The following is a 57,282-nucleotide window of genomic DNA, read 5'->3' on the forward strand; positions in this document are numbered from 1 at the left end:
CTGTTCCACGACACCCGCAGTGTCAGCCACCGGGTTGCTGTTGGCCATCGCGTGCACGGCGGTGAAGCCGCCCAGGGCCGCGGCACGGGTACCGGTTTCCACCGTTTCGGCGTCTTCGCGGCCGGGTTCGCGCAAGTGGGTGTGCACGTCAACCATGCCGGGCAAGGCGATGAGGCCAGCGGCGTCAATCACCGTGGCGCCGTCAGCGGCAAGGTCCTTGTCGCGCGCTTCGATCATGCCATCGCGGATCAGCAGGTCTTCAGCTTCGCCGCCGAGGATGGCGGCCCCACGAATCAGGTAGGTGTTCTCGGCCATCAGTTGGTCTCCTTGCTGGGCTGGCTTAAGGTGTGGGCCGCTTCGCGGGAGTCTCCGGAGAGCAGCAGGTAGAGGGCGGCCATGCGGACCGAAACACCGTTGCGTACCTGGGCAAGCACGGTGGAACGCGGAGAATCCGCGGCGGCGGAGGATATTTCCAAGCCCCGGTTCATGGGACCGGGGTGCATGATGATGGTGTCCTTCATGCCGAGGTCATCAAGCGCACGGAGCCTGGCGTCGTCGAAACCCCAGCGACGCGAGTACTCCCGGGTTGAGGGGAAGAACGACGCGTTCATTCGCTCACCCTGGACGCGCAGCATCATCATGGCGTCAATGCCGGCTTCCAGCGTCTCGTCCAGGTTGTAACTGACTTTGCAAGGCCAGTGCTCGACGCCGATGGGCAGCAGCGTGGGTGGCGCCACCAGCGTGACTTCGGCACCGAGGGTCTTCAACAACCAGACGTTGGACCGGGCCACGCGGGAGTGCAGGACATCGCCGGCGATCGCTACCCGCATGCCTTTAAGGTCAGCACCGGTGGATTCGCTGCCGTTGACCTTGGACCAGTGCCGGCGCATGGTGAACGCATCCAGGAGCGCCTGCGTGGGATGCTCGTGGGTGCCGTCACCAGCGTTGATGACGGCAGCGTCGATCCAGTCTGTCGCAGCAAGCCGGTGCGGGGCGCCGGACGCCCAGTGGCGGATGACCACGGCATCCGCACCCATGGCGGCCAGGGTCTGCGCCGTGTCCTTGAGGGACTCCCCCTTGGACACCGAGGATCCCTTGGCGGCGAAGTTGATGACGTCGGCGGAGAGTCTCTTCGCGGCGGCCTCGAAGGAGATGCGGGTGCGGGTGGAGTCTTCGAAGAAGAGGTTCACCACTGTCCGGCCGCGCAACGCCGGCAACTTCTTCACTTCACGCTCGCCAACGGCGGACATCTCTTCTGCCGTGTCGAGGATTCGGATGGCGTCGAAGGCACTCAGGTTTTCGGTGGAGAGGAGGTGCTTCACTTGCCGGCCTCGATAACTACCTCGTTGACGGGCACACCGTCCACGGAGTCGATCTCCTCGAGGTGGACACGGACCTTTTCAGAAGAGGAAGTGGGCAGGTTCTTGCCCACGTGGTCCGCGCGGATGGGAAGCTCCCGGTGGCCCCGGTCCACCAGAACGGCCAAGCGGACAATCCGGGGACGGCCGAGGTCCACCAACGCGTCCAGTGCAGCACGGATGGTACGGCCCGAGTACAGGACGTCGTCGATCAGGACAACCACTTTGTTATCGATCCCGGACAAAGGCAGGCGGGTATGGCGGGGAGGCCGGGTGGGCTGGTGGGAAAGATCGTCACGGAACATGGTGACATCCAACTGGCCGACAATCGTTTCGGCGTTGACCGAGGGGTCCGCAGCTGCAATCTTTTCGGCGAGCCGTACGGCCAAGGGATAGCCGCGGCTGGGAATGCCCAACAGGACCAGGTCCTGGGAGCCTTTGTTGGCTTCGAGGATCTCGTGGGCGATACGAGTGAGCGCACGGTCAATGTCCGCCTGGTTGAGGACAACCCGCGACGGCACGTGCGCTGAAGTGACTTCAGTCATCGCTCGTCTCCCCTTTCCCCGCCTCACGGGACGGAATTAAAAAAGGAATATTTGCTTTTCAAAGCTACCACAGCGGCTCTTTGAGACCTCACCGTCAGACCAACCCAGGCGTGAGTTTAAGCTCACACTGCATGCCGTGGAATAGGCTCTTGCCCATGACCATGAACCACCACGGCCAACCCGGCGGGCAACCCTATCCGCGACCGTACCTGGAACCTGGCGCCAACCCCACGTGGATCGGACGGGTGCAGCCAGGAAACTACCAACCGGCGCCAGGGAATCCAGCCTCGCTCCCCCGGCAAAACTGGGCCACACCACAGGCACCGCGCAGCCGCCGGTCGTTGGGCACGCTGCCCTTGGTCATTGTTGGCGGGGTTCTTGCCCTTGCCAGCTTGATGCTGGTGCTGCCGTTCCTGCTGGGCAACACCGGCGTGACAGGCTTCGTGATCGGCTTCATTGCTTCGTTGATTCCTTTGTCCGTGGTGCTGCTGACGGTACGCCTCATAGATCGCTGGGAGCCGGAACCAAAAAGGCTTCTATGGTTCGCCTTCACGTGGGGTGCGGCAGTGTCGATTGCCGGGACGCTGCTCATCCAACCCCTCTTTGCCTTGGCCGCACCCACCAGCAGCGAAGAAGCTTTCACGTACTTCATGGCAACAGTCCAAGCACCCATCGTCGAGGAATTCACCAAGTCCCTCGGGTTGTTGGTCCTGATCCTGGCTGCACGGAAGTACTTTGACGGACCCGTGGACGGAGTGGTGTTCGCCTTCACCATTGCCGCCGGCTTCGCCTTCACGGAGAACATCCTCTACTTTGGACGCGAAATTGCGTCCTCCACCGATCCCGGGACGGACTTGGTCCGTATCTTCATCCTCCGCGGCGTCATGTCACCCTTCGCCCACGCCGTGTTCACCGGCACCACCGGCCTCATTATGGGTTTTGCTGCGCGGAGGTGGCACAGCGGCTATGCCGTCCTGGGATTCTTTATCGGTCTACTGCCCGCAATGTTCCTCCACAACCGCTGGAACAGCATGGGCCAGAACTTCCTGGTGGAGTACTTCGTGGTCCAGGTCCCCATCTTCCTGGGGGCAGCAGTGGGCATCATCCTGCTCCGGATCGCTGAAGGAAAACTCACGCGGCAGCGCCTGCTGGAGTATGCCCGGGCAGGGTGGTTCACTCCGGCCGAGGTGGAGATGCTTGCCACCTCACGCGGCAGGCGGCAGGCGGTGCGCTGGGCATCCACGCGCGGCCGTGGAACCCAGATGAAGTCCTTCATCAAGGGAGCCACGGCGTTGGCCTTCACCAGGCAACGGATACTCAGCGGGCGGGACGTCCATGTTCACCAGCAGGACGAATTGGAGCATCTCCGCAGTATCCCCGGCCTGCGGGCAGCAGTTCTCCAATAAAGGCAAAAAAGGACCCGCTCCCACAGTTTCCTGTGGAGCGGGTCCTTTGAATTCAGACCGGGCGTGTACCTAAGCCAGAAGGGATGGCTTCAGCTTCTGGAGCCGGCCGAGGAGTCCATTGATGAACGACGGGGACTCGTCAGTGGACATCGTCTTGGCCAGGGCCACGGCTTCGCTGACAGCTACACCATCCGGAACCTCGTCATTGTAGAGAAGTTCCCACGCACCGATCCGCAGAATGATACGGTCCACGGACGGCATCCGCTCCAGCGTCCAGCCCTGGGCGTAAGTCTCCAGGAACTCATCGATGGTTGCCTGCGTGGAGACAACACCCTCAACGATTTCCACCGTGTAGGGGTTGATGACCAAGTCAGTCTTCTCCCTGCGCGCCGTCATGGCGTCGAAAGCCGAGACAGAGCGTTGCTCTGCCTCGAAAAGTACTTCAAGAGCCCTGCTACGGGCTTTACCGCGTGCGCTCACTAGTCGTTGACCCGACCCAGGTAGCTGCCATCCCGGGTGTCGACCTTGACCTTGGTGCCCTGCTCGACGAACAGCGGAACCTGGATCTCGTAGCCGGTTTCGACAGTCGCCGGCTTGGTGCCTGCCGAGGAGCGGTCACCCTGGAGGCCCGGCTCCGTGTAGGTGATTTCGAGGACGACGCTCGGGGGCAGTTCAATGTACAGCGGGGTGCCCTCATGGATGGCAATGTTGACCATCTGGTTTTCGAGCATGAAGTTCGTGGCGTCGCCAACCGTTGCACCGGTGACGGTGATCTGGTCGTAGTCCTGGGTGTCCATGAAAACGAAGTCTTCGCCATCCTGGTACAGGTACTGGTAGTCACGGCGGTCAACGGTAGCGGTTTCGATCTTCAGACCGGCGTTGAAGGTCTTGTCGACCACCTTGCCGGACATGACGTTGCGCATCTTGGTGCGGACAAAGGCGCCACCCTTGCCAGGCTTGACGTGCTGGAACTCGATAATGTTCCAGAGCTGGCCCTCGAGCTTCAGTACGGTCCCGTTCTTGATGTCGTTTGTGGTTGCCACTCGTATCCTCTGGTTATCGCACTGGTTCTAGCTGCCAGCTATCTATGCCAAGCAGGCGTACCAATCGGCCCGCCAGCGCGTATTTATCAAAAATCCAAGAACCATTCTACCGGCAAATACGCCGAGGGCTTGCGGGGCGTGTTCCCGCGTGCGTCAGGAAGCCAGTTCCAGCACATTCCGGGCCCTCTGGAGGGCGACGGCGGAGGAGTAGATCAGCGCCGCATCAGCAGCCATGGCGACGCGAAGGTCCAGGGCTTTGGCGAACTCCTCGGATGCAGCCAAGGCGTTCCCGCTGACGAAGTATGCCCGCCCCAGGTACTGGTGGACGATCGCTTCCTTCGGGCTGCCTTGGACGTCCTGCAGGAGGTGGCGGAACAACTGTATGGCGCGGTCCAGCCTGTTGGTGGCACGGTGGACTTCCGCTTCGAAAATCCTGAGTCGGAACGACTCCGGATCCTTGTAGCGCGCTTCGGCCAACAGTTCAGCTGCCTCGTTGGGCTGATTTTCCAACAGCAATGCCATGATGCGGTCAGCGGGATCATCGGAGGCGGCAAGTGCCGTCTCCATGACTTCTTCGTTGACAATCACGGGCAGGAGGGTATCGGGATTCGTTCGAACGCCCGGGAAGCCGGCTGTTGGCCAGTCGCTGATGCCTTCCCGCACGGCGACACTCATGATGCGATCTCCTGGTAGGCCGCAAACAGGAGGGAGGTATCGGGAACGTCCAGGATGCCAGGCTTGGCGACGCCGTCAAGGACCACGAAGCGGAGAAGGTCGCCTCGAGACTTCTTGTCCCGGCGCATGCCATCCAGCAAACCCTGCCAGCGGTCACGCCGATAGGTGATGGGAAGTCCCAGGCTTTCGAGAATGGTGCGGTGACGGTCTGCATCGGCATCCGACAACCGCCCCACGCTGCGCGACAACTCGGCAGCGAACATCATGCCCACCGAGACAGCAGCACCGTGGCGCCAGGAGTATCGCTCCACCAGTTCAATGGCGTGACCCAGCGTGTGGCCATAGTTCAGGATTTCGCGGAGGCCGGATTCCTTGAGGTCCTGTGAAACGACATCTGCCTTGACCGTGATGGCCCGCTCGATGAGTTCGCGGACAACCTCCGAGGCCGGATCCATCACGGCGTCCGTGTTCTTCTCGATCAGGTCCAGGATGGCGGGATCAGCAATGAACCCACACTTGATGACTTCGGCCATGCCGGAGATCAGCTCGTTTTTGGGCAGCGTCTGAAGAGTGTCGAGGTCTGCCAGGACGGCAGCCGGCGGATGGAAAGATCCCACAAGGTTCTTGCCCTCGGCGGTGTTGATGCCGGTCTTTCCACCCACTGAAGCATCCACCATGCCCAGCAGGCTGGTCGGCATGTGGATGACTTTGACACCACGAAGCCAGGTGGCTGCCACGAAGCCCGCCAGGTCCGTCACAGCGCCGCCGCCGACCGCCACAATGGCATCAGAACGGGTGAAGTCGTTTTGGCCCAGTACCTGCCAGCAGAAAGCGGCAACCTGGATGTGCTTGCCTTCTTCTGCATCAGGGATTTCGGCAGTCAGTGCGGTGAATCCCGCTGTTTCCAGCTCGTCGCGGACCGTGTCCCCCGTCAGGCGGAGGGCCCGAGGGTGGATGACCAGGACACGCCGGACGCGCTCCCCCAGCTTTTCGGGAAGGGTCTCCAAGAGACCGCGTCCCACTACGACGTCGTAGTTTTCATTGGCGGACTGGCCAGTCACCTTGATGACAGTTGCTTCGTTGCTCACTTTTCAACTTCCTCTTTCAAGGCTGCAAACTGGCGCAGCCGCTCCTCCAACCGGAGGCCGATATCCACCACGGATCCTGAACGGACGTCCATGACGATGTCCGCGAGACGCTCATAGACAGGACGCCTCGTAGCGAACAATGCTTCCCACCGGGCCATCGCATCACCTTTCAGCAATGGCCTGCCCGTGTTGCGCGCGATCCGGTCGGCCACGGTCCCAGCGTCACACTCAAGATAGACCACCGTGCACTCCCCCAACAGTTGCTGGGTTCCGGAGTCCAGGACCGCTCCCCCGCCAAGGGAAATAATGGCGGGCTGAACCTTGGCGTTCTCAATGGATTTCGCCACTGCCCGGGCTTCAATTTCACGGAAGGCGTGCTCTCCGCGCCCCGCGAAAATATCCGCGATACTGCCGTGGGCAGACACCACCACGGCGTCAGTGTCCACGAACAGGAGCCCCAACTGCTGGGCCAACTGCTGGCCAATGGCCGACTTGCCAACAGCCATCGGGCCCACCAGCACAACGGGACGGCCGGTACAGCCGTCCAGGATCTGGCGAACCACTACCGGCCGACCGAGTCCAGGGTGGCCGGGATGCTGTCGAGGTAGCTCTGCAGGTTGCGCTGGGTTTCGGACACCGAGTCGCCGCCGAATTTCTCGGCGACGGCCTCGGCCAGGACCAGTGCAACCATTGCTTCGGCGACAACACCGGCCGCGGGCACCGCACAGACGTCGGAACGCTGGTGATGGGCCTTGGCGGGTTCGCCCGTGCTGACATCGATGGTGCGCAGGGCACGGGGAACGGTAGCGATCGGCTTCATGGCCGCACGCACGCGCAAAACTTCGCCGATGCTCATGCCGCCCTCTATGCCGCCGGCGCGGTTGGTCTGCCGAACAATTTTTCCGTCAGTGTCCTTCAGGATCTCGTCGTGGGCAGCGGAACCACGGCGCGAAGCAGTAAGGAAACCGTCACCGACCTCCACTCCCTTGATGGCCTGGATGCCCATCAGCGCAGCAGCCAGCCGGGAGTCAAGGCGGCGGTCCCAGTGCACGTAGCTGCCCAGTCCCGGCGGAAGCCCGTACGCCAGGACCTCAACAACACCGCCAAGGGTTTCGCCTTCCTTGTGGGCAGCGTCCACTTCGGCGACCATGGCGTCGGAGGTCTGACGGTCAAAGCAGCGCAGGGGGTCGGCGTCGAGGGCCAGGACATCCCGGGGCAGCGGCAGGGGGCGGCCCTCGGGAACAGTCACGCTGGCAATGGAAACCGTGTGGCTCACCAATTCCACGCCCAGCTGCTTAAGGAACTGCGCGGCAACGGTGCCAAGGGCCACGCGGGTGGCCGTTTCCCGGGCACTGGCGCGTTCAAGCACAGGACGGGCTTCGTCGAAGCCGTATTTCTGCATGCCCGTGAAATCTGCGTGGCCCGGACGCGGCCGGGTCAGGGGTGCGTTGCGGGCTTGGTCGGCAAGGATTTCGGGATCTACGGGGTCAGCAGACATGATCTGCTCCCATTTGGGCCACTCGGTGTTGCCCACCTGGATGGCTACGGGGCCGCCCTGCGTCAGGCCATGACGGACGCCACCCATGATGGTGACCTCGTCTTGCTCGAACTTCATGCGGGCACCACGTCCATAGCCCAGGCGGCGACGCGCCAAGGCATCACGGATCTGCGCGCTGGTGAGTTCAACACCGGCGGGCACGCCTTCAACAATTCCGATCAGGGCCGGACCATGGGATTCACCGGCAGTCAACCAACGCAACATATAACCAATCCTGCCATGTAAGGCTTCTAGAACACTCGCCGGGGAAGCCCGACTGAGTCGCACATCACATCTATGACGGCTGCATTCACGTCACAGCCGCTGAAGCGCCTGATCTGCTCGGCCGCCTGGTACATCAGCATCTCGAGGCCCGGCACTACGGCACCTCCATGACCATGCCACACCTCAGCGAGGCGGCTGGGCCAGGGATCGTAGGCAACGTCCAGCAGGACACCGGCCCCCGTTCCCGGCAGGGCCGCCAACTCATCCGCCAAGGAATCAGCGGCACGCGGCGGGAAAGTGGAGATCACCAGGTCGGTGCCTGCCACAGCGGTGGCTGCTTGAGTCAACGGCCTGACACTGACGGAAATTCCGACGGCGGCTGCAGCGGCTTCCGCCTCACCGGCACGTCCTGCGTCACGGACGAAGACATCCACGTGACTCCCACCAAGTTCCTTGACAGCTGCAACGGCGGCAGCGGAGGTACCGCCGCCACCCAGGATGGCCGCATGGGGCGTGGAGGCAACCCCTGCATACCGGACCGCCTCGACGATTCCGGCGACATCGGTGTTGTACCCCACGCGGCGCACAACCCCACCGTCGTGTTCAAAGACCACAGTGTTGATGACTCCCAACTGGGCGCCCGCACCGCGGACCTCGTCAACCTCCTTGACCATGGCAGACTTCAACGGCATGGTCACTGAGAGCCCGCACCAGGAGTCATCACCGCGGAGTGACCCCATGAAGGCTGGAAGGCCGTCCACGGCGACGTCGATTGCGGAGTATTCAATGTCGACGCCCAGTTTGGCGTAGGCCGCGGTGTGCAGGGCCGGTGACTTCGAATGCGAGATCGGATGCCCCAGGACCGCGGCACGACGACTCACACACACCGTCCCGGGTTGGCCTGGCACCACGCGTTGTACAGCTCAACGTAGGTGTTGTGCTCAGCCAGCGTCTTGGAGAACTTGGTTTCTTTGCTGTCCAAATTGATGGTGACCCAGTACATGTAGTCGTTCTGGGTGGGTTTGGCCGCAGCATCAATGGCAGTCTTGCCCGGTGACCCAATGGGTCCGGCCGGCAACCCAACATTGGCGTACGTGTTGTACGTATTGGACTTATCGGCCTTCTCTTCCTCCGTGAGATGGAAGGATTTCTTGCCGAGTCCGTAGGTCACCGTGGCATCGGACTGGATCAGGCCGCTGGTTTCGACATTGTTTGGCTTGAGCCTGTTGTAGATGGCGCCGGCCACGTTGCCATAGTCGGCCTGACCGCCTTCAGCCTGCACAATGCTGGCGATGGTCACGGTGTCATACTGCTTGCCCGGTTCCGTGATTCCCTGGGACTTGAGCTCATCCAGCGTGGTGGTGGCCAGCTTTTGGATGATGTCCTTGGCCGGAGTGCCGAGCGGGAAGCGGTACTCCCCCGGGGCCAGGAAGCCTTCCAGGTTCTTGGCCTTGGACGGAATGCCGAACTGTGCCGGGGCCTGGTTGAGCGCGTTGAGTTCCTGCATGGAGATGCCCGAGCCCTTGGAAATGGCTTCCAGCGACTCATTGATGCGAAGGCCGGCGCTGAGGGCGAAATACATCACCTTGGACGAGTCCTTGTTGACCAGGACATCCACGGCGTCGGAATTCTTCATCTCGGTCCGGAAGGTGAACTCGCCCGGGGACAATTCACCGCCGTCGTTGAGGAATTCCTTGACGAACGCATCGGCGTCGGCTACCACTTTGTTCTCGACGAGTGCTACGGCCACAGCTTTCGGTCCGGAGCCTTCGGGCACGGTGATATTGACCGAGCCGGTACCTGGGCCCGGATAGTCCGTGACCTTGTCCATGCCCAGCAAGGGCTTGAGGAATTGGGCCCCGATGGCGATGGCGGCAACGAAGACACCCAGCGTGATCAGCAGGGCAAGGACGCGACGACGGCGGCGGGCCTTCTTGACCGCCGCCTTGGCCGAAGCCGTCTGCTCGACAGGCGCGATGAGGTCGTGATGGTGCTCTTCGTGGTGAAGATCATCCGCGTGGTGCTCATCGTGGTGAAGATCATCCGCGTGGTGCTCGTCATGGTGAAGATCATCCGCATGGTGCTCGTCAAAGTGATCGGTGTGCGGCCCATGTCCGGCAACGTCGTGCGTGTGGTCAGGATCCACATACCCGGAGTGGTGATGTCCTTCCACCTCGTGGGGCTCGGCACCGTCCAGGTGATTCCCGCCATGATCCGGTTCAGCTGGGTGCGGCTCCCCCGGAGTCTCGACGGACGGCGATTCGTCATCGGACGCCGGGGTGGGCTCGTCGGCAGGAATCGGCGCTAAAGACACAGGTTGCTCAGTGGGAACGGGAGGAGCAGCAGGTTTTGACGCGGGACCGGGTGGAGCTGCCGGTGCAGGTGGCTCAACCGGCGCGGGCTGTACTGCGGGAACAGGGCGGGGCAGTTCAGGTTCACGGTCGGTGGACGCAGCGGCTTCCCCGGGGGTCGCTTCGGGAACGGGTACGACGTTGTGGTTCTGCGTGGCGAGGAATCGTTCCCGCGCCCGCAGCTCTTTGCGGGTCAGCGGCATACCGCCGCCGGCGGTACCGCTGGAGGGGTCGTTGTTGACCGGGCTCACAGTTGCAGTCCCCTCGTAGAAGAATCGGGTTCACTGCCGGAGGCAGCCTGCAGCGTTGGGGCACTGCTGGGCTTATCGGATTGCGCCGGTGCCTGCACTCGGCGGCCAACGTCCGTTCCTCTGGCTTTTTGCATGTCAATTGCGTGCTGCAGTATTCCAGCAGCGGCAACCTGATCAACCACTTTACGGTGGTTCCTGCTGCTCATGCCAGCTTGGTGCAGGTTCCGGTGTGCCGTGACGGTCGAAAGCCGCTCGTCAACAAGGCTCACGGGGATGTCCAAACCGGCCCGCTTCAGCTCGTTGGCGATGAGCCCGGCGTACGCGGTGGCCATGTCTGCAGAGGCACGTTCCTCGCCCTTCATGGTGCGGGGAAGGCCCACAAAGACCTGCACCGCAGGCAGTTCAGCGGCGTGTTTGACCACCGCGCGGACGTCGGAGTTCTTCTTGGCGTCCCGTGCAAGGGTCTTGAAGGGTGTGGCCAGAATTCCGTCGGGATCGCAGATGGCCACGCCCACACGGACAGTGCCGACGTCTACCCCCAGCTTGATGCCACGGGGGTAGACGTCACCGTTAGTACTTGCAGCCACCGTCAGCGCTTGGCTATCGCATCCACCACCGCTGTGAGGGCCTCAGAGACCTTCCCAGCGTCGGCGCCGCCGCCTTGGGCGACGTCGTCCTTGCCGCCACCGCCACCGCCAAGGATGCCGGCAGCCAGGCGAACCAGCGCACCGGCCTTCACGCCGGCCTCGCGGGCGGCCTCATTGGTGGCGATGAGGATCACCGGGCGGTCATTGCTGACGCCTGCAACAGCCACCGTGGCAGCGTCCGAGCCGAGGCGGCTGCGGAGGTCCAAAGCGAGGTTCCGGAGATCGTCGGCACCGCCGACCTGACCGGCGTCGTGGGCTACTACGCGCACGCCCGCAGCGTCCTTTGCAGTGCCCACCAGGTTTGCGGCAGCCGCGGCCAGCTGCTCCTTACGAAGGCGGTCGAGTTCCTTCTCCGTTGCCTTCAGCTTGCTCAGCGTGCTGGAAATGCGATCGGCGAGTTGCCCGGAGGGAACCTTCAGGAGTTCTGTGAGCTCAGTCACCAAGGCCCGCTCGGCGGCCAGATGACGGAATGCGTCCAGGCCAACGAAGGCTTCCACACGGCGGTTTCCGGAACCAACGGACTGCTCTCCCAGCAGCGAAAGGCTGCCGATGAGGGACGTGTTGGACACGTGGGTGCCACCACACAGCTCGCGGGACCAGGCGCCGTCGATCTCCACGACGCGCACTTCGCTGCCATAGTTTTCGCCGAACAGTGCCATGGCGCCCAGCGCCTTGGCTTCAGCGAGCCCCATTACCTTGGTGTCTACCCGGAAATTGTTCCGGATGGCAATGTTGGAGACCTCTTCGATTTCGGACCGCGTCGCAGTGCTCAGGCCCTCGCCCCAGGCGAAGTCGAAACGCAGGTACCCGGCTTTGTTGTACGAACCGCGCTGGGTAGCTTCAGGGCCCAGGATTTGATGCAGGGCGGCGTGCACAATGTGCGTGCCGGTGTGGGCCTGCTCGGCGGCATGGCGACGTTCACGGTCGACGGCGGCGCGCACCAGCGCATCGGAGGCAATCTCGCCTTCGCGGACAATCGCCTTGTGCACACTCAGGCCCTTGATGGGCCGCTGAACGTCCAGGACCTCCACCACGAAGCCATCGCCGGTGATGAGGCCCGTGTCAGCGGACTGGCCACCGGCTTCGGCGTAGAACGGAGTCTCGTTGAGGACCAGCTCAATCTCGTCGCCAGTGGAGGCATGCCCTACAGCACGGCCACCGCTGACGATGCCGCGGACCGAGGATTCACCCTCAAGTTCGTCATAGCCCGTGAAGACGGTCTCACCTTCGCCCAGGAGATCCTGGTAGGCGCTGAGGTCCGCGTGGCCACCCTTCTTACCCTTGGCATCAGCTTGTGCACGCTGGCGCTGCTCGAGCATGAGCGAGCGGAAACCTGCTTCGTCCACCTTGAGGCCGGCCTCTTCTGCCATTTCCAGCGTCAGGTCGATCGGGAAGCCATAGGTGTCGTGCAGGGCAAAGGCGTCGGCGCCGGAGAGCGGAACACCGGCAGCCTTCGATTCCGCCACGGCATCCTCGAGGCGGGCCGTACCCGAAGCAATGGTGCGCAGGAATGCCTTTTCTTCGGCGTAGGCAATGCGGCTGATCCGGGCGAAGTCCGTCTCCACCACGGGGTAGACGCCCTTCATGGCGTCTCGGGAGGCGGGAAGAAGGTCCGGCAGGCAGGCCTTCTCGACGCCGAGCAGCCGCATGGCGCGGACTGCGCGTCGAATGAGGCGGCGCAGCACATACCCACGGCCTTCGTTGGACGGCGAAACGCCATCAGCAATCAACATCAGGGCTGAACGAATGTGGTCGCCCACAACGCGCATCCGGACGTCATCCGTGTGGTGCGGGTCCTCCGGCGACTCGGCCGAGGTGTACTCACGGCCGGACAGTTCAGCAGCTTTGTCGATGACCGGGCGGACCTGATCGGTTTCATACATGTTCTCGACACCCTGGAGGATCATTGCGAGACGCTCCATGCCCAAGCCGGTGTCGATGTTCTTCTGCGGGAGCTCTCCCGCGATGTCGAAGTCCACCTTGGAACGGACATTCTCGATCTGGTACTGCATGAACACGAGGTTCCAGATCTCGATGTACCGGGTCTCATCGGCCAGCGGGCCGCCTTCGATGCCATAAGCAGGACCGCGGTCGTAGTAGATCTCCGAGCAGGGGCCGGCAGGGCCCGGCTGGCCGGTGGACCAGTAGTTGTCGGCTTTGCCCATGCGCTGGATGCGTTCAGCGGGGATTCCGGTGTTTTTGAGCCAGAGTTCCTTGGCTTCGTCGTCTTCTTCGTAGACGGTCACCCAGAGGCGCTCGGCGGGAAGTCCGTAGCCGCCGTCGTCAACGCTTGTGGTGAGCAGCTCGAAAGCGAACTTGATGGCGTCTTCCTTGAAGTAGTCGCCAAAGGAGAAGTTGCCGCACATCTGGAAGAACGTCCCGTGGCGGGCTGTCTTGCCCACTTCCTCGATGTCTCCGGTGCGGATGCATTTCTGGACGCTCGTGGCACGGCTGTACGGGGGTTCTTCGCGCGCAGTCAGGTACGGAATGAACGGCACCATTCCGGCGACGGTGAAGAGAAGGGACGGGTCGCTGGAAACGAGCGACGCGGAGGGAACGGCGGTGTGGCCCTTGCTGACAAAAAAGTCCACCCAGCGTTTGGTGATCTCCTGCGACTTCATTAGCTGATTACTTACCCTTCTCAATCCACTGCACGTTATGTGCGCGGTACCGGCTGGTGCCGTTCCGCAGTTTTCCATTCTGCCCTGTTGCGGGCGCGGGAGCGAACCGCTCCGCTAGCGGCGGCCGGCTCCGGCATCGTCAATCCCCAACGCCGCCCGAAGGTCCTCTTCCCGCTGGTGCATACCCGTCCGGACCGCATCGGCGAAATCGAACAAGCCGTCAGCCATCCGGCCAACGGCACGGTTCAAGCCCTCAGGACCGATGTTCGCCTGGGCCTCAGTGATCTTCCGGAAGGCAATGACGCCGATGGCGACGCCGATGCCCATCCACACAATTCTTTTCATGAGGTTCTGGTCTTCCTATAGTTTTGCGGCTGCCTGCTTCAGTAGCTCATTGGGTCAGCGGCTGCGGCGTCCGGAGGAAGGGCCGCGCCGTCCGGCGAAAGCCGAGCGAACGCCGTAGCTGAACGCTGCCACCTTGATCAAGGGAGAACCCACCGTGGCCGCCACCAGCGAGGACAGAGCGGAGATGTTGGCCGAGGCGTCGGAGACGTTGGAGGCGATCCCATCAACCTTCTTCAGCTGCTGGTTGGTGGTGGAAACCGTAGCGGTCACTTCATCCATCAAGGGCGTGGCGCCGTCGCTGATGGACCGGATGGAGGTCCGGACCTCGTCAAAAACGCCACCCAGCTTCAAGATTGGCACAGCCAACAACAACACGAGGAGTGCGAAGACTCCTGCTGCGATGAGGCCGGCGATGTCGCCACCAGACATAGAACTCTTCTCCTAGGGTTGTTGCATTGCCCTGCACCAGCCGCTGAACGGCATCGGACAAGGCCTCCCCAGTACCTTACCCACTTTGGACCGGTACCTTACATACAAAGAAGCCCGCGGCATGTGCCACGGGCTTCTTTGTATGCGCTGCGTGAATTTAGCGAGCGTAGAATTCGACGACGAGCTGCTCTTCGCAGATCACGGGGACCTCAGAGCGCTTGGGGCGGCGAACCAGGCGTGCCTGCAGGGCGTCGATCTTGACGTCCAGGTACGGCGGTACGTTGTTCAGAACGTGTGCGCCTGCAGCAGCCACCTGGAACGGGGGCATGACCTCGGAGCGGCTGTGAACGTGGATGAGCTGGCCTTCGCCAACGCGGAAGGACGGGCGGTCCACGCGGATGCCGTCAACCATGATGTGGCGGTGCACAACCAGCTGGCGGGCCTGTGCGATGGTGCGGGCGAAGCCTGCACGGAGCACGAGGGCGTCCAGACGCATTTCGAGCAGCTCAACCAGGTTTTCACCGGTCAGGCCCTTGGTGCGGCGTGCTTCTTCGAAGGCACGGGTCATCTGGGCTTCGCGGATGCCGTACTGGGCGCGCAGACGCTGCTTTTCGCGCAGACGTACGGCGTAGTCGGAGTCCTGCTTCTTGCGGGCACGGCCATGCTCACCGGGGCCGTACGGGCGGCGCTCCATGTACTTGGCGGCCTTGGGGGTCAGAGCGATGCCGAGTGCACGCGAAAGGCGTGCGGTACGGCGAGCACGAGTGTTGTTAGCCACTTGTGTCCTTCCAATTACTGCGGTGTGTCAGTGTTACTGGCCTCCATCAGGGAGAGCATCGGCCAACCGCTGCCTCTTGCTACTAGCCCGGGCGCACAGCACTGACGAAGGAATCTTCAGTGGGATTGAGCGTCAGGCCATGCCAGACAAGGATCAATCCTACCATGCACAACGTGGTTGACGCCCTGCGGACCTTCAAGAAGGAAGAGGTGTCATTGCCTACTCCCCGCGCACTATCTTGCGGAGCCTTTCCAGCCTGGCCGCGATATCCCGTTCGGCTCCGTTATTGGTGGGCTGGTAGTAGTCCTTCCCCACCAAATCGTCGGGCGGGTACTGCTGGGTTGCCACACCGTGCGGTTCGTCGTGGGCGTACTTGTAGCTCTTGCCATGCCCCAATTGCTTTGCTCCGGGGTAATGCGCATCCCGCAAATGCATGGGGATACCGCCGCCAAACCCTGCCCGGACATCAGCCACCGCTTTGTTCAAGCCCATATAGGCGGCATTGGATTTAGGCGCGGTAGCCAAATGGACCACAGCTTCGGCGAGGACGATCCGCCCCTCCGGCATGCCGATCAACTGCACCGCCTGGGCCGCCGCCACAGCCGTTTGCAGAGCTGTGGGATCGGCCATTCCAATGTCTTCAGCGGCGGAAATCACGATGCGCCGTGCCACGAACCGTGGATCTTCGCCCGCTTCAAGCATGCGGGCCAGGTAATGCAGCGCGGCATCGACATCCGAGCCACGGATGGATTTGATGAAAGCACTGGCGACGTCGTAATGCTGGTCCCCGGCGCGGTCGTAGCGAACCGCAGCGGCGTCCAAGGCACGCTCGGTATGGCGCAGTTCCACCAGCACCGGAGCGTCAGGGGCGCCGTCATTGGCGAGTCCCGGCTCGCCGTCGTTGATTGCTTCAGCGTCGTTGGTTGCTTCAGCATCGCCGGACTCTTCAGCGTCGCCATCCTCCTCCGGCACAGCATCGGTACCGGCCGGTGCAGATGGCCCGACGGCGGTGCTGTCACCGAAGGCAACCCCGGCAGCGGCTTCAAGCGCGGTCAACGCCCTGCGGGCATCGCCGCCGGAGAGGCGGACCAAGTGGTCCATCGCCTCCGGGCTGAGCTCCACGCGTCCGGCAAGGCCGCGGGCATCGGCGACGGCGCGTTGCAGCAGTCCCGCGATGTCGTCATCGGTGAGCGGCTTCAGCGTCAGCAGCAGCGACCTCGACAACAGGGGCGACACCACCGAGAATGATGGGTTTTCCGTGGTGGCGGCGACCAGCACCACCCAGCGGTTCTCAACACCCGGCAGCAGGGCGTCCTGCTGGGCCTTGTTAAAGCGATGGATCTCGTCCAGGAAGAGGACGGTGGTTTTCTTATAGAGATCGCGGGCCGTCAAGGCCTCATCCATGACGCGGCGGACATCTTTGACGCCTGCGGTAATCGCAGACAATTCCACGAACTTCCGCCCGGGTCCCCGCGCGATCACATGCGCCAGCGTGGTTTTGCCCGTTCCCGGAGGCCCCCAGAGGATCACAGAGCTCGGTCCAGCAGGACCGGCTGCTTCAGCCCCGGCCGCCAACTGCCGGAGTGGCGAACCGTGGCCCAGCAGGTGCTGCTGCCCCACGACGTCGTCCAAGGTGCGGGGGCGCATCCGCACAGCCAGTGGACTGCGCTGGGACGCCATCCAGCGTGCGTCGGAAGGCCCCCGGAGGGAATGCGGCGTGGCCGGCAGTTCCTCCGACTCGTCGTCGTTGTCTGCACCGGCACCAAAGAGATCTTCCACATGGATAGGCTACTCATAGTTCCAGCAAAGGAGGCATCCACCATGGACCGCCGAGCATCAGCCCCGCGTCAGCAGGCCATCCGGACCGCCTTGGTGTCCGCAGACCGGTTGCAGGGTTGGGTGGAACGGTTCGCGGCCGGCCACGGTCCCGTGGTGGAAGACCTCGACGACGCCGGCCTCCTCCTTCGCGCGGCCGACGGAGCCACCGCGCTGCTGAGGGCGCCATGGCCGTCGGACGGACGCCCAGGCCGAGGGGGCAGCGAAGTTCACCGCCTCGCCTCGTTGGCCGCCCAGGAACGGGGATTGGGCCTACTGCTGGTCCGGCGCGGCGGTTATGCTGTCGCCTCGGCCAGCGGGACCACCATCCTCGCCTCGAAGAGCGGCAACCGCTTCATCGATGCCAGGTCCACGGCGGAACATGCGGCCAGGATCTTCACGGGGCACCGGATGGAGTACATCGTTCCCGGCGGAGACAGGGCCTTGGTGGATCAGGTCCTTGCCCAGCCCGCCCTCAAGGCGTTCACCGGCCGCGCACGGCTGGCGTTCCTGGACATTCAGGAGATCAAATCCGCTGCCCTGCAGAAAGCGGCAGCAGATGCCTGCTCGATCCGGATCACGGTAACTGATCCGGAGCCTGCAGGTTAGCAGCCGCCGAGGGCACGTTTCAGGGGAGCCTGCCGGTACACATAGCTGCCGTAGTCCCTGAATCCCGCCTGCGTGTACAGCGACTGTGCCCCGTCATTGGCGGCCGTGACCAGAAGCCAGATCCCCTTGAGGTCCCGCCCGGCGCCGGCATGCAGCAACGCGGCCAGCACCTGGCCGGCGTATCCGCGCCGGCGGTGCCCGGCAGACGTCGCCATGCTGTAGATACCGCCCCAGCCATCAACCAGGGCGAGGCGTCCGACGGCGGCGGGGACGCCGTCGTCGTCCCTCACCATGGCGTACAGCGCCGGACAGGCGGTGAGGATCCTGTGGGCGACTGATAATTCGGCCTCACCACCGCGGCCATCGACGGACCACCAGAGACGGAGCCATTCCTCAGAAGGCAGTTCGAGCATCTCCACCTTCGGCGGCCTCGGCGGCACGTCGTCCAGCCCGCGGAGCATGATCTTCGTTTCGGCCTGCCGGGTGAAGCGCCGGCTGTCCAGGACATCATTGAGGGCGGCACTGCGGGAGTCATCGAATACTTGGAAAATCAACGGCAGGCGGCGGCGCCTGTACCACTCCGAGGCGGCCTTGACGGATCGCTCAAGGTCAGCGGCAGACTCAAGGCCAGTGGCCCCTGCATGACCGTCTGCACTGCCTGCACTGTCTCCCGGGGCGGCCGGCCACACCGAATTGGCCCGCTGCGTCACACCGTTCGAAGCACGGAGCACCCACTTCCCTGCGCTTTCGCCAACAAGGTCTTCACGCTCAAGGGCCGGCCAGGCCTTGTCCATGAGCGTTTCCAGGAAAGCTTGCTCCAGCATCCAGCAGCACCTTTCGTTGAGGGAGTCGTGGGGAGAAACGCCAAAGGCCCTCCACCGGAGTGGAGAGCCTTTGGTGACCGTCTAGACGGTGGTGGTTTCCGGCTTGGCTGCAGGTTTGGCTTCGGGCTTGAAGTCGACGCCTGCCTCCTTGCGCTGCTGCGGGGTGATCGGTGCAGGAGCTGCGGTCAGCGGGTCATAGCCGTTGCCCGACTTCGGGAACGCAATGACGTCGCGGATGGACTCCACGCCGGCGAGCAAGGCCACAACGCGGTCCCAGCCGAGGGCCATTCCACCGTGCGGAGGGGCGCCGTACTTGAAGCCTTCCAGCAGGAAGCCGAACTTGGTTTCGGCGTCTTCCTTGTCCAGCCCCATGAGCTGGAATACCCGTTCCTGCACTTCGCGCTGGTGGATACGGATGGAACCGCCACCGATCTCGTTGCCGTTGCAGACGATGTCATAGGCGTATGACAGTGCGGATTCCGGGTCTTGATCGAAGGTGTCCAGGAACTCCGGCTTGGGCGAGGTGAATGCGTGGTGCACTGCCGTCCACTGGCCTCCACCCACAGCTACGTCACCGGACGCGACGGCCGCGGCCGCGGGCTCGAACATGGGAGCGTCCACGATCCAGACAAACGCCCAGTCGTTGGGGTCGATCAGGCCGGTGCGGTGACCGATTTCAACGCGGGCAGCACCGAGCAGGGCGCGGGCCGCTGACTTCTCACCGGCGGCGAAGAAGATGCAGTCGCCCGGCTTGGCACCCACAGCGTCGGCCAGTCCGGCACGCTCTTCTTCCGTAAGGTTCTTGGCCACGGGACCGGCGAGCTCGCCGTCCTCCTTGAAGAGCACGTAGGCAAGGCCCTTGTGTCCGCGCTGCTTGGCGAATTCCTGCCAGCCGTCCAGCGTACGGCGAGGCTGCGAAGCTCCGCCGGGCATGACCACTGCGCCGACGTACGGTGCCTTGAACACACCGAAGTTGGTGTCCTTGAAGAAGTCCGTAAGCTCTGTCAGCTCTACGCCGAAGCGCAGGTCCGGCTTGTCCGAGCCGTACTTGGCCATGGCATCCAGGTACGTCATGCGGCGGATCGGTGTGGGGATCTCGACGTCGATGAGCTGCCACAGTGCCTTGACGATTGCCTCGCCAAGCTCAATGACATCGTCCTGGTCCACGAAACTGGCTTCGATGTCCAGCTGGGTGAACTCCGGCTGGCGGTCCGCGCGGAAGTCCTCGTCACGGTAGCAACGGGCAATCTGGTAGTACTTCTCAAAGCCTCCCACCTGGAGCAGCTGCTTGAAAAGTTGCGGCGACTGCGGCAGGGCATACCAGGAACCCGGCGCCAGGCGTGCCGGGACAACGAAGTCGCGGGCGCCTTCCGGCGTCGAACGCGTCAGCGTGGGCGTCTCGATTTCGACGTAGCCGCGCTGGTGCAGCAGTTCGCGGGCTACACGGTTGGCTTCCGAACGCAGGCGCATGTTGCGGGCCGGGCCGGGCCGGCGAAGGTCAAGGTAACGGTGCTTGAGGCGTGCTTCCTCGCCAACTTCAACGTGTTCGTCGATCTGGAACGGAAGCGGCTCGGAGGTGTTGAGGATGACCACCTTGTCAGCGATCACCTCGATGTCACCGGTCGCCAGGGCCGGGTTTTCGTTGCCTTCGGGACGCTTGTTGACGGTACCCGTCACCTGCAGAACGTACTCGTTCCGCAGGCCATGGAAGACCTCTTCCTCACGGACTACCACCTGGGCGACACCGGACGCGTCACGCAGGTCAACGAATGCAACGCCACCGTGATCACGGCGGCGGCCCACCCAGCCGGCCAGGGTAACGGTTTGTCCAATGTGCTCGGAGCGAAGTGATCCGAGGTCATGTGTGCGCAGCACAGCATTCCTTTCAGCATGAAATTTATAGGGACCGCTGCAAGGCGGTCCCGTCCGAGTTTACCCGCCCCGGACGCGGCTCCCGCCCAACGGCGGAACAAGCGATGCCTGTATCAGGCGGTGGTGACGCGGACGTACAAGTCCTCTTCCGACGGCGTCCATTCTGCGGGGTCCGCGTCAACCTGCTCGCCGGTGCGGATGTCCTTGACTTGGTGCTTGCCGTCGTCGTCGGTGAACCACACGAACGGGATACCGCGCCGGTCGGCGAACTTGATCTGCTTGCCGAATTTCTCGGCCTTCGCAGCAACTTCGGTTGCGATGCCCCTCCCCCGCAGTTGTGCAGCGATATCCTGCGCAGCGGACCAGCTGTCGTCCGTGTTCAAGGCAACCAGGACCGCGGTGGGGACCGAGCGCGAGGCCGTCGCCAGTTCCTGGCTAAGGATGCGCGACACGAGCCGCGTCACACCGATGGAAAGACCGACGCCGGGGAACTTGCGGTTGCCCTTGCTGGCCAGGGCATCATAGCGGCCACCGGAGCAAATGGAACCGAGTTGCTCGTGACCCACCAACACGGTTTCGACGACAGTTCCGGTGTAGTAATCCAAGCCGCGGGCGATGCTCAAATCGGCGACCACCTTGCCCGGAGCACGCTGAACGGCCGCCTGGATGACCTGCTCCAACTCGTTAAGCCCTTCCTCCAGGAGCTCATCGGTGACACCCAAGGCGCGCACCTGTTGGACGAAGGAGGTGTCTTCAGTGCGGATACTTGCCAGTTTTAGGGCCAGTCCGGCTTGCTCGTCCGTGGCACCGAGCTCGCTCTTCAACAGCTCAGTAACCTTCTCAGCGCCGATCTTTTCCAGTTTGTCGATGCTGCGCAGGACTCCAGCAGTGTCCGTCAGGCCAATGCCGCGATAGAAACCCTCGGCCAGCTTCCGGTTGTTGATCCGGAGCCGGAAATCCGGAATCGGCAAGGCGCTCAGTGCCTCGGCAATGACCAGGGCAATCTCGACGTCGTAGCGGAACGGAAGCTCGCCGTCGCCCACCACATCGATATCCGCCTGGGTGAACTCACGGGCGCGGCCTTCCTGCGGCCTCTCGCCACGCCATACTTTCTGGATTTGGTAGCGGCGGAAGGGGAACGCCAGGTATCCGGCGTTCTCCACCACGTAGCGGGCGAAGGGAACAGTCAGGTCGAAGTGCAGTGCCAAGGCGTTGGGATCCGCTTTGTCTGACTTCGCCGCCTCACCCTCGTCATCCTGGAGACGGCTCAGCCCGTAAACCTCTTTGTCGATCTCGCCTTTGCGGAGCAGCTGCCCCACCGTTTCCACCGCCCTGGTCTCGATGGACGAAAACCCGTGCAACTCGAACGTCTTGCGGAGCGTATCCAGCACGTGGAGCTCCACCAACCGCTCCTGGGGAAGCCACTCGGGGAATCCGGACAGGGAGGCGGTACGTGCCATGGTGGAAATGTCTCCTCGAAGAAAGCTGACGCTGGTACACGACCCGCAGCTTTAAAACACCTGTACGGCGTTTACAGAGCGGGCGTCCAGCCGGTCATGCATAAACTATGTGCGGCAGCCAGTTTATGCTTTCGGCGCGTGCACATCTAATGCAGCATGCCCGGGTTCCTGTCGGCGGCCCCGGAAAGTGCACACAATCAGGAGGACTCTTGGCAACAAGGTCGCGGGATGACCGCGAAGCGAAACGGCGCATCAGGCAGATGGAAGCCAAGCGTGCCCTGCGGCAGGAACAGGGCAAGCGGCGCAAACGCGACAACACCATCGCCATCGGCGCGGGTACAGCGGCAGTGATCCTCGCCGTCGTACTTCAACTGACTGCCTTCAGCTCCAACCCCACCGAGGCTGAGTTCGCTGCTGCGGAAGCCGGTCTTAGTTCTCCGTCTGCTTCTGCATCCCCGTCTGCGCCGGCATCGAACAGTCCCGACGTTCCCAGCCCTGATACCGCAGCGGGTAAAACCTTCACCGGCGAGCTGGCGCTGAACAGCGGCTCGATCGGCATCGAACTGAACGGCACTGCGGCACCCCAGGCCGCCGCAGTCCTCAAGTCGCTGAGCGAGTCCAGCTACTACAACGGGAAGTTCTGCCACCGCCTGACCACCTCGGAAACCTTCGGGCTGCTTCAGTGTGGCGCCCCGTCCGAAGACGGCGCGGACGACCCCAACTACCGATGGGGGCCGCTGGAAAACACGCCCGCAGACAACAAGTACCCGGCAGGGACAATTGCCGTGGCCCGCAGCGGGAACAACGCCTACGGCAACGGGCACCAGTTCTTCATCGTCTATAAGGACACCACCATTCCTGCTGACACGGCCGGCGGGTACACCGTGGTGGGCAAGGTAACCAGCGGGTTGGACGTGGTCACCAACATCGCCGCCGCAGGCCTCAAAACCGGCGAAAGCACCAGTGACGGCGCCCCTGTGGCACCTGTCACGATAGACTCGTTTTCTCTGAAGTAACCAGCTCCAGGCCCCGGCCCGGGGTGCATTACCTGAGCAGTCCCTCCAAGCGAAAGACTTTTAGCGGTGACAGACAGTCAGAAATCCGACGAAACAGCAGTAGTGGCCAACGAAGAAGAAGCAGTCGAGGCGACCAGCCCCGACCCTGCGGAAACCTCCGTCGCGCCGGCAGCTGCACAAGAACCAGCGCCTGTTGATGAGGCGGCCGCCGGGACCGAGGCAGCAGCCGGGGACAAACCGTCACCTGCAGCGACGCCCGAGGCCGAAGCAGCCGCCAGTGAGCCGGCCGCACCGCGACCTGCCCCGTCAGCAGCCCCGACACCTGCAGCGCTTGCGGCCCGCCCCAAAGCTCCCGCCGCCGTCGTTCCCGCTGCCCCGGCCGTGTCTGCCGCGTCGCTTGCCGAGGCAGCCAAGTGGGGCCGCGCCGAAGGTGATGGCCACGTGTTCCTGACCCTTGATGGTGAGGAGATCGCCGTCGGCCAGTACCCGGGTGTCAGTCCCGACGAAGCCCTGGGCTACTTCGCCCGGAAGTTCGACGACATTATTGCCCAGGTTGTCCTGTTGGAACACCGTGTGGAATCCAAGGCTCCGGCCACGGACATGCAAAAGACTGTCACTCATCTGCGCGAACAGCTTGCAGAGCGCACTATGGTGGGCGATATCCGGTCGGCGGAAGCACGTCTGGATGCCCTTTCCACCCAGATCGTGGAGCTGGAAAAATCAGAGAAGGCAGCACACGAAGCCGTGCGTGCCGGCGAACTCGCTGCCCGCGAAGCAATCGTGTCCGAAGCCGAGTCCATTGCCGGGCAGGATCCTGCCCAGATTCAGTGGAAGACCTCCAGCGCCCGCATGAACGAGTTGTTTGAGACTTGGAAATCGGCGCAGAAGAGCGGCGTACGTTTGGGTCGGAGCAACGAGGACGCATTGTGGAAGCGGTTCCGCTCGGCCCGCACGGTCTTTGACCGTCACCGCCGCGCCTACTTCTCGCAACTTGACAGCAACAATTCAGCGGCAAAGTCTGCCAAGGAAGCGCTGATCGCCGAGGCCGAAGCCCTCTCCTCTTCCACTGATTGGGGATTCGCCGCCGGTGAATACCGCAGGCTGATGGACCAGTGGAAAGCCACCCCCCGGGCGAGCCGCAAGGATGACGACGCACTGTGGGGCCGGTTCCGTGCCGCACAGGACGTCTTCTTCAGCAACCGCCAGGCAGCCAACGACCAGATCGACCAGGAGTACACCGCCAACCTGGTGGTCAAGGAGCAGCTCGTAGTCGAAGCGCAGGCCCTGCTTCCCATCAAGGACCTCAACGCAGCCAAGAAGGCCCTCCAGTCCATCAGGGACCGCTGGGAAGATGCCGGCAAGGTTCCCCGTGGGGACATGGGACGCATCGAGGCCGGCCTCCGCAAGGTTGAAGACGCCGTCAAGGAAGCCGAAGAAGAGAAGTGGCGCCGGAGCAACCCGGAGACCAAGGCACGCACCAACAGCGCCCTCTCGCAACTCGAAGCTGCCATCGCCGGTCTTAAGGATGACCTTGAGAAGGCTGAAAAGGCAGGCGACCAGCGCCGGATCAAGACTGCCCGCGAGGCTTTGGAGGCCCGCCAGGCGTGGCTGGACCAGATTCAGCGATCTGCAAGCGATCTCGCCTAGCACTCTTTTCTGAGCGGTACCGCAGGCTCCGTTCCGGTTATCCACATAACCGGAACGGAGCCTGTACTGCTTCGGCGGCTCCGAGGAATGATCAGTGGATGGACCCCGCTGTCGCCGCCCCGCACTTATCGGAGCCGGCCATCCCAGAGCTGTACTCCCCCCACCGGATCTTCACGTGGAACGAACTCCAGAGCATGGCCTTCGACGGCATCCTGCTGCCCCTGTACGGGAAGAGTTATGCCTCGCCGGGCACTGCAATTACCCATCGCCTCCGGGCCCGCGCAGCAGCCCTCACAGTTCCGGAACGGATCCGGACCAAAGTAGTTGCCGGCCGCCTCACGGCCGCGTGGATCTACGGCTGCGCAAACCCCCCGGAGCGCCTGTCGCTCCTGGTTGATGCGAAGCACCGCATTTCAAGTCTGCGCGGAAGCACCGCCTGCAGCCTCCATGAGGTGCGGCTGGGCCAGATGGACGTAGTGAGTCTGGGCGGGATGCTGGTGAGCAGCCCGCTCCGCACCGCAGCGGACATCGCCTTGCACGTGGAAAGTGACCGCGCTTTGCCTGCCCTGAGGCGCCTCCTGGCCAAGGAGGACCTGGGAATCCGGTTGAGACTCCTCACGCTGGCCGTGGAGGCAGCGCCGCGCGTTCCCCACAAGCGGCGTGCGCTGGCCACCCTTGCACACCTTGCTGCCGGCTAGCTGCGCCGCCTGTTACCCGTGGTGCGGTAGACATCAAAGACGCCATCAATGCGGCGTACGGCATTCAGGACGTGGTGCAAGTACTTGGGGTCGCCCATTTCGAAAGCGAACTTTGAGATGGCAACCCTGTCGCTCGAGGTGTGGACGGAGGCAGCGAGGATGTTCACGTGGTTCTCGGACAGAATCCGCGTCACGTCGGACAGCAGGGACTTGCGGTCCAACGCCTCCACTTGGATTTCCACCAGGAAGACGCTCGACTGCGTGGGAGCCCATTCCACTTCCACGATTCTGTCCGGCTGGTCCCGGAGCCCCGAAACGTTGGTGCAATCGGTCCTGTGGACGGAGACGCCCGAGCCGCGCGTGACGAATCCCAGGATGGGGTCCGGCGGAACGGGTGTGCAACAACGGGCCAGTTTGACCCAGACGTCTCCCACACCGCGGACGATGACTCCGGAGTCCGAGAATTTGGACTTGGCAACCTGCGTCGGAATGCTGACTTCCTCGAGGTCTTCATCCGGAGTCTCGTGGCCTCCCAGGTGCTCGACCAGCTTTTCCATCACGGATTGGGCGGAGGTATGTCCATCCCCGACGCCTGCGTAGAGCCCGGAGATATCAACGTAGTGGAAGTCCTCGGCCACCGCAGACAAGGCATCGTGCGTCATCAGGCGCTGCAACGGCAGGTTCTGCTTCCGCATGGCCCGCGTCAGCATGTCCTTGCCGCGATCGATTGCCTCTTCGCGGCGTTCCTTGGTGAACCACTGGCGGATCTTGTTCCGTGCGCGTGCCGACTTGACGAAGTGTTGCCAGTCCTGGCTGGGACCGGCTCCCTCGGCCTTGGACGTGAAGATCTCCACCCAGTCGCCATGGTTCAGCTCGCTGTTGAGCGGTACCAGCTTGCCGTTGACGCGCGCACCGATAGTCCTGTGGCCCACCTCAGTGTGGACGGCGTAGGCAAAATCGACCGGAGTCGATCCCGCAGGCAGAGCCATGACCTCACCCTTGGGGGTGAAGACGAAAACTTCGCGTGCATTAATCTCATAACGCAGGGAGTCCAGGAACTCGCCGGGGTCCGACGTTTCCTGCTGCCAGTCCACCAAGGATCTCAACCAGCCCATGTCCCCGTCGCGCGGGCTTCCGGGGCCCTGCGCCGTGCGGTTTGGCTGGTCCTTGTACTTCCAGTGCGCTGCCACACCGTACTCGGCCCGGCGATGCATCTCATGGGTTCTGATTTGGATCTCCACGGGCTTGCCGCCCGGGCCGATCACCGTGGTGTGCAGCGACTGGTACATGTTGAACTTGGGCATGGCGATGTAGTCCTTGAACCGCCCCGGAAGGGGGTTCCATCGCGAATGCAGGGTACCCAAGGCTGCGTAACAGTCCCGGACCGAGTCCACCAGGACGCGCACGCCCATGAGGTCGTTGATGTCGTCGAAGTCCTTATCCCGGACGATCATCTTCTGGTAGATCGAGTAGTAGTGCTTGGGACGCCCAGTGATGGTCGCCTTGATCCTGGCCGTGCGCAGATCATCTGCTATCTGGTTGCGGATGACACTGAGGCTCTTCTCGCGCTCCGGCGTACGGTCCCCCACCATGCGCACGATTTCCTCGTACACCTTGGGGTACAAGGCAGCGAAGGACAGGTCTTCGAGCTCCCACTTGATGGTGTTCATGCCCAGGCGGTGAGCCAGCGGGGCAAAGATCTCCAGCGTTTCACGAGCCTTGCGGGAAGAAGACTCAGCGGAGACAAAGCGCCACGTACGGGCGTTGTGCAGGCGGTCGGCCAACTTGATCATCAGGACCCGAATGTCCTTGGCCATGGCCACAACCATCTTGCGGACGGTCTCTGATTGCGCGGCTTCGCCAAAGCTGACCTTGTCCAGCTTGGTCACGCCATCCACCAGCATGGCAACCTCGGGACCAAAATCCCTCGTCAGGTCAGCCAGTGTGTAGGGGGTGTCCTCCACGGTGTCGTGAAGCAACGCGGCCGCCAGAGTGGTGCCCGTCATGCCGAGTTCAGCCAGGATGGTGGCCACTGCCACCGGATGGGTGATGTAGGGATCACCACTCTTGCGCTTCTGGCCCTGGTGGCTTCGCTCTGCAATGGTGAAGGCCCGCTGGATCAGGTCAAAGTCTTCTTTGGGGTTGTTGGCCCGTACTGTCCGCAGCAGAGGTTCGAGGATCGGAGAGTAAGGAGCCACACCACGGCCGGTCAGACGGGCCAAACGGGAACGTGTACGCTCCCGACGCCCCGGGAAGGTTGGACGCGCGCCAGGGGTATCCACCGGAACAGCTCCCGCAGTCCGTCCAGCCATGCTTGTCGCTGGAACCGCCACAGCATTGTGGCCGTCTTCCCCGCCCGCCGGTGGTGCCGACGTCGCACGTTCTTCCACAGAAGTACCCCTCACAACCGAATAATTCTCTAAGTCTATTCCCGTAGGTGAATGCTTCTGCAAATGGGCAGCACATGACGCACAGGACGGGCAAGTCAAAGAGCCGGTCTCCGCATAAGTGCGGGGGCCGGCTCTTTGGTCAAACAGAGGCGTTGCGACGGGCCTAGACGGTGACGTCGGCCCGGCGGTGGGCTACCTTCTTGGCCTGCTTTACGAGTTCCGGTTCACCTTGGCGCAGCCAGGCGTACAGGGGCGCGGCGATGAAGATGGTGGCTGCCGTACCGATGAGGATACCGACGAACAACGCCAGTGAGAGGTCCCGCAGCGTGCCCGCCCCCAGCAGACCGGCGCCGATGAAGAGGATAGCTGCCACCGGGAGCACGGCCACCATCATGGTGTTGATGGAGCGGACCAGTGTTTGGTTGACGGCCAGGTTGACCTCTTCGCCGAACGTACGGCGGGTGGAAGTGGAAATATCGGCCGTGTTCTCGCGGATCTTGTCGAAGACCACCACGGTGTCGTAGAGCGAGTAGCTCAGGACCGTCAGGAAGCCGATGATGGCCGACGGCGTCACCTCGAAGTCGCTCAAGGCGTAGACACCCGCTGTGGTGAACATCGTGACAAGCATGCCCACGAGGGCCGACAACGACATTTTCCAGGTTCTGAAGTACAGCGCCATCAGGACGGCCGCCAAACCAACGAAGACCACCAGGCCGATGAGCGCCTGCCTGGTGACATCCTGCCCCCAGGTGGGACCCACGAAGTTGGACGTCACTTCATTCTCGGTGACGCCATAGGCGCTGGTAAGGCCATCCTTGATGCGGTTGGTCTCGTCATCAGTGAGTTGGTCCGTTTGGATCCGCATGGTGTTGCCCGCGACGTTTGCCACGCGCGGGATGGCGCCGGGTACGACGTCGTGCACAGCTTTTTCGCCAAGGGCGGCGTCCGTGGTGCTCACGTTGGAGACGGTGAACTCCGAGCCTCCCCGGAATTCGATGCCAAGGTTGAAACCACCCTTGGCCACCGGAATGAGGATGGACAGGGCCACCGCGACGGCAGCAATGATGAACCAGATCTTCTTCGAATTGACGAAGTTGTACGAGCGCTTGCCCGTGTACAGCTCATGGCCGAAGGTTGCGAAGCTCGTAGTCATTACTTCTCCTCCTTGGTTGCCTTGGAGGAACCAGTCAACTGGCCCTTCTCGGCAAGGCGCCGTTCGGCGATGGTCATGCGGCGTTCGGCTTCTGCCACAGCACCGGTGTTCCGCGCACGAACAGCGGTGGGCTTCTCATCGGGTGTACGGAGCCGTCCCGCGCCACGGTACAGGGGAACTGCGCCAAGACGGTCCGGGGAAAGGCCCGAGAATCGGTGACCTTCCCCGAAGAACTTGGTGCGCGCCAGGACCTGCAGCATGGGGTGGGTAAACATGAACACCACCAAGAGGTCGGCAAGGGCTGTAAGACCCAAAGTGAAGGCGAAGCCGCGCACGTTGCCGACAGCCACGAAGTAGAGCACCAAGGCAGCAAGGAGGTTGACTGCCTTGGAGGCAAGGACAGTCCGCTTGGCCCGCTTCCAGCCGTTTTCGACGGCGGATACCAGTCCGCGGCCTTCGCGCAGTTCATCGCGGATGCGCTCGAAGTAGACGATGAAAGAGTCAGCGGTCTGGCCGATGGCCACGATCAAACCAGCCACGCCGGCGAGGGATAGCCGATAGTTCTCGGTCCAGCCGAGGATCGCGATGGCCAGATAGGTCAAGACGCCGGCCACCACCAAGGAGGCGATGGTAACAAGGCCAAGGGCCCTGTATTGGAAGAGGGAATAGACCACCACCAGCAGCAAGCCGATCATGCCGGCCAACAACCCGAGTCGGAGCTGGTCGCCACCCAGGGTGGCCGAAATCTGCTCCTGTGACTGGATCTCGAAGCTGATGGGCAGGGCACCGTAGCGGAGCTGGTCGGACAGCGCTTTGGCGGTAGCCTGCGTGAAGTCTCCCGTGATCTGCGGGCGTCCGTCGGTGATTACTGCCAGGGATCGCGGCGCGGAAATGACTTTGTCGTCCAGGACAATGGCGAACTGGGACTTTGGATCTTCAGTTCCTTGCGCCTGGGCCGCCACATAGTACTGGTTGAGCCGCTCGGTGACGGCCTTGAACTTCTCGGTGGCATCCCCGTTGAAGACGATGTTCACACCCCAGGAGTTGGTGACCGAACCCTGTGCACCCTGCACCTGGGAGAAAGTGGAATCGCTGATGTCCTGGCCCCGGACTTCTACCGGTCCAAGGATGTACTTGAGGGCCGGCGTCTTGGCCGTGGCAGCTTCGCAGGTCACAAGGGGCTTGGCCGGATCGGAGCGTTCACGCCTTTCAGTCGAAGGATTGACGCAGTCAAGTGCTTCAAATTCCTTCTGGACTTCGGGGGTGATCCAGTTGACATCACTCGCGTTGGCCGGTTCCGCCGTCGGCTTGTTCAGCTGGTCATCCGGTGTGCGCGATTCCACCGGGACGGCCGCGGGATCGCCATAGGTAATGACAGGCCGGAAGTTCATGTCGGCCGAAGCCTGGATCAAGTCGCGGGTTTCCTTGGAAGGTGTACCCGGGAGGCTGACCACCACATTGCGGCCGGACTGGGTGCTGATCTCTGCTTCAGCAACGCCCGAGCCATCAACTCGCTGGCGGATGATGGCAACTGCCTGGTTGAGCTGCTCTTCGTTGATCTCGCTGGATCCATCAACCCTGGGCGCCAGGATCATCTGGGTACCGCCCTCGAGGTCCAAGGCAAGCTTGGGTGCCCAGCTGGCATTACCAGTCAAAACTCCGCCACCCAGGACAGCGGTGAGTACAACGAATATTGCTCCAAGCCAGGTCAGCACCCTGCGGGCTGAATTTTTGGGGCCGGTCCGTGCCATTATCGATCTTCCTGTTATCGCCGGACAGCCGCCGGCCAACGCTTGTGAGCGTCTGCCGGCGGCTCTCAGCTGCCGTAGAAGTTGCCTTGCGCGGGGGTGCCGCGCCTGACGATCCTAGTTGTCCTTCTTGTCCTCTTTGTTGAGGCGCGCAATGGTTTCTTCGGGCGTCTCAACTGCGGCAGGAGCTTCAGCATCTGCGGTAGTCAGGGAAGAAGCGTCGTCCGGGACAACCGGGGCTTCCTCAGCGGGCGCTTCGACTACCTTGGTGACGGCCTGGCGGTGAACCGTGGCCTGGTTACCCGGGGAAAGTTCGATCACAACTTTGTTCTCAGCTTCGTCGATGGAGACGATGCGGCCAAAGAGACCGAAACTGGTCATGACGTCGACGCCCGGAGCGAACTTGGACTGCATTTCAGCCTGCTGCTGCTGGGTCTTCTTGTTGCGGCGGAACATCATGAAGACAAAGAGTCCAAGCATGACGAACAGCAATATGGTCATTGGATCCACAGGGAAGTTCCGTTCTGTACTTACGTTTTGGTTCACGGCAACGTCCCTGGCAGATCCGCGAGGCGGCTGCATGGATCAAGGACTCGAACGTGCCGAGCGTCATACCAGTCTAGAGGGAAAAGCTGAACACGGCGTGTTAACCGATGGTATCTACGCTTTCGGCGTGGTTTTCATCCTCGCCGAAGAGGGCCAGGGCTTCCTGGCCGAAGACTCCGGCCGGTACGGCGTAACCGAGGTGTGTCCACGCTGAAGCCATGGCGATACGACCACGCGGCGTGCGTCCCAGCAGTCCTTCACGCACCAAAAACGGCTCGGCCACGGTCTCCACCGTTTCCGGTTCCTCTCCCACGGCAATCGCCAGGGTGGACAATCCCACAGGACCGCCGTTGAACTTGGTGATGAGCGCTTCCAGCACGGAACGGTCCAGCCGGTCCAGTCCCCGCGCGTCCACTTCATACATGTCCAAAGCTGCTGAAGCGGACCGGGCGTCAATCTGGTCGATGCCGTGAACCAGGGCCCAGTCACGGACCCGGCGAAGGAGACGGTTGGCAATTCGTGGCGTACCACGCGACCGACCGGCGATTTCAGTAAACCCGGCCGAGTTCACCTTCAAATCCAGCAGGCCTGCGGATCGACGAAGGACAAGCTCCAGTTCAGCAACCGAGTAAAACTCGAGGTGACCTGTGAAGCCGAAGCGGTCACGCAACGGACCCGGCAGGAGGCCGGCACGGGTGGTGGCCCCCACCAGCGTAAACGGGGGCAACTCCAGGGGAATGGCCGTAGCGCCTGCTCCCTTGCCCACCACAATGTCCACCCGGAAGTCTTCCATGGCCATGTAGAGCATTTCCTCTGCCGGCCTGGACATCCGGTGGATTTCATCCAGGAACAGGACCTCCCCTTCGGACAGGGAGGAGAGGATGGCGGCGAGGTCTCCGGCGTGCTGGATGGCAGGACCACTGCTGATACGCAATGGCGCGTTCATTTCTGCCGCGATGATCATGGCCAGAGTTGTCTTGCCCAGGCCCGGTGGGCCGGACATCAAGACGTGGTCGGCACTGCGTCCACGCATCTTTGAGGCCTCGAGGACCAGGGCCAGTTGCTTACGGACGCGGTGCTGGCCAACGAAATCATGAAGGTTCTTAGGGCGGAGTGCAGCCTCAATGACCCGCTCTTCCGGCTCCTCTCCCCCGTTGACGAGTGACTGCTCAGCCACGGCTGCCTACGCGGTTGCCTGCGCGTGCGCCGTCCTGGCCCAGCCACCGCAGCGTAGCGCGGAGGATCTGGGCCACGTTGCCGGCTTCCACCAGTTCCGGAGAGTCGGCCATGGCTTTGTCGATGCTGCCCGTAGCGTCCTTTTCAGACCACCCCAGGCTGGTCATCGCAGCGACTACCTGGGGCTTCCACTCGGCGTTGGTGGCGGCCTTGGCAACAGTGGCTGCGGAGCCAGTGCCATGTGGAACCAGTTTGCCCGCGAGTTCCAGGACGATCCGGCCGGCCACCTTGGGGCCAATTCCGGGGACCTTCGTGAAAGTCTTGCCATCACCGGTGTGCGCCGCCACACGGATTGCTTCAGGCTCGTGGACGGCCAGGACGGCCAGTGCCAGCCTCCGCCCCACTCCGCTGACGCTGAGCAGGACGTCAAAGACTTCACGTTCGTCGTCATCCGCGAAGCCAAACAACGTGAGTGAATCTTCGCGGACGATCATGGACGTGAAGAGCTTGGCTTCGGTTCCGACTTTGAGGTGGCTCAGGGTTTGGGGGGTGGCGAAGACGCTCATACCTGCCCCGTTGAGGTCAATGACGGCGGTGGACAAACCCACATGGGCTACGGTTCCACGGAGAAAACTGATCAAGACCCTGCTCCTGAATGATTACGGCCCAAGCGGACTATCCGAACATATCTACGAATACCCTAGCAAGGACGGTGGGGAATCACCGTGCGCGGCGCGCTTTGGCTTCGGCGTCGGCCCAGGCCTTCTGTGCCGGAGTCAGCGAACCGGCACCGGAGGATCCACCCGATGCGCCCATTCCGTTGCCTGCCCGCCATGCGTGGGTCAGCGCCAGGGCCAGTGCGTCAGCGGCATCGGCCGGCTTGGGTGGAGCGTCCAGGCGCAGGATCTTGGTCACGAGCTTGGTGACGGCATCTTTGTTGGCCGTGCCACTGCCGGTCACTGCGGCTTTGACCTCAGAGGGCGTGTGCAGGGCCACTGGAATGCCACGGCGGGCGGCCGCAGCGATCACCACGCCGGAGGCCTGGGCGACACCCATCACCGTGCTGACGTTCAGCTGGGAGAAAACGCGTTCGACGGCGACGACATCAGGCTCGTGCCGGTCCAGCCATTCATCGATCGCTTCAGCGATCACCAGCAGGCGCTTGTCCAAGGTCTGGTCGGCAGAGGTTCCTACCACTCCGACAGCCACCATGGTGGCCCTGCGGTTCCGCTCGATGTCCACTACGCCGATGCCGCAACGGGTAAGGCCCGGATCGACTCCCAATACGCGAAGAGTCAAGTCCGGGCCTTCCTGGTTGATATCAAAATAGGATGCTGCCCCGCCTAGTCGGCGTCGAGGGCAGCCTGCACTTCCTCGCTGAAGTCCGCGTTGCTGTAGACGTTCTGGACATCGTCCAGGTCCTCCAGCGCATCGACGAGCTTCATGAACTTCCTGGCACCATCAACATCGAGGTCCACCTGCATGGAAGGAACAAATTCGGCTTCATCGGTTTCGTAGTCGATGCCGGCGTCCTTGAGGGCGTCGCGGATGGCCTGGAGGTCAGAGGGCTCGGAATGAATTTCCCAGTTCTCACCGCTGTCCTTCACTTCCTCAGCTCCAGCTTCCAGGACAGCCATCAGGATGTCGTCTTCGCTGAGGCCGTTCTTCGGCAGGACCACAACACCCTTCCGGGCAAAAAGGTAGCTGACCGAACCGGGGTCGGCGATGGTGCCGCCGTTGCGCGAAATGGCGAGGCGGACTTCCGAAGCGGCCCGGTTCTTGTTGTCGGTCAGACATTCAATCAGCAGGGCAGAACCCTGCGGACCGCGTGCTTCGTACATGATTTCCGTGTAGTCGACTACCTCACCAGTGAGGCCGGCACCACGCTTGATGGCACGGTCGATGTTGTCGTTGGGTACCGAAGTCTTCTTGGCCTTGGTGACGGCGAGTTCCAAGCCGGGGTTGCCGGCGAGGTCCGGACCTCCCATTCGGGCAGCAACTTCAATGTTCTTGATCAGTTTTGCGAACGACTTTGCACGCCTGCCATCAATGATGGCTTTTTTGTGCTTGGTGGTCGCCCATTTGGAGTGGCCTGACATGCTTTACGCTTCTCCTCTGATCATTCGAATAAAGAGTTCATGCACGCGCTTCTCCCCAGTCACTTCCGGATGGAAGGAGGTGGCCAGCAGGTGGCCGGAGCGCACTGCAACAATTCTAGCCACTCCGTGCAAAGCAGCTGTGTGGCTGGCGTGGTCAGGATCAACCTGCGCCAGGATTTCAACGTCCGGACCTACACGTTCCACCCAGGGACCACGAATGAAGACAGCGTGGACAGGATCCACGCCGGACTCGCCGGCACTGAAGTCCAGGCCCTTGAAATCGAGATCCGTCTCAAACGATTCACGCTGGCGCCCAAAAGCGTTCCGGCGCACAGTGATGTCCAGGCCGCCGAACGTCTGCTGGGGATTTCCGTTAAGGTCCTTGGCAGGATCGGCGATCTCATCGGCCAGCAGGATCATTCCAGCGCAGGATCCGTAGACGGGAAGGCCGTCGGCAATGCGCTTTTGAATCGGATCGCGCAGTTCGAAAATCCGAGACAATTTGTCGATCGTGGTGGATTCGCCGCCGGGGATGATCAGGCCGTCAACATCGTCCAGCTCGGACGGCCGGCGGATGCCCACGCCGGTGGCTCCAGCGGCCTCCACAGCGTGGATATGCTCGCGGAAGTCGCCCTGGAGTGCCAGAACGCCGATCCTGAGTCCTGAACCCACGCGCGATGAAGCGTCGGAAAGGGGGTTGGTCATTGATCCATCATAGTGCGCTGCGCCTGCCGCGGCGTCTTCTGCGACCACGGGGGACTCCCATCAGTCCGGGCTCCATGCCCTGACTGGGATATATTACAGAGCATGCTTTCCTTCAGCGTCCCCCTCGGCAAGCTGGTCCGCACACTGTCCCGGCTTCGGGGTGGAGGATCAGCTTTTCCCGGCTTGGTGGTTGAGAAAATCGACCCCGGCTTCATGCAGCGAACGCTGGCCTCACTCCCCCACGGCGTGGCCGTGGTCAGCGGCACCAACGGCAAGACCACCACCACAAAGATGGTGGTGGAACTCCTCGAAAGCCAAGGCCTGAAGGTCTTCACCAACCGCTCCGGCAGCAACTTCACCCGTGGCGTGGCCGCTTCTCTCCTCGGCGAAGTTGACTGGCGCGGACGGCTCGATGCCGACATCGCCATCCTGGAACTCGACGAAGCGCATGCCGTGCACTTCGTCAATAAAGTGGAGCCCCGGTTCAGCCTCCTCCTCAATGTCCTGCGCGACCAACTAGACCGCTTTGGCGAAATCGACAAGACTGCCCGTTTGTTGGAGCACATCGCCTCCAGGACCACGGATACCGTGGTCCTGAACCGTGAAGATCCCCGGGTGGCCCGGATCGCAAAGATCCTTCACGATGTTGATGCACTTCACCACCCCGCCGTTCGGTACTTCGGCCTCGACGAATCCCTGCGCAGCACTTTCCCGAACGACGACGAAATGCGAACCTCGGGCTCCGGGCCCTCGCCGTCCGGAACTCCGGTGGCTGCTGCGGAAGGTGAGCCAGTAGATCTGCCCGCTGCCGACGTCGTACTCCGCCGGGTAGGCGCGCAGGACGCCGAGTTCGAGTTCGACGGCGAAACCGTCAGTACCGCGATGAAGCTGCGTGGGGTCTACAACATCTTCAACGCAGCTGCCGCCTTGTCGCTGGCACGCGCGGTCCTCGGTACCGGCCCCGTGGACACCCCCAAACTGGTCAAGGCCCTGGGCGAAGTAGCTCCCGCGTTTGGTCGCGGCGAAAGCCTCACCGTGGATGGTCAACCCCTGGAACTTGTCCTGGTGAAGAACCCCAGTGGATTCCGGCTCGGGCTCAAGTCCTTCCCGGCAGGGGGGTACGCCACCATGATTGCCATCAATGACAATTACGCGGACGGCAGGGACATGTCCTGGCTCTGGGACGTGGAGTTCGAGTCATTGCGCGAGGATGGCGTGGAAGTCCTCACCGGCGTCCGCGCCTACGACATGGCGCTGCGGCTGCAGTACGACGAAGTGCCCTTCGGCGCGGTGGAACCGGACATTACCGCCGCACTGCGCACCTTCATCAACGGCTCCCGCGGCAAACCCAAACGAATTTTCTGCACGTACACCTCCATGCTCGCGATCCGTCGCGAACTCGCCAAAATCACCATAGTTGAGGTGGTCTCATGACCTCGGAAGCACAGCCCGAATCGCCACAGCCCGGCAAAGGGACCCTCCGCGTCCTCCAGCTCTACCCCCGCGAGATGAACATTTACGGGGACTGGGGCAACGCCCTGGTCCTCCAGCAGCGCATCAAGTGGCACGGCTACACACCGGAGTTGCTGGAGTACAACGTGGGCGACGATTTTCCCGAGGACATCGACATCGTGGTCGGTGGAGGCGGGCAGGACAGCGGCCAACTGGTCATCCAGGACGACCTCCAGGCCCGCGCGGAGCACCTCCGGGAACTCGCTGATGGCGGGGCCCCCATGCTGGTGATCTGCGGTCTCTACCAGCTTTTCGGCAAGTTCTTCAAAACCAGCGCTGGACCCATCATTCCCGGGATCGGCATCCTTGACGTTGAAACGCACGGCACGGATGAGCGGCTCATTGGAAACGTGATCATGAAGTCCACCGAGTTCGGGGACATCCTGGGCTACGAGAACCACAGTGGGCAGACCACCTTGGGTGCCGGCGTCGAACCTCTTGGGACCGTCACCAAAGGTGCCGGCAACAACAGCAAGGACGGGCACGAAGGCGCGCGCTACAACAACGTGGTGGCCAGTTACCTGCATGGCTCATTGCTGCCAAAGAACCCCGCGATTGCCGATTTCCTCATCCGAACGGCGGCCGAGCGCAAGTACGGCACCTTCGTACCGGGGAAGCCCGACGACGACTACGCCCGCCTCGCGCGCGAACACGCCGCCCGCCGCCCGCGATAGGCGCTATTTCTCCTTGGTGACCAGCAGTTCGTGCGCGCCTGCCGCCGCTGCGCCCATCGACTCAACCACTTCTTTGGTGCGCTGGTACGTGGCAGCGTCGGCTGCCGGCGATGCGCAGACTCCCTGTGGAGCGTCGCTGGCCACTGAGCACCATCGGTAGGGGTCCCGGACAATCACCGACGGCGCCCAGGCAAGGTCCGAAGCCCTCCAGGCACCCGCGGCATTCTGGCTGAACTGGGCCCTCACCAGCAGCCCTTCGTTATTGAGCACGTACCACGGCGACAACTCCGTGACACCGTTGCCCAGCCCGTACACAATCCACGTGCCCTTGTAATTTTCGATCGGCAGCACGGAGTGGGTGTGATGCCCGTAGATCATGGTGAACTGGCCGCTGTCCACCAACGCGTGCGCAACATCCTGCTGCTGGGCGTTTGCTTCGCTGGCATATTCGTCGCCTGCGTGCATCACTCCCAGGACGATGTCTGCTCCCAACGCCCTGGCTTGCGTTGCCTTGGCGATCATGGCTGCGGGATCAAGCTCGTCCACCAGCCACGGGTACTCGGGGATCTGGCCGTTGTGGCCATAGGTACCGATGATGACTGCCACCTTGGCAGCCTCCGTTTGGAGCATCAAAATTTCCTTGGACTCCGCTTCGGTCCGGTAGGAGCCTGTGTGCTTAAGACCGGCAGCGTCCAGGGCATCGAGCGTCCGCAGAAGCCCGTCAGTCCCGCGGTCAATGGTGTGGTTGCTCGCCGTGGTGCACGCCTGGTAACCAACGTCCTTGGAGGCGGTGATGATCTGCGGCGGAACGTTGAAGGATGGATAGGCCGAGAAGGGGCCTTCGGGCGTCGCCACCGGTGTTTCCTGATGACAGATGGCGAGGTCGCTGTTGCGGATATAGCGTCGCTGTCCTTCAAGGAGGGGGACGAACGTGTACCCGGGAAGGCCGGCAGCTGCGGCGTCGGCCCTTGCCTGTTGCCATAGCTGGGTGTGGACCAGCATGTCACCGGTGACGGTGATGGAGGTGCAACGAAGCTCGGGGCAGGCCGGGCCCTTGCCGGGAGTAGGGTTGGGCGCCGGAGTGCGGGTGGGCGTTGGGGTCTCCGAAGCGGGAGCAGAGGCGGCGGTGCTGCGGTTCTGGTCATCAGTTTCGGCGATGACGCCACAGGCGCCCAGCGACAATGCAGCCAACGCCGTGATCGTCACGAGCGTGGCCCGTGAACGACGGATCCGTCCTGCCGCAGATGTGATGTTCCCCATGGTTTTCATCCTACGGCGGAAGGGCTGCACGCCAGGGCGTGCCGCCCTTGAGGACACGATTCTTACGTGAAAGAGTCACTTCATGACCAATCCCCTCTTGAACCCCAGCCCCCTGCCCTATGGACTTCCGGCGTTCACCAGCCTCATTCCCGGGCACTATGCCGAAGCTGTCGATAGTGGATTGGCCGGGCACCTGCAGGAAATCCAAGCCATCACGGACAACCCCGAACCGGCAACGTTCCAGAATACGGCCGTGGCCATGGAACGCTCCGGCCGACTCCTGGACAGGGCGGCTGCAGCGTTCTTCACTGTGGTTTCGGCCGATGCCTCTGATGAAATCAAAGCACTGGAGACTGAGTTGTCGCCCAAGTTCTCGGCGCACCAGGACGCCGTGTACATGAACCGCGCCCTGTATGAACGCTTCGCCGCAATCGACGTCTCCGATCTCGATCCGGAATCCTCGCGGCTGGTGGAGGAATACCTGAAGGAGTTCCGGCAGTCCGGTATCCAGCTTGATGCCGCTGGACAACAACGCCTGCGGGATGTCAACGCAGAACTCTCGCGGTTGGGAACCGAATTCGGCCAGCGGGTCAAGGACGGCATGAAGTCCGCTGCGCTCCTGCTCGAGGACGCCGGAGACCTGGCCGGGCTGCCTGCAGAAGACGTCACGGGGGCCAGCGAGGCGGCAAAAGCGGCCGGACACGAGGGCAAGTACCTGCTGACGCTCATCCAGCCCAGCAACCAGCCCGCTATAGCGTCGCTGGAGAACCGGACCATCCGGCGTCGTTTGTATGATGCGTCCCTGGCACGCGGCATCAGCGGTGGGACCATGGATGTGCGGGACCTCGTGTCAGCTACTGTCCGGTTGCGGACGGAGAAGGCCCGCCTCCTGGGTTTCGAAAACTATGCCGGGCTTGTGGTGGACCAGCAGACCGCACCAAACTTCGGCGATGTGGAGGCCATGCTTGGCCGGCTGGCCCCTGCCGCCGTCCGGAACGCCCGGTCCGAGGCCGAGGCCTTGGCCGCTTCGGCAGGGCATGACCTGGAGCCGTGGGACTGGGCGTACTACTCTGCCCGGGTCCGCATGGAGAAGTTCGAGGTGGACGAGCAAGCGCTGCGCCCCTACTTCAGCTTGGACAATGTCCTCTCAGACGGCGTCTTCCATGCTGCCACCCAGTTGTACGGCATCACTTTCCACGAGCGGCCCGACCTTAGTGGCTACCACCCGGACGTGCGCATCTGGGAAGTGCGCGACGAGGACGGCAAAGGAATCGGACTGTTCCTGGGCGACTACTACACCCGTGCTTCAAAGCGTGGTGGCGCGTGGATGAATTCACTGGTGGAACAGTCCAGCCTGCTGGGAACAAAGCCGGTGGTGATCAACAACCTCAACATCACCAAACCTGCTCCCGGCGAGCCCACGCTGTTGACCCTCGACGAGGTCCGCACTGTATTCCATGAGTTTGGACATGCACTGCACGGGCTGTTTTCCGATGTCACCTACCCTCGTTTCTCCGGCACATCCGTTCCCCGGGACTTTGTGGAGTATCCGTCGCAGGTCAACGAAATGTGGATCATGTGGCCCGAAGTCCTGGCCAACTACGCCCGTCATTACTCCACGGGGGAACCACTTCCCCAGGCCACCGTGGACAAACTCAATGACTCGCTGCTGTGGGGCGAAGGATTCGCCACCACCGAGTACCTCGCAGCTGCCCTGTTGGACCTTGCCTGGCATGTGCTGGCTGAAGCGGACGTTCCAGAGGACGTCATCGCGTTCGAAGCCAAGGCCCTTGCCGGCGCCGGCATTGCCCACCCGCTGATTCCACCGCGGTACCGGACAGGCTACTTCCAGCACATCTTTGCCGGCGCGGGCTACGCAGCCGGCTACTACTCCTACATTTGGAGCGAAGTACTGGATGCGGACACCGTGGAATGGTTCAAGGAGAACGGCGGCCTGACCCGTTCCAACGGAGAGCGATTCCGCTCCGAGCTGCTCTCACGCGGCAACAGCCGCGATCCCTTGGAATCCTTCCGCTCCTTCAGGGGCAGGGATGCCACGCTGGAACCCCTCCTCAAGCGCCGAGGACTGGATTAAAAACGACGGCGGCCGGTCACCTCGGAAGGTGACCGGCCGCCGTCGTGCGGTTAACTCTTACCAGCCGCGCTCTGCGAGGCGGTGGGGCTGCGGGATGTCGTCCACGTTGATGCCCACCATGGCTTCACCCAGGCCGCGGGAGACCTTGGCGATCACATCGGGGTCGTCGTGGAACGTGGTGGCCTTCACAACGGCGGCGGCGCGCTCTGCCGGGTTGCCGGACTTGAAGATACCCGAACCAACAAAGACGCCGTCGGCGCCGAGCTGCATCATCATCGCAGCATCAGCCGGGGTCGCGATGCCACCAGCGGTGAACAGCACAACGGGAAGCTTACCGGTCGCGGCAACTTCCTTGACCAGCTCGTACGGGGCCTGCAGTTCCTTGGCCGCAACGTACAGTTCGTCCTCGGGGAGGGCGGCGAGCTTGGCGATCTCGGAGCGGATCTTGCGCATGTGGCCGGTGGCGTTGGAAACATCGCCGGTGCCGGCCTCGCCCTTGGAACGGATCATCGCCGCGCCCTCATTGATACGGCGCAGCGCCTCACCAAGGTTGGTGGCACCACAAACAAAGGGAACGGTGAAGTTCCACTTGTCGATGTGGTTGATGTAGTCGGCCGGGGTCAGGACCTCGGACTCGTCAATGTAGTCAACACCGAGGGACTGCAGGACCTGGGCCTCGACGAAGTGGCCGATACGGGCCTTGGCCATGACCGGGATGGACACGGCAGCGATGATCGCATCGATCATGTCCGGATCCGACATGCGGGACACACCGCCTTGGGCGCGGATATCGGCAGGGACGCGCTCAAGCGCCATGACAGCCACGGCACCGGCATCCTCAGCGATGCGGGCCTGCTCGACGTTAACGACGTCCATGATGACGCCGCCCTTGAGCATCTCAGCCATGCCCCGCTTAACGCGGCTGCTGCCCGTGACGCTGTTCGCGGACGAACCGGCTTCGTTGCTTACATCTGGTGTAGACACAAAAACCCCTATGGGTAGATAAACGACCTTTTGCCGGAGGCGCGCGCAGCCACACGACCGCAATCAGCACACACCGGGTTTTCAGGTCAAGGTGACCAAGTACTAGTAATAGTAGTCGCACGTTCCGTGGTGGGAGTACATTCATTACCGCTTTGACGGGCAACAAAGGCCCCTGTGGTAGGACAGGTGCACAACCTGCACGGGACGAGTCTGGTCGTATGCCAGTTCCCTGCGGACAGGCCACTTGTTAGCCGCTAGCCCGCAGCAGCTCCGTCGGCCTCGGCCATGGCCTGCCGGTGCACAGTGGACATCCGCTGGATGATGGTGACCACGCTGGCCAGTGCCAGCAGGATCAAGGTCCCGAACAGCACCACGGGCGGAAGCCCCAATCCGGTCAGGCCGGTGATGAGCAGCACCGACGCCAAACGCTCGGCGCGCTCGGCGATGCCCACGCTGGCCTGGTATCCCAGGGACTCCGCCTTTGCCCTGGCATAGGAGACAACCATGCCAAGGACAAGGCAGACGACGGCGGCAGTTCCGATCGCGGGATCCTCACCTTGGGTGAAGAACCAGATGGTAATACCGGCAAAGATCGCGCCATCAGCCAAACGGTCCAGGGTGGAATCCAGGAAATTACCCCAGCCGCCACTCCTGCCTTGGAGCCGTGCCATGATGCCATCAACGACGTCGGAGAAGGCGAAAAATGCCACCACCACAGAACCCCACCACAGGTGGCCGAGCGGATAAAGCACCAAGCCGCCCAGGATCACGCCTGCCGTACCTGCCATGGTCACCGCGTCAGGGGAAACGCCGATCTTGAGGAGCCAACGGGCAAGTGGTGTGAAAAGTGATGTGAAAAAGCCGCGCGCGTGCCTATTCAGCATTCGACTCCCCCGGCCAGGCTTCGGCCACGAGCTTGCGGACTTCGTCCAATGTCTGCGTGATGGCCTTGGTCTGGGCGATGATCGGGAAGAAGTTGCCATCCCCGCCCCAGCGCGGGACTACGTGCTGGTGAAGGTGTGCGGCGATTCCTGCGCCGCCGGTAACGCCTTGGTTCATACCCAGGTTGAAGCCGCTGGGGTTCGATACCTTCCTCAAGACCCGCATGGCGGTCTGGGTGAGTTCGGCGAATTCGGCAGTCTCTTCCACCGTGATGTCCGTGTAATCGGGCACGTGGCGGTAGGGACAAATCAACAGGTGCCCGGGGTTGTACGGGAAAAGGTTGAGGACCACATAGCAGGTCCTCCCCCGGTACACGATCAGGGATTCCTCGTCCGAGCGTGCTGGTCCTACACAGAACGGGCAGTCGTCCTTGTTCTTGAATTGATCCTGCCCGCCCTTGATGTAGGCCATGCGGTGCGGAGTCCACAGGCGCTGAAATGCATCCGGCACGCCCGCCAGTCCGAAGTCATCGGTTACGTCGGCGTCGCCCGGAATCCCAGTTGCCGCGCCTGTGTTCTCCTGCACCGTCTCTGTGTCCGTTCCGTCAGCTCTCGCGGTTCTTGACGGCGTCCACAATCCTGCGGACCGCCTCGGCCACGGGCACGCCGTTGTCCTGGCTGCCGTCACGGAAGCGGAAGGAGACTGCGCCCGCCTCGGCATCCTCACCTCCGGCAATCAGGACGAAGGGAATCTTGTCCTTGCTGGCCGTGCGGATCTTCTTGGGGAAGCGGTCCGAGGAGATGTCCACTTCGGCCCGGATGCCGGCTGCCTTGAGCTGGCCCACGACGTCGAACATGTAGTCGTTGAATGTCTCGGCCACCGGGATGCCCACCACCTGGACTGGAGCGAGCCAGGCCGGGAAAGCACCGGCGTAGTGCTCGGTGAGGACGCCCATGAAGCGTTCCACGGATCCGAACAGAGCGCGGTGGATCATGACCGGGCGCTGGCGGGTTCCGTCCGCAGCCTGGTACTCGAGCTCGAAACGTTCGGGCAGGTTGAAGTCCAGCTGGATGGTGGACATCTGCCAGGTCCTGCCGAGGGCATCTTTCGCCTGGACGGAAATCTTGGGGCCGTAGAAGGCAGCTCCACCCGGATCCGGCACCAGTTCCAAACCGGAGGCAGCGGCAACCTCGGACAACGTGCGGGTGGCTTCCTCCCAGGCAGCGTCGTCACCAACGAACTTTTCTTCGTTCTTGGTGGAGAGCTCCAAATAGAAGTCATCCAGGCCGTAGTCCTTGAGCAGACCCAGGACAAAGTTCAGCGTCGTGGTGAGCTCGTCCTTCATCTGCTCGCGGGTGCAGTAGATGTGGGCGTCGTCCTGTGTCATGCCACGGACGCGCGTCAGGCCGTGAACAACGCCGGACTTTTCGTAGCGGTACACCGATCCGAATTCGAACAGGCGAAGCGGAAGTTCGCGGTAGGACCGGCCGCGGGAACGGAAGATCAGGTTGTGCATGGGGCAATTCATCGGCTTCAGGTAGTAGTCCTGGGCCGGCTTGCGCACGGTGCCGTCTTCGTTGAATTCAGCGTCCACCTGCATGGCCGGGAACATGCCGTCCTTGTACCAGTCAAGGTGTCCGGAAACCTCGTAAAGGTGCCCCTTGGTGATGTGGGGTGTGTAGACGAACTCGTAACCGGCATCGACGTGGCGCTGGCGGGAGTAGTCCTCCATGGCCTTGCGGATGATGCCGCCCTTGGGGTGGAACACCGGAAGACCGGATCCCAGCTCGTCCGGGAAGGAGAAGAGGTCCAGTTCCACGCCAAGCTTGCGGTGGTCGCGTCGTTCGGCTTCGGCAATCCGCTCCTGGTAGGCCTTGAGGGCTTCCTTGGTGGGCCAGGCGGTTCCGTAGATGCGCTGGAGTTGCTGGTTGTTCTGGTTGCCCAGCCAGTAGGCAGCAGAAGAACGCGTCAGTGCGAAGGCGTTGGAGATGATTTTGGTGTTCTGCAGGTGGGGGCCGCGGCAAAGGTCGCACCAGATGCTCTCGCCACTCTTGCGGTCCACATTGTCGTAGATGGTGATGTCGCCGGCGCCGACCTCAACGTTGACGCCTTCAGCAGCGTCGGACGCGTCGTTCTTCTTGCCCAACAGCTCCAGTTTGTAGGGCTCGTTGGCCATCGCTTGGCGGGCTTCTTCTTCAGTGACCACACGGCGGACGAACTTCTGGTTCTGGTTGATGATCTTCTGCATCATCTTTTCCAGGGTCCGCAGGTCCTCCGGCGTGAACGGCTCAGCGACGTCGAAGTCGAAGTAGAAGCCGTCAGTGATGTACGGGCCGATGCCGAGCTTGGCGTCGGGGCGCAACTGCTGCACTGCCTGTGCCATGACGTGGGCGGTGGAGTGGCGGAGGACGTTGAGTCCATCAGGGGAATCGATGGTGACGCCTTCGACGTCTGCGCCCTCGGTGAGGATCTGGTCAAGGTCCTTCAAAACCCCATTGACACGGGCTACAACGACGTCGCGGCGCTCGAAGAAGAGTTCCGCGCCGGTAGTCCCTTCCGTCACCTTGGTCTCTTCGCCATCGACGATGAGGGTGATCTGTTGGGCATCTGACACGGGTGTCTCCTATTCATGGTTAAGGCTTCATAGCTTGTGGCGTACGGGGACCACAGCCAGCCACCGTCAATCGTATCTGCTTCCGCGGGGGCGGCCAAAGCAGCGCGCCGACGCCTGAAGCAGCCGTCCATCAGCTTCCCAAACCAGTGATGGCAAGGTTCCTGGAGATGCCATGAAGGGCACCTCGATGGGTGTATTCATCCGGTAAATCGCCCCCGGCAGGCAGGAACCCGGTAAAGGGCAGCGTTTCAGGCCGGCTCAGGTCCCAGGCTTTGGTGGCGCTGAGGCTGATGCCTTTGGGACCTGTCCGCCTGGTGGTTCCACGGATCAGCAGCAACCGGGTCCCAAACAGCAAGGGTCCAGATTCTTCCTGGGCTTCATGGAAGAAGACTGAATCCACACAACCGGTGCCGTCATCGATGCTGATGAAGACCACGCGCCTGCCGCCACGCATGGGCGGGGTCTGGGTTGCGATCCGTACCCCTGCCACCAGCACTTCAGTACCGTTGCGAAGACCGAGGAGCTTATCTGCAGTAGTGACACCCAGCTTGTCCAACAAAGGCCGGTGGCTGTCCATGAGGTGCCCGCTGACATCGACGGCCATCAGATCCAGCTCTGCCCTGACATTGTCCACCATGGAGGGTTCGGGAAGTTCAGGAGCCAGGTTCCTCAGCTCAACATCTCCCAAGGCAAAGGACAACTGCCCCTCAATGACATCGGTGGTTTTTTTGGTGGGACTGCTCTGGAGTGCCTGGAGGTGTTGCACAAGGTCTGCCCGGTTGGCTTTTCCACCGGAGCCTTGATGGAGGGCATCAAATGCGCCAAGTTGGGCAAGCCTCTTGATGTTGGGCTTGCTCACCCTCGCACGGGCCCGCAGGTCTGCCAGGGAATCGTAGGGCTGGCCTGCGACGATCCTTTTCAGCTCAGCACCTGAGAGCCCATATATTCCGGTAAGGCTCAGGCGGATCCCAAGTTTGCCTTGATGGGGACCGTCCTGGATTTTTTCCACCCGGTATTCGGCATGGCTGCGGTTGATGTCCAAGGGCAGGATGGGGATGCCCAGCCTGCGTGCTTCGGCTACCAGGAGTCGCTTGGGATACATTCCGGGATCGTGTTCCCACAGCCCTGCCAGGAAGGCTTCGGGATGATGGGTCTTAAGCCAAGCCGATTGGTAGGTGGGCACAGCAAAGGCAGCACCGTGTGCTTTGCAAAAGCCAAAACTGCCGAAGGCCTTCAGGGTTCCCCAGACCTTGTCCACCACCTCGGGCGCGTAATTCTTGATGGCTTCCCGGCGGAAGTAGCTCTCCACCCCCGGCTCATGTACTTGATCTCCCAAAGCCCTGCGGAATTCATCTGCCCTTGCCAGTCCGCATCCGGTCATGACATCAAACGTCTTCAGGATCTGCTCATGGAACACGGTGACCCCATGGGTTTCCTGCAAAACCGGCTTCAGGTCCGCATGAGGATAAATCTCCGGAGCGAACCCGTGCCTATGCTCAAGGAAGGGCCGCACCATATCTGATTTCATGGGCCCGGGCCTGAAGAGGGAGATGTCGATGATGAGGTCGTTGAATTCTCTGGGCGCCATCTTTCCAATGAGCTCCCGCTGTCCCGGGGACTCAATCTGGAAACAACCCAGTGTGTGGGTGCTGCGGATCAGCTCATAGGTGGGTTCGTCGTCGAAGGGAACAGCATTGAGATCGATCCTGCCATCGGCGGCGATATAGTCCGGACCTGTTCCCCCAGGTTCCACCGGATGCCGTCCGGCGGCCACTACTTCAGCTTTGGATGGATGAAGGCGTATGACTTCCCGGACAGCAAAAGCCATGGCACTTTGCATGCGCACGCCCAGGACATCGAGCTTGAGCATCCCCATGGGATCCATGTCGTGTTTGTCGAACTGGCTCATGGGCAATCCCAATCCGCTGGGCTGCACAGGGGTGCGGTCCAGGAGGGTCGCATCTCCCAAAATCACTCCACACGGGTGCATGGAGATATGCCGGGGTAAGCGGTCCAGCCTTTCGGTAAGGTCCACCAGGAGATCCAGTTGCTGGTTTTCTTCCAGGCCTCCTTGCTCCACCCGGCCTGCAAAAGAGCGCAGTTCCGGCTTCTCAACCAGCGCTTCACGGAATTTGCGTGCTGAAAACCTCCACAATTGTTTGGCGATTTCACCGATTTCGCCATCTTCCATTCCCAGCGCCAGGCCTGCGTCACGGACAGCCCCCCTTGCCCTGTATCCGTTCTGCATGCTCATGAGGGTGACCCGCTCGGCTCCGAAGCGGTCAAAAATCTTCCGATAGACGTTGTGCCTTTCTGCGCTTTCAACATCCAAGTCAATGTCGGGCAGGGTTGAGCGGCGGCCTGACAGGAATCGTTCAAAAATGAGGTCGTGGCGGATCGGGTCCACCTGGCTGATATCGATCAAGTAATTCACCAGGCTGGACGCACCGGATCCTCTCGCGGCTACCCTGACGCCCATATCAAGGATCATCCTGGATACCTCGGCAACGGTGAGGAAGTAGGGGGCAAAACCCAGCCGGGCGATGATGCCGAGTTCATGCTCCAACCGCGAGCGCAGCTGCTTTTCTGCTTCTCCTGAGATGCGCGGGAACCTTCTGGTGATGCCGGACTGGCAGCGCTGGGTGAGTTCCACCATGGGGTCGCCGTCGATGCCGATGATGGTGGCTTCGGGAACCACGGGTTTCTTCCACCCCATGTCCAGGTTGGGGTGGATGCGGCATTTGTCGGCGAGCGCTTCGGTGTTGGCGAGCAGTTTGTGCAGGTCCGCTTTTCCTTGTCCTGCCGCGGCCATGATTTCTTTGCCGAGTTGGTGCATGTGTTGTGCGTTTTTCAGCCAGCCTTGGCCTGTTGGTTGGAGCATGGGCGCTGCTGAGAGTTCGGGGAGGGATTTGAGGGTGCGGGCTGAGTCCAGGACGTCCGCGGTGGCGGCACCGTCCTGGGCACAGTAGCGTACGGCGTTGCTGAGGACGGCTGGGATGTTGTATTCGAGTGCGAGTTTGAGCATGCGTACGGCGTGTGCGGTGCTGAGTGGTTCTCCAGGGGCGCTGAGGTGGGTGACTACTTCGGTGACGATGGTGCCCGGTGGCATGGCGTCGATCCATTGTTTGAAGAGCGTTCTTGGCCGCAGGTATCTTCGGCCTCCCATGGCCTGTCCAACATCTGAGTCCGGTCCGATCATGACTGTCAGCACGGGTTTAAGGGTGTGGGGGTCCAGTGTCCTTGAGGCCAGCTCGCCCCGGGTGACTGCGGCGGGGATCACTCCCCCGGCTTTGCCTGAGGTGCGTGCGTGGGCGTCGGAGATGAGGCGGCAGAGCGCCCGGTAGCCGGCGCCGTTGTTGTTGCCGTGGGCGAGGACGACGACGCGGCCCGCAACCTGGGTGCGGTGGTCGCCGTCGTCGTCGAAGACAGCCAGGTCCACCCCGACGATGGGATCGAGGCCGGCGTCCATGCAGGCTTTGAGGTGTTTGATGGTGCCGTACAGGCCGTCGCGGTCTGTGCAGGCGAGCGCTGTGGCGCCGTCTGCTGCGGCTGCTTGGGCGAGTTCGTCGGGCCAGGAGACGCCGTAGTGCGCGCTGAAGGCGGTGGAGACGTGCAGGTGGGTGAAGCTCAAGGGTTCACGCTGCTTCGTCAGGCTCTACGGCCTGTACCGGCGCAGCGTCGTGGATGCGCAGGAGCCGCCATCGTCCGCTGCTGACATGGCGGACAAGGTCAAGGGTGATGGTGTCCGCAGCCGGGGCATCTGCCTCTACGGGTTGGAGTTGGACGCGCCATATTTCGTGGTCCACCAGACCTGCTCCGGTTCCTATGGCGGCGCGGGTTTCTTCCAGCCACCATTGGCGCCGCTCGTACCACCGGACGGGGTCATTGGAGACTGAATAGTGCGCGCCTTTCCAGTGGACGGTGCGTGGCTGGCCTGTTTCCGTGCAGCCGACCTCCACGGACTCGCTGAACAGCCCCATATCCTCACCTCGTTTGCGCCGGATTTTGTATTCGAATGTATGTTCGAATAAATCCAGTTTACGCCGGGGTCGGGACAAAACCTACTTCGAAGTTCCAGCCTTCTCCCTGGACCGCACTACCCGCTTTCCCGCCTGCTTCAACAGGGCATCACGCCAGGGCTGCATTCCCTGGGCGAGGGCTATGCTGCCCATCACTGAGGATGCCAGGCGAAGTTGCTGGGTTCTCAGTATCCGCCTCCTGCCATAGGTGTCGAGGGCTGCCTTCAATGGCATTTCGTTGAGTAGCTTGCCCAGGGTTACGGCATCGATCAATGCTTCGCAGGCGCCCCGGCCCAAATTGGGTGTCATGGCGTGGGCGGCATCCCCGAGCAACACCACATTGCCCCGCGCATAACGACCCAGGGGCGGCGTGGTCCAAATCCGTTGGGCCAGGGAGTTGTCCGGCACCGCCAAGGAAAGGACCTTTCCCACCGCAGGCGAGTAGTGGGCATACCGGCTCCGCGTCAGTTCAAGAGCCTGGGCAACGTCTACTTTCTCCGGGCCGAGGTCCGAACGGAAGGAGGCGTACCAGTTGGTTCCGCTGCCGGCAGGCGCCAAACCAAAAATCTCCCCGCGCCCCCAGTACTCGCCAATGTCATCTGCGGACGGAGCTGCTGGAATGACTCCACGGACTGCGAGGAACGGCGTGGGCTTGGCGGCGCTGCGCGATCCCCAGGAAGCCTGCCGGACCATACTGTTGACCCCATCCGCCCCGACAGTCAGCCATGCGTCACCGGGGAGTCGGTCCACGCGCCCGGTTAGCCGGCGGACGCCTTCGGGGACGGCAGAGTCCAGAAGCTTCAACAATTCCGGCCGCGACACCCCAAGGAGCCCATCCCCTTCCATGGAAAGCATGGGCTCACCTGAGGGGCTGCGGAGCGCTCCTGTCGTGATGATGGCTCCCCTGCTCCGGGCAGCTCCCAGGATCCCCAGCCCGGACAAGGCCTCCTGGGCCTCCCTCCACATGGCCAGTGTTGTTCCTACCGTGGGCAGTTCCGGACGTTGCTCGTACACCGTGACATCGAACTTGCCGGGGTCCAGCCGTGCTGCGAGCGCCAGTCCGGCAATTCCGCCGCCGATGATGTCCACTTTTTCCATGGCCACACTGTACTACTACATTTGTAGTGGCGATAGGGTTTGGGGCTAGACTTTCGCCATGCCGGACCGCCGAACAGAACTTGCCGACGCTGCCCTTGCCGTCGTGGCGGCGAAAGGCCTCAAGGGACTTACCCATCGGGCCGTCGATGCCCAAGCCGGCGTGGCCGTAGGAACCACCTCGAACTACTTCCGCAACCGCGCCGCACTGGTCAGTGCCGCCGTCGACCGCGTCGAAGAGCGGGATACGCTCCTGCTCCAGCAGGGCGGATGGGAGACGCCGACGTCGGTGGCGGCCTTGGCAGAACAACTCACCGGCGCCCTCATGGGACTGGCGCTGGAAAATGCAGACCTCACCCGGGCGAGGTTCGCTTTTGCCCTGGACCAGCCGGAGGTCGTAGCGGCCGGTCACGAGCGGATGCTCGCCGGACTGGCCCACATCCTGGGCTTCCTGAACGTGCCGGACGCCAGAACGCGGGCCGAGTCGGTAGCCGACTACGGCGATGGCCTTGCCATGCACCTTCTGACCGCACGTAAAGGCCAGGACATCGACAGGGCATCGGTGGCGCGGAACATCCGGCGCCTGTTGGAAGGATGAAAGTCAAGGGGTGGACGGCAGCGGGTCCACAGAGCAGGATTGTGGCATGAGTACCAATGACGCACTCCTGAAGCAGGTCAACATCACGGCATCGGACGACAACCTGGTGGCAAGGTTTGAAATCGATGGGAACATACCAGGCTCCGGCGCTTACGTCGTGGGCCTTGTTGCTGCCAGTGAGGATTACTCCTCACAGCGCAGGCTCGGCATCGAATTCATGAACGGAGAGGCCATCTCCTTCTACTCCTTCAACCACTCCCTGAGCGCCGAGGAAAACTACGACATCAAAGGCGTAGAGCATTCCGGCAACGTCATCACCGGAAACTTCCCCATGTCGGCCATCCACGGGCTCAGCAAAGGCCATGTGATGACGGGCTTCAGCGAAGCTGACGGCCGCGACTTCCAGTCCGGGGTCCCGGTAACAGAAGCACTCTGAGGTCAGAAGAGGCCCTCCACCGGCTCAATGAGCTCCGGTGAATTGTTGCGGACGTTCCCCACGGCACTGCCCACAGGATCCAACGTCCACCCGGAGGCGGTGTCGTGCGCCTTGGAACGGACCATCTCCACCAGTCCCGCAGCGTCCTTCTCCCGCGGATCCAACCAGGCTTCCATGGTCTCCGGGTCCATGGGCAGCGGAACGCGGTCGTGCAGGGCAGTGAGCTCGTCAAACACCGAAGCACTGCGACGCGTCCGGGCAGACTCAGCAGTGGGGGTGTCCGCCGTCAGGATGGACATGGACAGCAGCCAGCGCCCGGGATCGTCATCCGCTGCCGACTGGTCCCGCCACCACTCATACAAGCCGGCAAAAACCAGGGCCTGGCCATCTCCCGGGTGTACGTAATAGGGCTGCTTGTTCTTCCCCTCGCCCTTTTTCCACTCGTAGTAGCCATCGGCCGGAACTGCGCAACGCCGGGCAACAGCAGCCTTCTTGAAGGAAGGCTTCTCCAAGAGGGTCTCGCTGCGGGCATTGATCAACCGGACGCCCCCCTTGGGATCCTTGGCCCACGATGGCACCAGGCCCCACTTGGCAACATGGAGCTGCCGCTTCAGATTGTCATCGACAAGCCGCTCCAGCACGATCGGAACAGCATCGGTGGGTGCCACATTCCACGACTTTTCGAGGGCGATCTCGTTCTCCAGCTCGGCGTCGAAGTCGGCAAGCAGGTCCCCCACCGCACGGGCCATTACATAACGTCCACACATGCCAACAGTCTGCCGCCTCCTCCCACATCGCGCCAGCGCACACTTGTGACGTAACCCGGCTTCCAGCCCACACGGGAATTATCAGGGGGCAGGTTACCGTTGATAACAACGAATCATCCGTGCAAACCACTACTGAGGAGAGCTCTGTGGACTTCACTCCCGACTCCGGCACCATCACCATGTTCTCGACCACCTGGTGCGGTTACTGCAACCGCCTGAAGAAGCAGCTGGACGCCAAGGGCATCGGCTACACAGAGATCAACATCGAAGAAGTGGATGGCACTGCCGAACTCGTCGAGCAGCTCAACGGAGGCAACCGCACCGTCCCCACCGTCCTCTTCCCCGACGGAACCGCGGCAACCAACCCCTCCGCTGCCGAGGTTGAGAAGCGCCTGGTCGCCGCATAACCGCCGGCTCCACGCGTAACCCCTCCAGGGCCCGCACGGAACAATCCACACGCTGTCTGCCACCTGTGATAGACAGATTGGGAATCCGTAGCGGGCCCTGCTGCATTTAAGGGCCCGCTCTCCGCGAGTCCGAAAGGAACATTCCCATGGTCCACGCAGTCAAAGGTGTCGTCGTCCGCTCCAAAGGCGCACCCGCAACCCTGGAAACCATCCTGGTTCCCGAGCCCGGTCCCGGCGAAGCCCTGGTGGACATCCTCACCAGCGGCGTCTGCCACACCGACCTCCACTACAAACTCGGTGGCATCAGCGATGACTTCCCGTTCCTGCTCGGCCACGAAGCCACCGGCGTGGTCAGCGCAGTAGGCCCCGACGTCACCGACGTAGCCCCCGGCGATCGCGTGGTCCTCAACTGGCGTGCAGTCTGCGGCAACTGCCGCGCCTGCAACCGCGGCCAGGCCCAGTACTGCTTCAACACCCACAACGCCACCCAGAAAATGACCCTCGAAGACGGCACGGAACTCTCACCCGCCTTGGGCATCGGCGCGTTCATAGAAAAAACCCTGGTCGCTGCCGGCCAGTGCACCAAGGTAGACCCCGACGCCGATGCCGCCGCAGTCGGGCTCCTCGGCTGCGGCGTCATGGCAGGTCTGGGCGCGGCGCTGAACACCGGCGGCGTCAAGCGCGGCGACTCCGTAGCCGTCATCGGCTGCGGCGGAGTGGGCGTAGCAGCCATCGCAGGTGCCGCGCTCGCAGGCGCCACCACCATCATTGCCGTCGACATCGACGCCAAGAAGCTCGAGCGCGCCAAGGACCTTGGCGCAACCCACACCGTGGACTCCTCCAAGGGGGACCCCGTCGAAGAAATCCGCGCCCTGACAGGCGGCTTCGGCGCCGACGTGGTGATTGACGCCGTCGGACGTCCCGAAACCTACAAGCAGGCCTTCTACGCCCGCGACCTCGCAGGAACAGTAGTCCTGGTAGGCGTCCCCACACCGGAGATGACCCTGGAACTGCCGCTTCTGGACGTGTTCGGCCGCGGCGGATCACTCAAATCATCCTGGTACGGCGACTGCCTTCCCTCCAGGGACTTCCCCATGCTGGTGGACCTCTACAAGCAGGGCAAGCTGGACCTCGATGCCTTCGTCACCGAACGCATCACCATCGACCAAGTGGAAGAAGCATTCGACAAAATGCACCACGGCGCCGTCCTCCGATCGGTGGTTGAACTATGAGCACCCTCACCATTGACCACGTGGTCACGTCAGGCACGTTCTCGCTCGACGGCGGCACCTGGGACGTCGACAACAATGTCTGGATTGTCGGGGACGACTCCGAATGCCTCGTCATCGACCCCGCCCACAACCCTGACGCCATCCTGCAGGCAGTCAACGGCCGCACCGTCAAAGCCATCCTGCTGACCCACGGCCACGACGACCACATCCGCTCGGCAGGTGAATTTGCGGAACTCGCCAAAGCACCCATCCACCTGCACCAGGACGACTGGATGCTGTGGCGGGCAGTGTTCCCGGACGTTGACCCCGATGCCGCAATTGCCGACGGCGACCAGTTCACCGTTGCAGAAGCCACGCTGAAAGCCATCCACACGCCGGGGCACTCACCGGGATCCGTCTCCTTCCACTTGCCCAGCGAAGGGACGCTCTTCAGCGGAGACACCCTCTTCCAGGGCGGCCCCGGGGCGACGGGACGCTCCTACAGCGACTTCCCCACCATCATCGAGTCCATCCGGACCAAACTGCTCAGCTTGCCGGAAGAGACAGTGGTCCGCACCGGGCACGGAGACTCCACCACCATCGGAGCGGAAAAACCGCACCTGGACGAATGGATCGCCCGCGGGCACTGACGCAGGCCAGGCAACCTCCGGGGTCTGGAAGGCCGGGGCTCCCGTCCCTAGCCCACCAGACTCCGGAAGTCGCCGTCGACGACGTCCGCGTACCCGCGGTAGGCCTCGATGACGGCGTCCTCCACGGTCTGGACATCCAGGTGCGGCAGCAGGTCATTGGCGGCACCGGCCGTTGCAGGATCCCAGTCAAGGCCCAACGCTGCGTAGCTGGCCGTCAGGACCTCACGAATGGGCTTTGAGTTTTCCACCACAATCACGGAGCTGAAGAGCCACGCACCGGAGACTACCCGCTGCGCGGTGCCAATCAGTTTGATGCTGTGGGCCGGAAAGTCAGGGTCCTCGCCGTGGACGCTGAATTCACCAGGGCAGTACTCCCCAGGGATCTCGCCGACGGCGGCGTGGACACCAACGCTGCGAAGCGCGCCGGCCAGCAACTCACCGAACTCCGAAAACCGGGCCTTCGCACGCACGATCGCATCCGGATGCGGCTCAATGTGGTCAATAACCAACGTCCCCTGGTGATACGCAGCAGCGCGTCCGCCGGCCTTCCGGATCAGGGGCTCGAACCCCAACTCCCTGCAGGCTTCCTCAGCCGCGGGAAAGCCAGGGAGGTTCGCATCCCGCTGTCCGAACGCAACAGTTGGCTGCGGACGGTACAGGCGAAGCGAGGGGCCCAGCTGCCCATGGCGGGCTCGTTGCAACAGCTCCAAGGCAAAGTCCAGGTCTTGTGCAGCACCCATGGATTCCAGCTGGCGGTAGGCCGTGAGCTGCGCCGTGGCTGCTTCGGCCCGCATCAGCTCTTCCTCAACGTCAGGATCTGTTCGGCCCTGCCGAACGGCCCGTTGATGTCATGGAGCACTGTGGAAGTCAGGCCAATGCCGTCGGCTCCGAACGAGACTTTGTTGTCCAGGCCCAGCCACTCACCGGACGGCGCCCGGTACATGTGGATCTGGAGGTCAACGTTGGGAAAGATGTAGCTGTCTTCGCCGGGAGGTACCCTGGCTGCGATCCCATTGGCGGTGTCCACCAGACCCATCAACCGTGCGAGATCCGAGCTGTCGTCATGATCGGTCAGGGGATGCGAGGTGCGGATCCACACTTTGCCTGATCCAGGCCGGTGGCCCTCCGCCAAGCGCATTTCCAGGGAACGGATATAGCCTCCAGGCCACACACTTGCACCTTCCCACGGCTTGCATTCGTCGGGAGCCGGCATGGGCTCGTCCTCAATTGCTGCTACAGCGCTGGTATCGCTGGTCACCATGCGCCAGGCAGCGGCACGGATGGCTACACGGCCTCCAGCGGAGAGCTCGGCCTGGATGAGCTCGATGGTCCGGCCCGGCCTCAGCGTTGAGGTGGTGACCTGGAACTCGCCGCCGGGAATCAGCCCCAGGATTTCATAGCTGATCCTTGCCATGCGGACATCGTCCCGGGGCTCATGCCTGGCAAGGGCGTCGGCCATGATGCCGGACGCCGGGGCCATGTGCTGCTCATGCGGATTCCACGCACCTTGGGCATGGATGGTGGACCTGTAACGGCCCTGGCCCAACGATTCGTAGTAGAAATCGCCATCCGCCAGTTCCGGTAATGCAGTAGTCAACCCGAGCCTTTCGCCGATCCAGCAGTAGAACTCAGACCACTGTATCCGCAGATTTGGCCGCAGAACGACGCTTGCGAACCACCACTACCCAGACGATGACGACGGCCAAGGCCACAACCCCCAGCCCGGCCCCAACGGGCGACGCTGCCGCAACCGCAAGCCAGGCCTCCAAGGCTGCCAGCCCGATGGTGGCGTACAGCAACGCCCACATGAGCGAACCGGCAATAGCTGCGGGCAGGTATCTGCGAAGCGGCATGCGGGCAGCACCTGCTGCAAGGTTGATGGCCGTCTGCAGACCAATGGTCAGGAAGGAAAGTACGACGGCGTACGGCCCCCACCGCTGGATGAGGACTTGCGCACGGGCTGCTTTGGGACGCTCCAGGGATCGACCGAAGCGGGTGTGGGCGAACCCGGCCACGGCACCGCGTCCGATCCAGTATGTGACGTTGACGCGGATCATGACAATGGCAAAGAGCGCCGCGAGGGCGACGCCGAAGGGCAAGCTCATGATCTGATCCACTCGACTTAGGCTACCCTAAGCAGCGGCGCATTAAGGATTCGGTCCGACGGACCGGGCACGGTAAACCCTAGGATGAGTCCATGGATCTCCGCGATGCCGCCCAAGAGCTGTACGCCGTGCCGCCCAGAGACTTCACCACTGAACGAACCGCCATGGCCCGCAAAGCCAAGGATGGCGGGGAAAAGGACCTGGCCAAGGAGATCGCCGGCCTGCCCAAACCCGCCGCCGGCGCCTGGGCCATCAACATGCTGTCCGTTCACAAGCCTGAGGTGATTGACGGCGTCGTGCGTTTTGGCGTTGCCCTCAGAACCGCTCAGGAGGCGGGAGACGCAGACGCGTTTCGTGAGCTCGGACAGCAGCGGCAGGGGAACCTGACCTCGGCCGTGCATGCAGCCAAGGACCTTGCCGGCGAGCTGGGAACACCCCTCAGTGCAGCTGCTGCCGCCGACGTGGAACAAACGCTCAGGGCAGCCATGGCCGACGCCGGGGCGGCTGCCGCCATCGGCACTGGCCGGCTGGTACGGGGGCTCAGTGGCAGCGGTTTCGAGGCAGTGGACCTCACAGGTGCGGTTGCTGCGGCAATCCCTGGGGACCTTGTTGTCCCCGAACACGAGGTCGCCGCAAAGCCGGCGCCAAAGAAGGAACCCGCGCCCCACACCAAAGAGGCGACCCCTCCCAAAGAAGCGGCACCGAAGAAGAATCGACCAGACGAAGAGGCCACGTCGTTGGCGGATCGCCGGGCCGCCAAGCAACGGGCAGCGTTGAAGGAAGCGCAAAAAGAGTTCGACGCCGCGGATCAAGAAGCCGCGGAGGCCGAAGCGACGGCATCCTCAGCGTGGGACGTCGTCAACGAACTCTCAGCCCGCCGAACACGCCTCAAATCCGACATTGAGGACGCTAAAAA

General features: G+C 62.6%; 55 protein-coding genes (2 of these 55 cut by a window edge). 14 read left to right on the plus strand and 41 right to left on the minus strand.

The features are described from left to right. The 3 genes in view from ACIQLI_RS08955 to pyrR are tightly spaced (each overlapping or abutting the next) and all read right to left on the minus strand, a layout consistent with a single transcriptional unit that may run on beyond the window. A protein-coding gene (locus ACIQLI_RS08955) for a dihydroorotase (RefSeq protein WP_400387310.1) crosses the window boundary here: on the minus strand, positions 1-315 show its 5' portion. The gene continues 1,011 nt to the left of window position 1, outside the view; 315 of the gene's 1,326 nt are visible here — the first part of the coding sequence; its start codon is at positions 313-315; its stop codon lies off the left edge, out of view. Next, positions 315-1,322: an aspartate carbamoyltransferase catalytic subunit gene (locus ACIQLI_RS08960; protein WP_354226949.1), complete on the minus strand. Its 1,008-nt coding sequence runs from the start codon at positions 1,320-1,322 to the stop codon at positions 315-317. The genes ACIQLI_RS08955 and ACIQLI_RS08960 overlap by 1 nt, the downstream gene beginning before the upstream one ends. Then, positions 1,319-1,903: a bifunctional pyr operon transcriptional regulator/uracil phosphoribosyltransferase PyrR gene (gene pyrR / locus ACIQLI_RS08965; protein ID WP_354226951.1), complete on the minus strand. Its 585-nt coding sequence runs from the start codon at positions 1,901-1,903 to the stop codon at positions 1,319-1,321. The genes ACIQLI_RS08960 and pyrR overlap by 4 nt, the downstream gene beginning before the upstream one ends. 155 nt (positions 1,904-2,058) lie before the next feature. Here pyrR and ACIQLI_RS08970 point away from each other — a divergent pair, with 155 nt between their 5' ends. Continuing rightward, the gene (locus tag ACIQLI_RS08970) at positions 2,059-3,309 is read left to right on the plus strand and encodes a PrsW family intramembrane metalloprotease (protein WP_400387314.1); all 1,251 of its coding nucleotides are present in this window, start codon (positions 2,059-2,061) and stop codon (positions 3,307-3,309) included. 69 nt (positions 3,310-3,378) lie between these two features. Here the strand turns inward: ACIQLI_RS08970 and nusB are convergent, their stop codons facing one another. The 14 genes from nusB to ACIQLI_RS09040 form a co-directional block, all read right to left on the minus strand. Then, on the minus strand, positions 3,379-3,789 hold the full coding sequence (gene nusB / locus ACIQLI_RS08975) for a transcription antitermination factor NusB (protein WP_400387317.1): 411 nt from the start codon (positions 3,787-3,789) through the stop codon (positions 3,379-3,381). Further along, positions 3,789-4,352, minus strand: coding sequence for an elongation factor P (gene efp, locus ACIQLI_RS08980; protein WP_400387320.1), 564 nt, complete (start codon positions 4,350-4,352; stop codon positions 3,789-3,791). The genes nusB and efp overlap by 1 nt, the downstream gene beginning before the upstream one ends. A gap of 153 nt (positions 4,353-4,505) precedes the next feature. Then, a complete protein-coding gene (locus ACIQLI_RS08985; protein ID WP_354226958.1) occupies positions 4,506-5,027 on the minus strand; it encodes a tetratricopeptide repeat protein in 522 nt (173 codons plus the stop codon). After that, entirely contained in the window at positions 5,024-6,115 is a 1,092-nt protein-coding gene (gene aroB / locus ACIQLI_RS08990) for a 3-dehydroquinate synthase (RefSeq protein ID WP_400387323.1), read from the minus strand. The genes ACIQLI_RS08985 and aroB overlap by 4 nt, the downstream gene beginning before the upstream one ends. Further along, the gene (locus ACIQLI_RS08995; protein ID WP_400387326.1) at positions 6,112-6,621 is read right to left on the minus strand and encodes a shikimate kinase; all 510 of its coding nucleotides are present in this window, start codon (positions 6,619-6,621) and stop codon (positions 6,112-6,114) included. Before ACIQLI_RS08995 ends, aroB begins: the two co-directional genes overlap by 4 nt. 56 nt (positions 6,622-6,677) lie before the next feature. Continuing rightward, positions 6,678-7,877, minus strand: a complete 1,200-nt coding sequence (gene aroC, locus ACIQLI_RS09000) for a chorismate synthase (protein ID WP_400387329.1) — start codon at positions 7,875-7,877, stop codon at positions 6,678-6,680. Between the two features lie 26 nt (positions 7,878-7,903). Beyond that, positions 7,904-8,758 carry a shikimate dehydrogenase gene (locus tag ACIQLI_RS09005; protein ID WP_354226966.1) on the minus strand — a complete coding sequence of 285 codons (855 nt, stop codon included), beginning with the start codon at positions 8,756-8,758 and terminating at the stop codon, positions 7,904-7,906. Next, positions 8,755-10,479: an endolytic transglycosylase MltG gene (gene mltG, locus ACIQLI_RS09010; RefSeq protein ID WP_400387333.1), complete on the minus strand. Its 1,725-nt coding sequence runs from the start codon at positions 10,477-10,479 to the stop codon at positions 8,755-8,757. The genes ACIQLI_RS09005 and mltG overlap by 4 nt, the downstream gene beginning before the upstream one ends. Then, positions 10,476-11,066: a Holliday junction resolvase RuvX gene (gene ruvX, locus ACIQLI_RS09015; RefSeq protein WP_354226970.1), complete on the minus strand. Its 591-nt coding sequence runs from the start codon at positions 11,064-11,066 to the stop codon at positions 10,476-10,478. The genes mltG and ruvX overlap by 4 nt, the downstream gene beginning before the upstream one ends. A gap of 2 nt (positions 11,067-11,068) precedes the next feature. After that, a complete protein-coding gene (alaS, locus tag ACIQLI_RS09020; protein WP_400387337.1) occupies positions 11,069-13,747 on the minus strand; it encodes an alanine--tRNA ligase in 2,679 nt (892 codons plus the stop codon). 114 nt (positions 13,748-13,861) lie between these two features. Next, the gene (locus tag ACIQLI_RS09025) at positions 13,862-14,092 is read right to left on the minus strand and encodes a hypothetical protein (protein WP_280622932.1); all 231 of its coding nucleotides are present in this window, start codon (positions 14,090-14,092) and stop codon (positions 13,862-13,864) included. Between the two features lie 54 nt (positions 14,093-14,146). Continuing rightward, the gene (locus ACIQLI_RS09030; protein WP_089595238.1) at positions 14,147-14,521 is read right to left on the minus strand and encodes a DUF948 domain-containing protein; all 375 of its coding nucleotides are present in this window, start codon (positions 14,519-14,521) and stop codon (positions 14,147-14,149) included. 157 nt (positions 14,522-14,678) lie between these two features. Further along, positions 14,679-15,299, minus strand: coding sequence for a 30S ribosomal protein S4 (rpsD, locus tag ACIQLI_RS09035; RefSeq protein WP_026540819.1), 621 nt, complete (start codon positions 15,297-15,299; stop codon positions 14,679-14,681). 219 nt (positions 15,300-15,518) lie between these two features. Further along, entirely contained in the window at positions 15,519-17,078 is a 1,560-nt protein-coding gene (locus tag ACIQLI_RS09040; protein WP_400387342.1) for a replication-associated recombination protein A, read from the minus strand. A 42-nt stretch (positions 17,079-17,120) separates the two neighbouring features. On the opposite strand from ACIQLI_RS09040, the gene ACIQLI_RS09045 reads away from it, so the two are divergent. Beyond that, positions 17,121-17,723, plus strand: coding sequence for a Vms1/Ankzf1 family peptidyl-tRNA hydrolase (locus ACIQLI_RS09045; protein ID WP_354226978.1), 603 nt, complete (start codon positions 17,121-17,123; stop codon positions 17,721-17,723). Here the strand turns inward: ACIQLI_RS09045 and ACIQLI_RS09050 are convergent. The 3 genes from ACIQLI_RS09050 to hisS all read right to left on the minus strand — a co-directional run bounded on the left by ACIQLI_RS09050 (position 17,720) and on the right by hisS (position 21,879). Continuing rightward, positions 17,720-18,547, minus strand: a complete 828-nt coding sequence (locus ACIQLI_RS09050; protein WP_400387345.1) for a GNAT family N-acetyltransferase — start codon at positions 18,545-18,547, stop codon at positions 17,720-17,722. The genes ACIQLI_RS09045 and ACIQLI_RS09050 overlap by 4 nt on opposite strands. An 81-nt stretch (positions 18,548-18,628) precedes the next feature. Next, complete coding sequence (gene aspS, locus ACIQLI_RS09055; RefSeq protein WP_089595242.1) at positions 18,629-20,422, minus strand: aspartate--tRNA ligase; 1,794 nt, start codon at positions 20,420-20,422, stop codon at positions 18,629-18,631. Positions 20,423-20,532: 110 nt separating this feature from the next. Further along, positions 20,533-21,879, minus strand: coding sequence for a histidine--tRNA ligase (gene hisS / locus ACIQLI_RS09060; RefSeq protein WP_400387349.1), 1,347 nt, complete (start codon positions 21,877-21,879; stop codon positions 20,533-20,535). A 209-nt stretch (positions 21,880-22,088) separates the two neighbouring features. Here hisS and ACIQLI_RS09065 point away from each other — a divergent pair, with 209 nt between their 5' ends. The 3 genes from ACIQLI_RS09065 to ACIQLI_RS09075 all read left to right on the plus strand — a co-directional run bounded on the left by ACIQLI_RS09065 (position 22,089) and on the right by ACIQLI_RS09075 (position 25,240). Continuing rightward, positions 22,089-22,895, plus strand: coding sequence for a peptidylprolyl isomerase (locus ACIQLI_RS09065; protein WP_400387351.1), 807 nt, complete (start codon positions 22,089-22,091; stop codon positions 22,893-22,895). Positions 22,896-22,961: 66 nt separating this feature from the next. Then, positions 22,962-24,542 carry a DUF349 domain-containing protein gene (locus ACIQLI_RS09070; protein ID WP_354226988.1) on the plus strand — a complete coding sequence of 527 codons (1,581 nt, stop codon included), beginning with the start codon at positions 22,962-22,964 and terminating at the stop codon, positions 24,540-24,542. 98 nt (positions 24,543-24,640) lie between these two features. After that, positions 24,641-25,240: a hypothetical protein gene (locus tag ACIQLI_RS09075; protein ID WP_400387353.1), complete on the plus strand. Its 600-nt coding sequence runs from the start codon at positions 24,641-24,643 to the stop codon at positions 25,238-25,240. Here the strand turns inward: ACIQLI_RS09075 and ACIQLI_RS09080 are convergent. The 9 genes from ACIQLI_RS09080 to pdxT form a co-directional block, all read right to left on the minus strand. Then, positions 25,237-27,630, minus strand: a complete 2,394-nt coding sequence (locus ACIQLI_RS09080) for a bifunctional (p)ppGpp synthetase/guanosine-3',5'-bis(diphosphate) 3'-pyrophosphohydrolase (protein ID WP_354226992.1) — start codon at positions 27,628-27,630, stop codon at positions 25,237-25,239. The two genes, ACIQLI_RS09075 and ACIQLI_RS09080, sit on opposite strands and share 4 nt — an antisense overlap. Before the next feature lie 163 nt (positions 27,631-27,793). Next, positions 27,794-28,783, minus strand: a complete 990-nt coding sequence (gene secF / locus ACIQLI_RS09085; protein ID WP_354226994.1) for a protein translocase subunit SecF — start codon at positions 28,781-28,783, stop codon at positions 27,794-27,796. Beyond that, positions 28,783-30,534: a protein translocase subunit SecD gene (gene secD / locus ACIQLI_RS09090; RefSeq protein WP_354226996.1), complete on the minus strand. Its 1,752-nt coding sequence runs from the start codon at positions 30,532-30,534 to the stop codon at positions 28,783-28,785. The genes secF and secD overlap by 1 nt, the downstream gene beginning before the upstream one ends. A 114-nt stretch (positions 30,535-30,648) precedes the next feature. After that, positions 30,649-31,032: a preprotein translocase subunit YajC gene (gene yajC / locus ACIQLI_RS09095; protein WP_311213071.1), complete on the minus strand. Its 384-nt coding sequence runs from the start codon at positions 31,030-31,032 to the stop codon at positions 30,649-30,651. Between the two features lie 145 nt (positions 31,033-31,177). Continuing rightward, positions 31,178-32,254: a Holliday junction branch migration DNA helicase RuvB gene (gene ruvB / locus ACIQLI_RS09100; RefSeq protein ID WP_354226999.1), complete on the minus strand. Its 1,077-nt coding sequence runs from the start codon at positions 32,252-32,254 to the stop codon at positions 31,178-31,180. Then, complete coding sequence (gene ruvA / locus ACIQLI_RS09105) at positions 32,247-32,894, minus strand: Holliday junction branch migration protein RuvA (protein WP_400387357.1); 648 nt, start codon at positions 32,892-32,894, stop codon at positions 32,247-32,249. The genes ruvB and ruvA overlap by 8 nt, the downstream gene beginning before the upstream one ends. 79 nt (positions 32,895-32,973) lie before the next feature. Then, positions 32,974-33,552: a crossover junction endodeoxyribonuclease RuvC gene (gene ruvC, locus ACIQLI_RS09110; RefSeq protein ID WP_354227003.1), complete on the minus strand. Its 579-nt coding sequence runs from the start codon at positions 33,550-33,552 to the stop codon at positions 32,974-32,976. Positions 33,553-33,596: 44 nt separating this feature from the next. Then, complete coding sequence (locus tag ACIQLI_RS09115; protein ID WP_354227005.1) at positions 33,597-34,352, minus strand: YebC/PmpR family DNA-binding transcriptional regulator; 756 nt, start codon at positions 34,350-34,352, stop codon at positions 33,597-33,599. 3 nt (positions 34,353-34,355) lie between these two features. Continuing rightward, positions 34,356-35,057 (minus strand): pyridoxal 5'-phosphate synthase glutaminase subunit PdxT, encoded by a 702-nt coding sequence (gene pdxT, locus ACIQLI_RS09120; RefSeq protein WP_354227007.1) that lies wholly within the window; start codon positions 35,055-35,057, stop codon positions 34,356-34,358. Positions 35,058-35,159: 102 nt separating this feature from the next. On the opposite strand from pdxT, the gene ACIQLI_RS09125 reads away from it, so the two are divergent. After that, positions 35,160-36,491 carry a MurT ligase domain-containing protein gene (locus ACIQLI_RS09125; protein WP_354227009.1) on the plus strand — a complete coding sequence of 444 codons (1,332 nt, stop codon included), beginning with the start codon at positions 35,160-35,162 and terminating at the stop codon, positions 36,489-36,491. Further along, positions 36,488-37,243 (plus strand): type 1 glutamine amidotransferase, encoded by a 756-nt coding sequence (locus ACIQLI_RS09130; RefSeq protein ID WP_400387362.1) that lies wholly within the window; start codon positions 36,488-36,490, stop codon positions 37,241-37,243. Before ACIQLI_RS09125 ends, ACIQLI_RS09130 begins: the two co-directional genes overlap by 4 nt. A gap of 3 nt (positions 37,244-37,246) precedes the next feature. On the opposite strand, the gene ACIQLI_RS09135 is transcribed toward ACIQLI_RS09130, so the two are convergent. Next, entirely contained in the window at positions 37,247-38,503 is a 1,257-nt protein-coding gene (locus ACIQLI_RS09135; RefSeq protein WP_400387364.1) for a CapA family protein, read from the minus strand. An 82-nt stretch (positions 38,504-38,585) separates the two neighbouring features. Here ACIQLI_RS09135 and ACIQLI_RS09140 point away from each other — a divergent pair, with 82 nt between their 5' ends. Continuing rightward, the gene (locus ACIQLI_RS09140; RefSeq protein WP_400387367.1) at positions 38,586-40,598 is read left to right on the plus strand and encodes a M3 family metallopeptidase; all 2,013 of its coding nucleotides are present in this window, start codon (positions 38,586-38,588) and stop codon (positions 40,596-40,598) included. 57 nt (positions 40,599-40,655) lie between these two features. On the opposite strand, the gene pdxS is transcribed toward ACIQLI_RS09140, so the two are convergent. From pdxS to ACIQLI_RS09175, 7 genes are all read right to left on the minus strand, one after another. Next, entirely contained in the window at positions 40,656-41,582 is a 927-nt protein-coding gene (gene pdxS, locus ACIQLI_RS09145) for a pyridoxal 5'-phosphate synthase lyase subunit PdxS (protein WP_017197521.1), read from the minus strand. Positions 41,583-41,836: 254 nt separating this feature from the next. After that, complete coding sequence (pgsA, locus tag ACIQLI_RS09150; protein WP_400387370.1) at positions 41,837-42,466, minus strand: phosphatidylinositol phosphate synthase; 630 nt, start codon at positions 42,464-42,466, stop codon at positions 41,837-41,839. Then, positions 42,456-43,049 (minus strand): HIT family protein, encoded by a 594-nt coding sequence (locus tag ACIQLI_RS09155; RefSeq protein ID WP_400387373.1) that lies wholly within the window; start codon positions 43,047-43,049, stop codon positions 42,456-42,458. The genes pgsA and ACIQLI_RS09155 overlap by 11 nt, the downstream gene beginning before the upstream one ends. 19 nt (positions 43,050-43,068) lie before the next feature. Continuing rightward, complete coding sequence (thrS, locus tag ACIQLI_RS09160; protein ID WP_354227022.1) at positions 43,069-45,078, minus strand: threonine--tRNA ligase; 2,010 nt, start codon at positions 45,076-45,078, stop codon at positions 43,069-43,071. A 130-nt stretch (positions 45,079-45,208) separates the two neighbouring features. After that, positions 45,209-48,709, minus strand: coding sequence for a DNA polymerase III subunit alpha (locus ACIQLI_RS09165; protein ID WP_400387376.1), 3,501 nt, complete (start codon positions 48,707-48,709; stop codon positions 45,209-45,211). 4 nt (positions 48,710-48,713) lie between these two features. Next, a complete protein-coding gene (locus ACIQLI_RS09170) occupies positions 48,714-49,058 on the minus strand; it encodes a DUF6504 family protein (protein ID WP_400387379.1) in 345 nt (114 codons plus the stop codon). Positions 49,059-49,139: 81 nt separating this feature from the next. Then, positions 49,140-50,201: an FAD-dependent monooxygenase gene (locus ACIQLI_RS09175; protein ID WP_400387382.1), complete on the minus strand. Its 1,062-nt coding sequence runs from the start codon at positions 50,199-50,201 to the stop codon at positions 49,140-49,142. Positions 50,202-50,253: 52 nt separating this feature from the next. Here ACIQLI_RS09175 and ACIQLI_RS09180 point away from each other — a divergent pair, with 52 nt between their 5' ends. Then, positions 50,254-50,790 carry a TetR family transcriptional regulator gene (locus tag ACIQLI_RS09180; RefSeq protein WP_354227030.1) on the plus strand — a complete coding sequence of 179 codons (537 nt, stop codon included), beginning with the start codon at positions 50,254-50,256 and terminating at the stop codon, positions 50,788-50,790. A gap of 46 nt (positions 50,791-50,836) precedes the next feature. Then, positions 50,837-51,226 (plus strand): hypothetical protein, encoded by a 390-nt coding sequence (locus ACIQLI_RS09185; protein WP_089595262.1) that lies wholly within the window; start codon positions 50,837-50,839, stop codon positions 51,224-51,226. 2 nt (positions 51,227-51,228) lie between these two features. Here ACIQLI_RS09185 and ACIQLI_RS09190 read toward each other — a convergent pair whose 3' ends face one another. Continuing rightward, entirely contained in the window at positions 51,229-51,975 is a 747-nt protein-coding gene (locus ACIQLI_RS09190; protein ID WP_400387585.1) for an SOS response-associated peptidase, read from the minus strand. A gap of 164 nt (positions 51,976-52,139) precedes the next feature. Here ACIQLI_RS09190 and ACIQLI_RS09195 point away from each other — a divergent pair, with 164 nt between their 5' ends. The 3 genes from ACIQLI_RS09195 (at position 52,140) to ACIQLI_RS09205 (ending at position 54,261) form a co-directional block, all read left to right on the plus strand. Then, on the plus strand, positions 52,140-52,400 hold the full coding sequence (locus tag ACIQLI_RS09195) for a mycoredoxin (protein WP_400387386.1): 261 nt from the start codon (positions 52,140-52,142) through the stop codon (positions 52,398-52,400). Positions 52,401-52,546: 146 nt separating this feature from the next. Then, the gene (locus tag ACIQLI_RS09200) at positions 52,547-53,632 is read left to right on the plus strand and encodes an S-(hydroxymethyl)mycothiol dehydrogenase (protein ID WP_089595264.1); all 1,086 of its coding nucleotides are present in this window, start codon (positions 52,547-52,549) and stop codon (positions 53,630-53,632) included. After that, positions 53,629-54,261 (plus strand): MBL fold metallo-hydrolase, encoded by a 633-nt coding sequence (locus ACIQLI_RS09205; protein WP_400387390.1) that lies wholly within the window; start codon positions 53,629-53,631, stop codon positions 54,259-54,261. The genes ACIQLI_RS09200 and ACIQLI_RS09205 overlap by 4 nt, the downstream gene beginning before the upstream one ends. Before the next feature lie 47 nt (positions 54,262-54,308). On the opposite strand, the gene ACIQLI_RS09210 is transcribed toward ACIQLI_RS09205, so the two are convergent. The 3 genes from ACIQLI_RS09210 to ACIQLI_RS09220 are packed head-to-tail and all read right to left on the minus strand — an operon-like array spanning position 54,309 to position 56,378. Next, positions 54,309-55,055 carry a biotin/lipoate A/B protein ligase family protein gene (locus ACIQLI_RS09210; RefSeq protein ID WP_400387393.1) on the minus strand — a complete coding sequence of 249 codons (747 nt, stop codon included), beginning with the start codon at positions 55,053-55,055 and terminating at the stop codon, positions 54,309-54,311. Next, positions 55,055-55,858 (minus strand): thioesterase family protein, encoded by an 804-nt coding sequence (locus ACIQLI_RS09215; protein ID WP_400387395.1) that lies wholly within the window; start codon positions 55,856-55,858, stop codon positions 55,055-55,057. The genes ACIQLI_RS09210 and ACIQLI_RS09215 overlap by 1 nt, the downstream gene beginning before the upstream one ends. Before the next feature lie 31 nt (positions 55,859-55,889). Next, positions 55,890-56,378, minus strand: coding sequence for a DedA family protein (locus tag ACIQLI_RS09220; protein ID WP_400387397.1), 489 nt, complete (start codon positions 56,376-56,378; stop codon positions 55,890-55,892). A gap of 80 nt (positions 56,379-56,458) precedes the next feature. On the opposite strand from ACIQLI_RS09220, the gene ACIQLI_RS09225 reads away from it, so the two are divergent. Continuing rightward, positions 56,459-57,282: the 5' portion of a hypothetical protein gene (locus ACIQLI_RS09225; protein ID WP_400387400.1), read on the plus strand. Its footprint extends 148 nt past the window's final position; 824 of the gene's 972 nt are visible here — the first part of the coding sequence; the start codon lies at positions 56,459-56,461; the stop codon falls past the right edge of the window.

The sequence above is a fragment of the Paenarthrobacter sp. NPDC091669 genome (genome assembly GCF_044756725.1).
GTDB classification, from domain to species: domain Bacteria; phylum Actinomycetota; class Actinomycetes; order Actinomycetales; family Micrococcaceae; genus Arthrobacter; species Arthrobacter bambusae_C.

Coding starts and splice junctions, on each gene's coding strand:
- ACIQLI_RS09200 (WP_089595264.1), top strand. CDS start 52,547: ATGGTCCACGCAGTCAAAGGTGTCGTCGTCCGCTCCAAAGGCGCACCC.
- ACIQLI_RS09205 (WP_400387390.1), top strand. CDS start 53,629: ATGAGCACCCTCACCATTGACCACGTGGTCACGTCAGGCACGTTCTCG.
- alaS (WP_400387337.1), bottom strand. CDS start 13,747: ATGAAGTCGCAGGAGATCACCAAACGCTGGGTGGACTTTTTTGTCAGC.
- pdxT (WP_354227007.1), bottom strand. CDS start 35,057: ATGACCAACCCCCTTTCCGACGCTTCATCGCGCGTGGGTTCAGGACTC.
- ACIQLI_RS09130 (WP_400387362.1), top strand. CDS start 36,488: ATGACCTCGGAAGCACAGCCCGAATCGCCACAGCCCGGCAAAGGGACC.
- pgsA (WP_400387370.1), bottom strand. CDS start 42,466: ATGCTGAATAGGCACGCGCGCGGCTTTTTCACATCACTTTTCACACCA.
- aroC (WP_400387329.1), bottom strand. CDS start 7,877: ATGTTGCGTTGGTTGACTGCCGGTGAATCCCATGGTCCGGCCCTGATC.
- hisS (WP_400387349.1), bottom strand. CDS start 21,879: ATGGCACGTACCGCCTCCCTGTCCGGATTCCCCGAGTGGCTTCCCCAG.
- ACIQLI_RS09170 (WP_400387379.1), bottom strand. CDS start 49,058: ATGGGGCTGTTCAGCGAGTCCGTGGAGGTCGGCTGCACGGAAACAGGC.
- ACIQLI_RS09190 (WP_400387585.1), bottom strand. CDS start 51,975: ATGGCCCGTGCGGTGGGGGACCTGCTTGCCGACTTCGACGCCGAGCTG.
- ACIQLI_RS09125 (WP_354227009.1), top strand. CDS start 35,160: ATGCTTTCCTTCAGCGTCCCCCTCGGCAAGCTGGTCCGCACACTGTCC.
- ACIQLI_RS08995 (WP_400387326.1), bottom strand. CDS start 6,621: ATGGCTGTTGGCAAGTCGGCCATTGGCCAGCAGTTGGCCCAGCAGTTG.
- ACIQLI_RS08985 (WP_354226958.1), bottom strand. CDS start 5,027: ATGAGTGTCGCCGTGCGGGAAGGCATCAGCGACTGGCCAACAGCCGGC.
- secD (WP_354226996.1), bottom strand. CDS start 30,534: ATGGCACGGACCGGCCCCAAAAATTCAGCCCGCAGGGTGCTGACCTGG.
- ACIQLI_RS09030 (WP_089595238.1), bottom strand. CDS start 14,521: ATGTCTGGTGGCGACATCGCCGGCCTCATCGCAGCAGGAGTCTTCGCA.
- ACIQLI_RS09045 (WP_354226978.1), top strand. CDS start 17,121: ATGGACCGCCGAGCATCAGCCCCGCGTCAGCAGGCCATCCGGACCGCC.
- pyrR (WP_354226951.1), bottom strand. CDS start 1,903: ATGACTGAAGTCACTTCAGCGCACGTGCCGTCGCGGGTTGTCCTCAAC.
- ACIQLI_RS09050 (WP_400387345.1), bottom strand. CDS start 18,547: ATGCTGGAGCAAGCTTTCCTGGAAACGCTCATGGACAAGGCCTGGCCG.
- ACIQLI_RS09025 (WP_280622932.1), bottom strand. CDS start 14,092: ATGAAAAGAATTGTGTGGATGGGCATCGGCGTCGCCATCGGCGTCATT.
- ACIQLI_RS09075 (WP_400387353.1), top strand. CDS start 24,641: ATGGACCCCGCTGTCGCCGCCCCGCACTTATCGGAGCCGGCCATCCCA.
- ACIQLI_RS08970 (WP_400387314.1), top strand. CDS start 2,059: ATGACCATGAACCACCACGGCCAACCCGGCGGGCAACCCTATCCGCGA.
- ACIQLI_RS09180 (WP_354227030.1), top strand. CDS start 50,254: ATGCCGGACCGCCGAACAGAACTTGCCGACGCTGCCCTTGCCGTCGTG.
- yajC (WP_311213071.1), bottom strand. CDS start 31,032: ATGACCATATTGCTGTTCGTCATGCTTGGACTCTTTGTCTTCATGATG.
- ACIQLI_RS09210 (WP_400387393.1), bottom strand. CDS start 55,055: ATGCGGGCCGAAGCAGCCACGGCGCAGCTCACGGCCTACCGCCAGCTG.
- secF (WP_354226994.1), bottom strand. CDS start 28,783: ATGACTACGAGCTTCGCAACCTTCGGCCATGAGCTGTACACGGGCAAG.
- ACIQLI_RS09135 (WP_400387364.1), bottom strand. CDS start 38,503: ATGGGGAACATCACATCTGCGGCAGGACGGATCCGTCGTTCACGGGCC.
- ACIQLI_RS09185 (WP_089595262.1), top strand. CDS start 50,837: ATGAGTACCAATGACGCACTCCTGAAGCAGGTCAACATCACGGCATCG.
- ACIQLI_RS09140 (WP_400387367.1), top strand. CDS start 38,586: ATGACCAATCCCCTCTTGAACCCCAGCCCCCTGCCCTATGGACTTCCG.
- ACIQLI_RS09115 (WP_354227005.1), bottom strand. CDS start 34,352: ATGTCAGGCCACTCCAAATGGGCGACCACCAAGCACAAAAAAGCCATC.